Annotated in this window: 70 protein-coding genes, 1 tRNA gene, 1 other RNA gene and 1 pseudogene (1 of these 73 only partly in view); 36 read left to right on the plus strand and 37 right to left on the minus strand. The window is 63.8% G+C overall.

The window, feature by feature from the left end:
* From EI28_RS14360 to EI28_RS04050, 4 genes are all read left to right on the plus strand, one after another.
* The coding region (locus EI28_RS14360) for a hypothetical protein (RefSeq protein WP_048112871.1) at window positions 1–491 on the plus strand (491 nt) is incomplete at its 5' end.
* Window positions 479–865 (plus strand): hypothetical protein, encoded by a 387-nt coding sequence (locus EI28_RS04040; RefSeq protein WP_048112873.1) that lies wholly within the window; start codon window positions 479–481, stop codon window positions 863–865. The genes EI28_RS14360 and EI28_RS04040, both read left to right, overlap by 13 nt.
* Entirely contained in the window at window positions 846–1,301 is a 456-nt protein-coding gene (locus EI28_RS04045) for a hypothetical protein (protein WP_048112875.1), read from the plus strand. The genes EI28_RS04040 and EI28_RS04045 overlap by 20 nt, the downstream gene beginning before the upstream one ends.
* Before the next feature lie 15 nt (window positions 1,302–1,316).
* Entirely contained in the window at window positions 1,317–2,078 is a 762-nt protein-coding gene (locus EI28_RS04050; protein ID WP_048112877.1) for a hypothetical protein, read from the plus strand.
* Between the two features lie 82 nt (window positions 2,079–2,160).
* On the opposite strand, the gene eif1A is transcribed toward EI28_RS04050, so the two are convergent.
* A complete protein-coding gene (gene eif1A / locus EI28_RS04055; RefSeq protein ID WP_369792244.1) occupies window positions 2,161–2,532 on the minus strand; it encodes a translation initiation factor eIF-1A in 372 nt (123 codons plus the stop codon).
* Window positions 2,533–2,687: 155 nt separating this feature from the next.
* Here eif1A and EI28_RS04060 point away from each other — a divergent pair, with 155 nt between their 5' ends.
* Window positions 2,688–3,353, plus strand: a complete 666-nt coding sequence (locus EI28_RS04060; protein ID WP_048112881.1) for a hypothetical protein — start codon at window positions 2,688–2,690, stop codon at window positions 3,351–3,353.
* Window positions 3,354–3,441: 88 nt separating this feature from the next.
* Window positions 3,442–4,380 (plus strand): metallophosphoesterase, encoded by a 939-nt coding sequence (locus EI28_RS04065; RefSeq protein ID WP_231476574.1) that lies wholly within the window; start codon window positions 3,442–3,444, stop codon window positions 4,378–4,380.
* Here EI28_RS04065 and EI28_RS14695 read toward each other — a convergent pair.
* Window positions 4,328–4,531, minus strand: coding sequence for a hypothetical protein (locus EI28_RS14695; RefSeq protein WP_048112883.1), 204 nt, complete (start codon window positions 4,529–4,531; stop codon window positions 4,328–4,330). The genes EI28_RS04065 and EI28_RS14695 overlap by 53 nt on opposite strands.
* 104 nt (window positions 4,532–4,635) lie before the next feature.
* On the minus strand, window positions 4,636–5,157 hold the full coding sequence (locus EI28_RS14700) for an ATP cone domain-containing protein (protein ID WP_048112885.1): 522 nt from the start codon (window positions 5,155–5,157) through the stop codon (window positions 4,636–4,638).
* Window positions 5,158–5,273: 116 nt separating this feature from the next.
* Between EI28_RS14700 and EI28_RS14705 the strand changes: the two genes are divergently transcribed.
* Together EI28_RS14705 and EI28_RS14710 are read left to right on the plus strand one after the other, a co-directional pair.
* On the plus strand, window positions 5,274–5,768 hold the full coding sequence (locus EI28_RS14705; protein WP_231476575.1) for a ketopantoate reductase family protein: 495 nt from the start codon (window positions 5,274–5,276) through the stop codon (window positions 5,766–5,768).
* A gap of 89 nt (window positions 5,769–5,857) precedes the next feature.
* The gene (locus EI28_RS14710; RefSeq protein ID WP_231476576.1) at window positions 5,858–6,217 is read left to right on the plus strand and encodes a ketopantoate reductase family protein; all 360 of its coding nucleotides are present in this window, start codon (window positions 5,858–5,860) and stop codon (window positions 6,215–6,217) included.
* Window positions 6,218–6,221: 4 nt separating this feature from the next.
* Here the strand turns inward: EI28_RS14710 and EI28_RS04085 are convergent, their stop codons facing one another.
* A complete protein-coding gene (locus EI28_RS04085) occupies window positions 6,222–6,401 on the minus strand; it encodes a hypothetical protein (RefSeq protein ID WP_048112886.1) in 180 nt (59 codons plus the stop codon).
* A 91-nt stretch (window positions 6,402–6,492) separates the two neighbouring features.
* On the opposite strand from EI28_RS04085, the gene EI28_RS04090 reads away from it, so the two are divergent.
* Entirely contained in the window at window positions 6,493–6,978 is a 486-nt protein-coding gene (locus EI28_RS04090) for a flavodoxin (protein WP_048112968.1), read from the plus strand.
* Window positions 6,979–6,981: 3 nt separating this feature from the next.
* Here the strand turns inward: EI28_RS04090 and EI28_RS04095 are convergent, their stop codons facing one another.
* The 3 genes from EI28_RS04095 to EI28_RS04105 all read right to left on the minus strand — a co-directional run bounded on the left by EI28_RS04095 (window position 6,982) and on the right by EI28_RS04105 (window position 9,276).
* Window positions 6,982–7,257, minus strand: coding sequence for a pro-sigmaK processing inhibitor BofA family protein (locus tag EI28_RS04095; protein WP_048112888.1), 276 nt, complete (start codon window positions 7,255–7,257; stop codon window positions 6,982–6,984).
* Between the two features lie 55 nt (window positions 7,258–7,312).
* The gene (locus tag EI28_RS04100) at window positions 7,313–7,759 is read right to left on the minus strand and encodes a transglutaminase-like domain-containing protein (RefSeq protein ID WP_231476577.1); all 447 of its coding nucleotides are present in this window, start codon (window positions 7,757–7,759) and stop codon (window positions 7,313–7,315) included.
* A gap of 284 nt (window positions 7,760–8,043) precedes the next feature.
* A complete protein-coding gene (locus tag EI28_RS04105; RefSeq protein ID WP_048112890.1) occupies window positions 8,044–9,276 on the minus strand; it encodes an NAD(P)/FAD-dependent oxidoreductase in 1,233 nt (410 codons plus the stop codon).
* 102 nt (window positions 9,277–9,378) lie between these two features.
* Here EI28_RS04105 and EI28_RS04110 point away from each other — a divergent pair, with 102 nt between their 5' ends.
* The gene (locus EI28_RS04110) at window positions 9,379–10,446 is read left to right on the plus strand and encodes a DUF2341 domain-containing protein (protein ID WP_048112891.1); all 1,068 of its coding nucleotides are present in this window, start codon (window positions 9,379–9,381) and stop codon (window positions 10,444–10,446) included.
* On the opposite strand, the gene EI28_RS04115 is transcribed toward EI28_RS04110, so the two are convergent.
* From EI28_RS04115 to EI28_RS04160, 10 genes are all read right to left on the minus strand, one after another.
* Window positions 10,436–11,359 (minus strand): prenyltransferase, encoded by a 924-nt coding sequence (locus EI28_RS04115; RefSeq protein ID WP_048112892.1) that lies wholly within the window; start codon window positions 11,357–11,359, stop codon window positions 10,436–10,438. The two genes, EI28_RS04110 and EI28_RS04115, sit on opposite strands and share 11 nt — an antisense overlap.
* A gap of 56 nt (window positions 11,360–11,415) precedes the next feature.
* Window positions 11,416–12,075, minus strand: a complete 660-nt coding sequence (locus EI28_RS04120; RefSeq protein WP_048112894.1) for a hypothetical protein — start codon at window positions 12,073–12,075, stop codon at window positions 11,416–11,418.
* A gap of 69 nt (window positions 12,076–12,144) precedes the next feature.
* Window positions 12,145–12,417 (minus strand): DUF1294 domain-containing protein, encoded by a 273-nt coding sequence (locus EI28_RS04125; protein WP_048112897.1) that lies wholly within the window; start codon window positions 12,415–12,417, stop codon window positions 12,145–12,147.
* On the minus strand, window positions 12,414–12,866 hold the full coding sequence (locus EI28_RS04130; RefSeq protein ID WP_231476578.1) for a metal-dependent transcriptional regulator: 453 nt from the start codon (window positions 12,864–12,866) through the stop codon (window positions 12,414–12,416). Before EI28_RS04130 ends, EI28_RS04125 begins: the two co-directional genes overlap by 4 nt.
* A 238-nt stretch (window positions 12,867–13,104) precedes the next feature.
* On the minus strand, window positions 13,105–13,899 hold the full coding sequence (locus EI28_RS04135) for a hypothetical protein (RefSeq protein WP_048112902.1): 795 nt from the start codon (window positions 13,897–13,899) through the stop codon (window positions 13,105–13,107).
* Window positions 13,896–14,342 (minus strand): hypothetical protein, encoded by a 447-nt coding sequence (locus EI28_RS04140; protein WP_231476579.1) that lies wholly within the window; start codon window positions 14,340–14,342, stop codon window positions 13,896–13,898. The genes EI28_RS04135 and EI28_RS04140 overlap by 4 nt, the downstream gene beginning before the upstream one ends.
* An 18-nt stretch (window positions 14,343–14,360) precedes the next feature.
* Window positions 14,361–15,575 (minus strand): nucleoside recognition domain-containing protein, encoded by a 1,215-nt coding sequence (locus tag EI28_RS04145; protein WP_052379660.1) that lies wholly within the window; start codon window positions 15,573–15,575, stop codon window positions 14,361–14,363.
* A gap of 1 nt (window position 15,576) precedes the next feature.
* Window positions 15,577–16,164, minus strand: a complete 588-nt coding sequence (locus tag EI28_RS04150) for a FeoB small GTPase domain-containing protein (RefSeq protein WP_048112906.1) — start codon at window positions 16,162–16,164, stop codon at window positions 15,577–15,579.
* A gap of 2 nt (window positions 16,165–16,166) precedes the next feature.
* A complete protein-coding gene (locus EI28_RS04155) occupies window positions 16,167–16,400 on the minus strand; it encodes a FeoA family protein (RefSeq protein WP_048112908.1) in 234 nt (77 codons plus the stop codon).
* A gap of 4 nt (window positions 16,401–16,404) precedes the next feature.
* Window positions 16,405–16,623 (minus strand): ferrous iron transport protein A, encoded by a 219-nt coding sequence (locus EI28_RS04160; RefSeq protein WP_048112910.1) that lies wholly within the window; start codon window positions 16,621–16,623, stop codon window positions 16,405–16,407.
* A 475-nt stretch (window positions 16,624–17,098) separates the two neighbouring features.
* On the opposite strand from EI28_RS04160, the gene EI28_RS13945 reads away from it, so the two are divergent.
* Complete coding sequence (locus EI28_RS13945; RefSeq protein ID WP_155937242.1) at window positions 17,099–17,299, plus strand: hypothetical protein; 201 nt, start codon at window positions 17,099–17,101, stop codon at window positions 17,297–17,299.
* 527 nt (window positions 17,300–17,826) lie between these two features.
* On the opposite strand, the gene EI28_RS04165 is transcribed toward EI28_RS13945, so the two are convergent.
* Window positions 17,827–18,006: a rubredoxin gene (locus tag EI28_RS04165; RefSeq protein WP_048112912.1), complete on the minus strand. Its 180-nt coding sequence runs from the start codon at window positions 18,004–18,006 to the stop codon at window positions 17,827–17,829.
* Window positions 18,007–18,088: 82 nt separating this feature from the next.
* Here EI28_RS04165 and EI28_RS04170 point away from each other — a divergent pair, with 82 nt between their 5' ends.
* On the plus strand, window positions 18,089–19,030 hold the full coding sequence (locus tag EI28_RS04170) for a UbiA family prenyltransferase (protein ID WP_048112914.1): 942 nt from the start codon (window positions 18,089–18,091) through the stop codon (window positions 19,028–19,030).
* 107 nt (window positions 19,031–19,137) lie between these two features.
* Here the strand turns inward: EI28_RS04170 and EI28_RS04175 are convergent, their stop codons facing one another.
* The 3 genes from EI28_RS04175 to EI28_RS04185 form a co-directional block, all read right to left on the minus strand.
* Window positions 19,138–19,455, minus strand: a complete 318-nt coding sequence (locus EI28_RS04175; protein WP_082223077.1) for a cupredoxin domain-containing protein — start codon at window positions 19,453–19,455, stop codon at window positions 19,138–19,140.
* Window positions 19,456–19,593: 138 nt separating this feature from the next.
* Entirely contained in the window at window positions 19,594–21,645 is a 2,052-nt protein-coding gene (locus EI28_RS04180; protein ID WP_231476580.1) for a PQQ-dependent sugar dehydrogenase, read from the minus strand.
* Window positions 21,646–21,678: 33 nt separating this feature from the next.
* A complete protein-coding gene (locus tag EI28_RS04185; protein WP_048112916.1) occupies window positions 21,679–23,691 on the minus strand; it encodes a DUF2298 domain-containing protein in 2,013 nt (670 codons plus the stop codon).
* Window positions 23,692–23,786: 95 nt separating this feature from the next.
* On the opposite strand from EI28_RS04185, the gene EI28_RS04190 reads away from it, so the two are divergent.
* Complete coding sequence (locus EI28_RS04190) at window positions 23,787–24,635, plus strand: 4Fe-4S binding protein (protein ID WP_052379661.1); 849 nt, start codon at window positions 23,787–23,789, stop codon at window positions 24,633–24,635.
* A 12-nt stretch (window positions 24,636–24,647) separates the two neighbouring features.
* Here the strand turns inward: EI28_RS04190 and EI28_RS04195 are convergent, their stop codons facing one another.
* Window positions 24,648–24,983 carry a hypothetical protein gene (locus tag EI28_RS04195; protein WP_231476581.1) on the minus strand — a complete coding sequence of 112 codons (336 nt, stop codon included), beginning with the start codon at window positions 24,981–24,983 and terminating at the stop codon, window positions 24,648–24,650.
* A 28-nt stretch (window positions 24,984–25,011) separates the two neighbouring features.
* On the opposite strand from EI28_RS04195, the gene EI28_RS04200 reads away from it, so the two are divergent.
* The 3 genes from EI28_RS04200 to EI28_RS13365 all read left to right on the plus strand — a co-directional run bounded on the left by EI28_RS04200 (window position 25,012) and on the right by EI28_RS13365 (window position 26,100).
* Window positions 25,012–25,338 (plus strand): nucleotidyltransferase family protein, encoded by a 327-nt coding sequence (locus tag EI28_RS04200; protein ID WP_048112917.1) that lies wholly within the window; start codon window positions 25,012–25,014, stop codon window positions 25,336–25,338.
* Window positions 25,331–25,684, plus strand: coding sequence for a DUF86 domain-containing protein (locus tag EI28_RS04205; RefSeq protein WP_048112918.1), 354 nt, complete (start codon window positions 25,331–25,333; stop codon window positions 25,682–25,684). Before EI28_RS04200 ends, EI28_RS04205 begins: the two co-directional genes overlap by 8 nt.
* Window positions 25,685–25,905: 221 nt before the next feature.
* Entirely contained in the window at window positions 25,906–26,100 is a 195-nt protein-coding gene (locus EI28_RS13365) for a CxxC-x17-CxxC domain-containing protein (RefSeq protein WP_054847721.1), read from the plus strand.
* 112 nt (window positions 26,101–26,212) lie between these two features.
* Here EI28_RS13365 and EI28_RS04210 read toward each other — a convergent pair whose 3' ends face one another.
* From EI28_RS04210 to EI28_RS04225, 4 genes are all read right to left on the minus strand, one after another.
* Window positions 26,213–27,082, minus strand: a complete 870-nt coding sequence (locus EI28_RS04210) for an ATP-binding protein (protein ID WP_048112919.1) — start codon at window positions 27,080–27,082, stop codon at window positions 26,213–26,215.
* Window positions 27,079–27,930: an ATP-binding protein gene (locus EI28_RS04215; protein WP_048112973.1), complete on the minus strand. Its 852-nt coding sequence runs from the start codon at window positions 27,928–27,930 to the stop codon at window positions 27,079–27,081. The genes EI28_RS04210 and EI28_RS04215 overlap by 4 nt, the downstream gene beginning before the upstream one ends.
* A gap of 13 nt (window positions 27,931–27,943) precedes the next feature.
* Complete coding sequence (locus EI28_RS04220) at window positions 27,944–28,282, minus strand: NifB/NifX family molybdenum-iron cluster-binding protein (RefSeq protein ID WP_048112921.1); 339 nt, start codon at window positions 28,280–28,282, stop codon at window positions 27,944–27,946.
* Window positions 28,283–28,346: 64 nt separating this feature from the next.
* Window positions 28,347–28,706, minus strand: coding sequence for a NifB/NifX family molybdenum-iron cluster-binding protein (locus EI28_RS04225; protein ID WP_048112923.1), 360 nt, complete (start codon window positions 28,704–28,706; stop codon window positions 28,347–28,349).
* Window positions 28,707–28,881: 175 nt separating this feature from the next.
* On the opposite strand from EI28_RS04225, the gene EI28_RS04230 reads away from it, so the two are divergent.
* From EI28_RS04230 to EI28_RS04255, 6 genes and pseudogenes are all read left to right on the plus strand, one after another.
* Window positions 28,882–31,278, plus strand: a complete 2,397-nt coding sequence (locus EI28_RS04230; protein WP_048112925.1) for a Lon protease family protein — start codon at window positions 28,882–28,884, stop codon at window positions 31,276–31,278.
* A gap of 5 nt (window positions 31,279–31,283) precedes the next feature.
* Window positions 31,284–32,455, plus strand: a pseudogene (gene nifS / locus EI28_RS04235) (cysteine desulfurase NifS).
* Complete coding sequence (locus EI28_RS04240; protein WP_048112927.1) at window positions 32,456–33,790, plus strand: phosphomannomutase/phosphoglucomutase; 1,335 nt, start codon at window positions 32,456–32,458, stop codon at window positions 33,788–33,790.
* 511 nt (window positions 33,791–34,301) lie between these two features.
* Window positions 34,302–34,589: an ATP cone domain-containing protein gene (locus EI28_RS04245; RefSeq protein WP_011845263.1), complete on the plus strand. Its 288-nt coding sequence runs from the start codon at window positions 34,302–34,304 to the stop codon at window positions 34,587–34,589.
* Window positions 34,590–34,832: 243 nt separating this feature from the next.
* A tRNA-Ile gene (locus EI28_RS04250) sits at window positions 34,833–34,907 on the plus strand.
* 155 nt (window positions 34,908–35,062) lie between these two features.
* A complete protein-coding gene (locus EI28_RS04255; RefSeq protein WP_048112930.1) occupies window positions 35,063–35,626 on the plus strand; it encodes a Holliday junction resolvase-like protein in 564 nt (187 codons plus the stop codon).
* 54 nt (window positions 35,627–35,680) lie between these two features.
* Here the strand turns inward: EI28_RS04255 and EI28_RS04260 are convergent, their stop codons facing one another.
* Complete coding sequence (locus EI28_RS04260; protein ID WP_231476582.1) at window positions 35,681–36,064, minus strand: DUF134 domain-containing protein; 384 nt, start codon at window positions 36,062–36,064, stop codon at window positions 35,681–35,683.
* Between the two features lie 69 nt (window positions 36,065–36,133).
* Window positions 36,134–36,319 carry a DUF5320 domain-containing protein gene (locus tag EI28_RS13950; RefSeq protein ID WP_143706417.1) on the minus strand — a complete coding sequence of 62 codons (186 nt, stop codon included), beginning with the start codon at window positions 36,317–36,319 and terminating at the stop codon, window positions 36,134–36,136.
* A gap of 333 nt (window positions 36,320–36,652) precedes the next feature.
* On the opposite strand from EI28_RS13950, the gene EI28_RS04265 reads away from it, so the two are divergent.
* From EI28_RS04265 to EI28_RS04285, 5 genes are all read left to right on the plus strand, one after another.
* On the plus strand, window positions 36,653–38,302 hold the full coding sequence (locus EI28_RS04265; protein WP_048112932.1) for a SulP family inorganic anion transporter: 1,650 nt from the start codon (window positions 36,653–36,655) through the stop codon (window positions 38,300–38,302).
* 48 nt (window positions 38,303–38,350) lie between these two features.
* A complete protein-coding gene (locus EI28_RS04270) occupies window positions 38,351–39,376 on the plus strand; it encodes an AI-2E family transporter (RefSeq protein ID WP_048112934.1) in 1,026 nt (341 codons plus the stop codon).
* 44 nt (window positions 39,377–39,420) lie between these two features.
* Entirely contained in the window at window positions 39,421–40,035 is a 615-nt protein-coding gene (locus tag EI28_RS04275; protein WP_048112936.1) for a hypothetical protein, read from the plus strand.
* A 42-nt stretch (window positions 40,036–40,077) separates the two neighbouring features.
* Window positions 40,078–40,470, plus strand: a complete 393-nt coding sequence (locus EI28_RS04280; RefSeq protein WP_048112938.1) for an STAS/SEC14 domain-containing protein — start codon at window positions 40,078–40,080, stop codon at window positions 40,468–40,470.
* Window positions 40,471–40,550: 80 nt separating this feature from the next.
* Window positions 40,551–41,417 carry a PHP-associated domain-containing protein gene (locus EI28_RS04285; RefSeq protein ID WP_048112941.1) on the plus strand — a complete coding sequence of 289 codons (867 nt, stop codon included), beginning with the start codon at window positions 40,551–40,553 and terminating at the stop codon, window positions 41,415–41,417.
* A gap of 6 nt (window positions 41,418–41,423) precedes the next feature.
* Here the strand turns inward: EI28_RS04285 and cls are convergent, their stop codons facing one another.
* Window positions 41,424–42,857: a cardiolipin synthase gene (cls, locus tag EI28_RS04290; protein WP_048112943.1), complete on the minus strand. Its 1,434-nt coding sequence runs from the start codon at window positions 42,855–42,857 to the stop codon at window positions 41,424–41,426.
* A 125-nt stretch (window positions 42,858–42,982) separates the two neighbouring features.
* Between cls and EI28_RS04295 the strand changes: the two genes are divergently transcribed.
* The 4 genes from EI28_RS04295 (at window position 42,983) to EI28_RS04305 (ending at window position 45,727) form a co-directional block, all read left to right on the plus strand.
* Window positions 42,983–43,378 (plus strand): STAS/SEC14 domain-containing protein, encoded by a 396-nt coding sequence (locus tag EI28_RS04295; RefSeq protein WP_048112945.1) that lies wholly within the window; start codon window positions 42,983–42,985, stop codon window positions 43,376–43,378.
* 36 nt (window positions 43,379–43,414) lie between these two features.
* On the plus strand, window positions 43,415–44,440 hold the full coding sequence (locus EI28_RS04300) for a hypothetical protein (RefSeq protein WP_048112947.1): 1,026 nt from the start codon (window positions 43,415–43,417) through the stop codon (window positions 44,438–44,440).
* A gap of 12 nt (window positions 44,441–44,452) precedes the next feature.
* Window positions 44,453–44,762: signal recognition particle sRNA (ffs, locus tag EI28_RS13370), an RNA gene on the plus strand.
* A gap of 11 nt (window positions 44,763–44,773) precedes the next feature.
* Window positions 44,774–45,727, plus strand: coding sequence for a malate dehydrogenase (locus tag EI28_RS04305; protein WP_048112949.1), 954 nt, complete (start codon window positions 44,774–44,776; stop codon window positions 45,725–45,727).
* A 24-nt stretch (window positions 45,728–45,751) separates the two neighbouring features.
* Here the strand turns inward: EI28_RS04305 and EI28_RS04310 are convergent, their stop codons facing one another.
* The 3 genes from EI28_RS04310 to EI28_RS04315 are packed head-to-tail and all read right to left on the minus strand — an operon-like array spanning window position 45,752 to window position 46,821.
* Window positions 45,752–46,006, minus strand: a complete 255-nt coding sequence (locus EI28_RS04310; RefSeq protein WP_048112951.1) for an elongation factor 1-beta — start codon at window positions 46,004–46,006, stop codon at window positions 45,752–45,754.
* A 2-nt stretch (window positions 46,007–46,008) separates the two neighbouring features.
* Window positions 46,009–46,173, minus strand: a complete 165-nt coding sequence (locus EI28_RS13375) for a zinc finger domain-containing protein (protein WP_082223079.1) — start codon at window positions 46,171–46,173, stop codon at window positions 46,009–46,011.
* Window positions 46,174–46,218: 45 nt separating this feature from the next.
* Window positions 46,219–46,821: a uridylate kinase gene (locus EI28_RS04315; RefSeq protein ID WP_048112953.1), complete on the minus strand. Its 603-nt coding sequence runs from the start codon at window positions 46,819–46,821 to the stop codon at window positions 46,219–46,221.
* Between the two features lie 40 nt (window positions 46,822–46,861).
* Here EI28_RS04315 and EI28_RS15410 point away from each other — a divergent pair, with 40 nt between their 5' ends.
* From EI28_RS15410 to EI28_RS04320, 3 genes are all read left to right on the plus strand, one after another.
* Window positions 46,862–47,077: a hypothetical protein gene (locus EI28_RS15410; RefSeq protein ID WP_369792245.1), complete on the plus strand. Its 216-nt coding sequence runs from the start codon at window positions 46,862–46,864 to the stop codon at window positions 47,075–47,077.
* A gap of 80 nt (window positions 47,078–47,157) precedes the next feature.
* A complete protein-coding gene (locus tag EI28_RS15415) occupies window positions 47,158–47,379 on the plus strand; it encodes a hypothetical protein (protein WP_369792246.1) in 222 nt (73 codons plus the stop codon).
* Window positions 47,376–48,536 carry a phospholipase D-like domain-containing protein gene (locus EI28_RS04320; protein WP_369792247.1) on the plus strand — a complete coding sequence of 387 codons (1,161 nt, stop codon included), beginning with the start codon at window positions 47,376–47,378 and terminating at the stop codon, window positions 48,534–48,536. Before EI28_RS15415 ends, EI28_RS04320 begins: the two co-directional genes overlap by 4 nt.
* A gap of 4 nt (window positions 48,537–48,540) precedes the next feature.
* Here EI28_RS04320 and EI28_RS04325 read toward each other — a convergent pair whose 3' ends face one another.
* Both EI28_RS04325 and EI28_RS04330 read right to left on the minus strand, forming a co-directional pair.
* Window positions 48,541–48,858: a transcriptional regulator gene (locus EI28_RS04325; RefSeq protein ID WP_048112955.1), complete on the minus strand. Its 318-nt coding sequence runs from the start codon at window positions 48,856–48,858 to the stop codon at window positions 48,541–48,543.
* A complete protein-coding gene (locus EI28_RS04330) occupies window positions 48,855–49,088 on the minus strand; it encodes a winged helix-turn-helix domain-containing protein (protein WP_048112957.1) in 234 nt (77 codons plus the stop codon). The genes EI28_RS04325 and EI28_RS04330 overlap by 4 nt, the downstream gene beginning before the upstream one ends.
* Window positions 49,089–49,159: 71 nt before the next feature.
* Between EI28_RS04330 and EI28_RS04335 the strand changes: the two genes are divergently transcribed.
* Window positions 49,160–49,525, plus strand: a complete 366-nt coding sequence (locus EI28_RS04335) for a hypothetical protein (protein WP_048112959.1) — start codon at window positions 49,160–49,162, stop codon at window positions 49,523–49,525.
* A 1-nt stretch (window position 49,526) separates the two neighbouring features.
* Here the strand turns inward: EI28_RS04335 and EI28_RS04340 are convergent, their stop codons facing one another.
* From EI28_RS04340 to EI28_RS04350, 3 genes are all read right to left on the minus strand, one after another.
* Window positions 49,527–49,742: a hypothetical protein gene (locus EI28_RS04340; protein ID WP_048112960.1), complete on the minus strand. Its 216-nt coding sequence runs from the start codon at window positions 49,740–49,742 to the stop codon at window positions 49,527–49,529.
* Between the two features lie 343 nt (window positions 49,743–50,085).
* A complete protein-coding gene (locus EI28_RS04345; RefSeq protein ID WP_369792248.1) occupies window positions 50,086–50,598 on the minus strand; it encodes a ferredoxin-thioredoxin reductase catalytic domain-containing protein in 513 nt (170 codons plus the stop codon).
* Entirely contained in the window at window positions 50,579–50,866 is a 288-nt protein-coding gene (locus EI28_RS04350) for a glutaredoxin family protein (protein WP_048112962.1), read from the minus strand. Before EI28_RS04350 ends, EI28_RS04345 begins: the two co-directional genes overlap by 20 nt.
* Before the next feature lie 232 nt (window positions 50,867–51,098).
* On the opposite strand from EI28_RS04350, the gene EI28_RS04355 reads away from it, so the two are divergent.
* A protein-coding gene (locus EI28_RS04355) for a hypothetical protein (RefSeq protein WP_155937246.1) crosses the window boundary here: on the plus strand, window positions 51,099–51,465 show its 5' portion. 176 nt of this gene lie beyond the right edge of the window; the window shows 367 of its 543 coding nt (coding positions 1–367); its start codon is at window positions 51,099–51,101; the stop codon falls past the right edge of the window.

Below are 51,465 nucleotides of genomic sequence, written 5' to 3' on the forward strand. Positions count from 1 at the left end.
TCTACACGATGGAGGGTGTCGCGGCCGGGATCATCATGCTCCTCACCGCGTACATCGTCATCAGCACGACGAGCGTCTACACCCCCGGAGATACCCACATCACGGATATGCAGCTCGAGCAGCTCGGGAGCGACGTGCTCGCGATGATGGATACGCCGGACACTAACGGAACAAAGAGTGATCTGGAGACTTTCGTCAACGATGATAATAGTACCGGTTTTGAGGACATGTTCCTGGACTACTGCAACATGATGGCTGGTGATACTGATGACCTGCACATGAGCGCAAACGTCACCTATCGCTCCGGAGATGATATCAAAGAATATCAGCTCGTTGCAACACCGGATGACGGTTCCTGGACGGGAAGGGAATCCGCCGTGCGGGTGACGCGGTGGGTCCAACTCTCAGGGAGACCTGCGGTTTTACCAGGGGTAAGCATCGAAGATCGCCCCCAAGCCGTCCTCGTGGAGGTGCTCTTATGGCGTGCATGAACGAAGACGGCCAGTGGATCGTCCTGATGGGGCTTCTCGTCGCCGTGGGGTTGTTCTTCCTCGCGCTGATCATCAACCAGTCGGCACTCGTCGGGCAGACGACCGCGGAAGGGGTGCTCGAGTTCCCGAAGAACGATATCCGTGACCTGCGATTGGCGATATTCGACTATTATGACAGTTATGAGGAGGGACTCACCCCTCTGGAACAGCAGCATTACGTGGACGATATCGTCAGGATATCCCTTGAGCGGAAGAACGCCGTGGTGCACTTCTGGAACACTACACCAGAGGAGATCTCCGGGCGCACGCTCTGCCCGATACACATCCACTACCACAACGGGGTGACGAAGTACGATGAGACCGTGTATTACTGAACCGGTGAACGAAGAGGGCGTCACGAGGCTGATGGAGTACGTCATCGTCAGCGGCATGCTCCTCCTGCTGATGGTCGTCATGATCTTCACCGTCAACGCCGTCTTCATGGAGGGGCCGGCGAACAATCTCCGCTACCACGCCTTCATAGACATCGGGAACGGGGTCAGCACCCGGATCGTCGACCTCTACGTGATCGCGCCCGGCAACGGGACGATCGAGACGAAGTTCGACATCCCCGACGATGTGGCCGGGGCGGACTATTTCGTGGACGTGGGCATGACGGGGCCGAGCCGGGCGAGCCAGGAGATCCAGGTGCAGGGCGGCGGCATCCAGAGCAAGATCGCCATCGCCGGCATCGGAGCGACGAAGGGCGTGACCGGCAACACCACCGGCGCGGGATGGAACATGATCCAGTATGACTATAGAGGGTTTTAGGGGAGGCGAATCTTCATGAAGATAAATGAGAAGGCGGTATCGGAGGCGATCGGGTTCGTCCTGATCCTCGGGATCGTTATCAGCGGCATCGGGCTCGTCACGCTCTACGGCTACCCGGTGCTCGTCAAGGAGCAGAGCAACACCGACGTAAGAAACATGGAGCGGGCGATGATCGTCATCCAGAACGACATGAAGAGCCTCTGCTTCAAGAACGTGCCCTACAAGGAGACGGCGCTCCAGGTGAGCGGCGGGACGTTCGAGGTGATCAACGCCAGCGATTACGGCGGCTACATCAACGTCACGAACGGGACTGCCGATTTCCAGCAGGACTACTACCTGGGCGCCCTGACCTACCGCTCCGACCGGGGCACCGGGGTGATCACCCTCGAGAACGGCGCGGTGATGATACGCCAGGATTGGGCGGCGGGGTCGGCGATGCTTGCCGAACCGCGATGGTTCTACGACGACTCTACAAAGACGTTCGTCATCTACGTCATGAACATCACCACCGACACGTATATGGCGAAGTCCGGGATGACAACGGTGAGGATGAGCCTGGAAGATTCGAGTACGCAGTCGATACCGGTTTGGCCCGGAGACAACGTGACGGTAGAGTATACGGGCGGCTCGTCGGGCGACTACTCGACGGCATGGGAGAACTACCTGACCGGCACCTCGGTCGGGATGGATAAGACCGCCATTGATGGTAAATACGAACGGACCGACGTCAGTAAACTCGTCATAAAAGAGTACAGGATCAAGATTCGCGACATCTAATCTTTTTTTTGAACCCGATACAGCACTTCTGCGGCCGCTGCCCGATTTTCCGGCGGGCAATAGGCTACGGATAAAAAAGATATCAGAGATACCGGTTCTTCCGGAGCCACTCTACCTGGGGTTTCGTGTATCGGTAGACGATATCGCACTTCTCGTCCTGGAAACTCCAGGGGACGATCACCAGAACGTCTCCTTCCCGGATCCAGACTTTCTTCTTGATCTTGCCCTTGATCCGCCCGGTGCGTGTCACCCCGTCAAAGCAGCGGATCTTGATATGGTTTGCCCCGAGCATCAGTTCGGCGCTCCCGAACATCTCCCGATTCCTCTTGTTCGGCAGGCGCACACGGATAACTTCATCCCCCGCTTCCCCTCCATTGGACCCGGGTTTGCGCTTCGTAGGATCTGTCAGTTCATCAACCCCATGTTCCAGAGTATCCGGTCTTTTGTGTGTCAAATTTATACAACTGCTAGGTTATCAAATATTCTCCCGCAAGCGCAACGAGCGGCGGTCCCGCTCCGGTTGACCGCGACGGAGCCTGAGCGCAATCCCCGGAGATTGCCGCCGGGGCGGTTATGTATATTTGTCTGAAGTATCCACCCAACGTCTCCATGGCATGCCCGAACTCCCCGCGCGGGATCTACCTCACCTACATCATCCAGGGTCTCATACTCCTGAGCGCAGCCTCGAGCATCCTGGCAGGCGAGTACTTCCTCGCGATCTCGGCAACCTTCGCGTTTCTCCTGACGACAACACCGTCCCTCATGACGAGGAATCTGCGCCTCTGCCTTCCCTGGGAGATCAACCTCCTCGTCGCCGTCTCCTTCTATATCCATGTCATGGGACACGTCGGGGAGTATTACGTCACCCTCGCGCCCTACTACGACAAACTTGCTCACATCGTCGCTTCGGTCACCGTCGGGCTTATTGCCTTCTTTCTCGCGCTCCTCGCCGAACGCCGGGGGGAGATCCAGCTGACGGGTCCGGCAACCGCCGTCTTCATCCTGACGTCGACGCTGGCGGCAGGGGCCGTCTGGGAGATCTACGAGTTTGCGGTCGACCAGATCTTCGGCACGACCCTCCAGCTCGGCAACACCGATACCATGTCGGATCTCATCGTCGATCTCGCCGGGGGGGCGATCGTCGCCGCCTTCGCCGCAATCGTCGTCGCGAGGGGCGAAGAACATCGATTTGTCCGGTTCTTCGCCGAACCGCCCTCCGGTGCGGAACCCTCCGAGATCCTGGGCGATCCGATCGATCCGGCTCGCAGCCGCTGACCCGCCCGGATCCGATCCTGCGGATCGTATTTATATTCGAAAATCAGAATAAAATGTAGTGAATCTGAAGGCACCCGGTGCGCGACATATGGCAGTATTCTTGCTTATCGTGCTTCCTTCCATGACGGGCTACATGGCCTGGGAAGCACGTGCCGTCGAGGTGACCGTTCTTGATATCGAGGGGGCGCCCGAAGGCATCGTCTATATCACCGATCCCCACGTCAGGGCGTCCAACATCGACCACGTCCGGGAGGTGATCCGCGAGGTCAACCGCCTGAACCCCTCGCTCGTCCTGATCGGCGGCGACTTCGTCACCGGCGAAGAGGAAGACTTCGCCTCTCAGGAGGTATGGAACTCGCTCGACGCCCCGGCCTATGCCGTGCTCGGGAACCACGACTACCGGGTGGGGATCGACGGCCCGACGGGCATCGAGAGGACGCTCGCCACCCGGGCGTCGGCCGTGGTCACCGCCGACGCCTACGACGTCTCCGCCTTGAACGACGGTTCCGCCGACACCGCGTTTGCCGACAATCTCACCGCAGCGCTGGAGGAGAACGGGGTGCGCGTCCTCAGGAACGATTACGTCCGCACAAGTGTCGGAAACGAGGAGATCGTCATCGTCGGCGTCGACGACGGGTGGGCGGGGATGGCAGACCCGCCCGACGTCCCGGCAACCGATGCATTCACCGTCTACCTCGTTCACGAACCTCGTGCCGGGCGGACTGGGACGCCGACCTCATCCTCGCCGGCCACACCCACGGCGGTCAGTTCCTCTTCCCGGTCGTCAAACAGCTCAACGACTTCGGCGTCATCGAACTTGCCGGCCTCTTCGACGGCGACGGGAGGACGCCCACCTATATCTCCCGCGGGGTCTGCACCTCGAGTGTTGCGGGAGTGGAACTCCGGTTCAACTGCCAGCCCGAGATCGTCCTCATCAACCCGACCGGGGAGCAACTCCGGGCGCTCGCCTGATCTCACGCCTCAAGGATGGCACGCGCCCGCCCGGCGATCAACAGCACCTCCTTGAGAGGGACGCCCGCATCGCGGGCGATGGCCGCGGCGTCGCCGTAGGCGACCTGTTTTGCCGTGACGAACCCGGCAGCGGCCAGCCTGGCCGAGACCGACCGGCTCACCCCGGTAACGATCGTGACCGGGTAGGACTGCGTCTTCTCGATCATCGTCCGGAGGTTCTGCTCCTCCGGGTAGTCCCACCCGATATGCCCGATCCCCCGGCAGGTGGCGTAGCGCTTCGCATGCCCGGAGAGTTTGGTGTTGCAGACGATCAGGCGCCGTCGATCGAGACGGTGCAGCGCCCGGACCGGAACCCCTCCTGGAGATCCTCGATGATAGCCCGGGCGATCCGGCCTTCGTCGAGGCCGGTCACCCGGTGGTGGCTTGCGTGGTGCTTCACCTCGACAAAGATGGTGGCGCCGTCTTTCTCTGCGATGGCGTCCACTTCATGCTCCCCGCAGAGTCCGGCGAGGATGCACCCGGTCTCCACCCGGTAGCCGTGCTCCCGGAGGAGGACCCGCACGAACTCCTCGAAGTCCGGTTTGGAGCGCAGAAGGCCAAGCGCTCTGCGGAGGTTCGTCCGGTGCGCGACGGCGGGGCGGACTGCCCGGGCACGGGAGCGGATCATCCGGAGGACCGTTCCGGTCTTCACTCCGTCCGGCACCGACTCCTCGATCTCGTGGGCAATCCGTTCTGCATCCTCCGCGCCGACGCCCATGTTCCGGAGCGTCCGCTGCACCCTCCCCGGGTCGAACGGCTGGCGGCGGCCGTCGACCTTCGTGACATGCTTCATCCGGTAGGGTAACTCGGCACCCGGGACGAAAAGCGTTCGCCATCCGGTTTCCTGGGGCTCGGGGCTGTAGCGTACACCGTTATCGTCTTTTAGATCCAACAGCAGCTACGGGAAAAATGGAACCACTAAAACGCCCGACCATCCTGATCCTCGGCGCGGGGGCGGTCGGCCTCTCGCTCGCCGGAAAACTAGCCGCGGTCGCGACGGTCTACGCTGCCTGCCGCCCGGTGCATGCCGGCGCGATCCGGGAGCGGGGGCTCGTGATGGAAGGCGTCTGGGGAGACGGGACCGTCGGGGGGATTGTACCGGTCACGGGGCCGGCCGACGTTCCGCCGGCGGTTGACTTCGTCATCGTCACCGCGAAGGGCACCGGCACCCGGGCGATCTGCGAGGAGTACGCCGGGGCGATCCGGGGCAGGCCGACGGCAAGCCTCCAGAACGGGATCGGGAACGAAGAGATCATCGCTGAGTACACCGATACCGTCATCGGCGGAACCGTGACGACGAACTTCTCGGTCGCGGGCCCGGGGCACGTCCGGGTCCTGAGCGAGAGCGCCCCGATGCACCTCGGGGTCTGGTCCGGCGGGGGCGGGGAGGCCCTCGGACGCTGATCGGGATCATCCGCTCCGCCGGGATCCCGGTCGAGGGCGACAGCGATATCCGCTCCGGCAAATGGACGAAAGCCCTCCTCAACATCGCGGTGAACCCGATCTGCGCTCTCCTCCGCGCCCCGGTCGGGGTCGCAGCAGAAAAAGACATCCGGGAGATCGTCGACGGCCTCGTTCGCGAGACCTTCGCCGTCGCCGGTGCCGAAGGGGTGCGGCTCCCCTGGGCGACCGCCGACGACTACCTCGACTACCTCTTCCGCGTGCAGGTGCCCGACTTCGCCGCGGTCTACCCCTCCATGTACCACGACCTCCGGCTGGGCCGGCGAACGGAGATCGACCTCCTCAACGGCTACGTGGCACACCTCGGGGAGCGCCACGGCATCGCAACGCCGCAAAACCGGTGCATCGCCGGCCTCGTCCGCTACGCAGAGGCGCACCCGGACGCGCGGTGACGCATCACTCCCCGCCAAGTTTCGCGGCGAGCCGCCGGGCCGCCTCTTTTGCCTTCGCCTCGGTCATCCAGAACCCGGTCTTCCCGACGGGACTCCCGTCCTGGTCATAGAGTTCTACGTAGTACCCGCCGTCCTGGCGGGAAAACCGGACTTCGCCGACGATGCCGGGGCCGTATTCCTGCATACCCTGAGAATGTGGGCGCGAAGGATATGATGGTTCCGCGTCCTGCTGCTCTATATGGGATGAGTGCACTACCCCGCCCGGAGGGATGGTGATGATCCTCATCGTATACTACTCCGGCGAGGGGCATACGGAGAAGGTGGCGACGGCGCTTGCAAAACGCGTAGGGGGCAGGCTTGCGACGATAGAGCCGGCCTCTGAGGTGGGAACGTTCAGGAAAGCCATGATGGCGATGTTCGGGATGCGGGCGGAGATCCGGCCGATGAAGACGGATCTCTCCGACGTCGACTTTCTGGTCGTCGCGACCCCTGTCTGGTCGCGGAAGGTTCCGCCCTACGTGAACGAGTACCTCGCCGGGGTCAAGAACGCCGCGGGAAAACCCTTCTCGGTCCTCGCGGAGATGGGCGGTTCCGGGGGGGAGAACGCCGTCGAGATCGTGAGAAAAAGCCTTGAGGCAAAGGGGATGCGGTTCGTCTCGTCGGCCGTGACGGTCGAGAGCGAGGTCGATGCCGGGCGGTTCGGCCCGACGATCGAGGAGTTCGCCCGGACGATCGCGGGGGTTGCCGCCCCGGCTGCGTAGTTCTCAGAGCGTCAGCGGTATCCCGAGGAGGTGCAGCACCACCGTGATGATGACACCGAATATCCCGCCGATTGCACAGATCAGGACGGTGATGATGTTGATCGGGATGTCGGGCCGGCCGACGAGTTGCATCAGGTCGAGGAGGTTGATCAGCCAGAGCAGGATCACGCCCACGACGGCGTTGATGATGAGGCCGGTCACGCTTTTCACGGCCTTGTAGAGGACGAACGCAAGGACGATCACCAGGATCAGAGCAAGGAGTCCCGTGAGTAAGCTCATACCGCTCATATGACGCGCCTGGTATTGAACGTTCCTGCGCGAGGGGCGAAGATCGTCAGAGGTAGCCCAGCGCCTCGAAGAGAGGCTGGAAACAGACCCCTTCCCCGATTTTCACGCACCGGACCACAGGATTTCCTTCATACGCGCCCATTGTCCGGCCGTCGCCGAGTTCGACCCAGTCGTGGACGGCAACGCCCTTCCCGAGGATCTCGACGTGGAGGGCGTTTGTCCTGAACGCTTCCGTATCCCAGACCATGATGCCGTGAACCGGCCGGGCGGGGACGCCGTTCCGGCAGAGAACTTCCGCCCTGAGGAGCGCGAGATCGGTGCAGTCGCCTACCCCGCAGGCAAGGGTCGCGTTGAGGCCCGCAGGAAACAGGCGGGGGGAACCGTCGACGCAGGCGAACGTCGTTCTGTCCACCCGGTCGATGAGGGTGTCCCGGGTTTGCTCCGGGAGGGGTTCGGAAAGGAGGACAATCCTGTCTATTTCTGCTTCGCTCACAGTGCCGAACTCACCAACCCCTTCTCCCCCGTCATAGATCAGGTAACCCTGAGGGATGAGGAGGGAGAGAAGGAAAATCGCGTTAAGAATGCCCCAAACCACGTTATTTTCCCAATATATTTTAATGATTCCTCAGATATATCAGGCATTCTATTTTTCTTGCAGAGATATATATGGCGGATATATGATTTGCCGGATTATGATCGAGGAAAGAGGCCCACACGCGCACCCCGCGAGAGATGGATCTTATGATGTACGGTTGAGAGAACCGGGGGTCCCGGAGGTCACCGGGAAGCGTAAACGCCGGCGATATGCCCTGCGGCAAGTGCTGCCGTGGAGAACGCGGCCTGGAGATTATAGCCGCCGGTGTCGCCGTCGATATCGAGTGTCTCGCCGATGCAGTAGAGGTTTTCGACGATCTTTGACGCCATCGTTTTTTTGTTGATTCCCTCGAGAGCGACCCCGCCCCGCGTCACCATCGCTTCGTTGAACCCGCCGAGCCTCTCCACCCGGAACGGGTACTCCGCGAGGGATGCGGCGAGCGCGTTCCGGGAATTTTTCCGGAGCTGGGCGCAGGTCTCTCCCGCCGGAATCCCGGCGAGGTCGAGCAGCCGCCGGACGAACCGTTCGGGGAGGGCGAGATCGCAGAGCACGGTCTTTACCTGCCGGGCCCCGCCCGCCGCAATCGCGTCGGCGAGATGCTTTCGCACCTCCTCCGCGCTCGCCCCGGGGAGGAACGTGACCCGGAGTTCGTCGCGGGGGCGGATGGAGCGGGAGAGATCGAGGATGCCCGGGCCCGAGAGCCCGGTGTGCGTGAAGAGGAGATCGCCGGCGTGCCGCCCGACCCGCTTACCGTCGCGGTAGACGGAGAGGGTGAGGTTCTGAAAGGAGATCCCGGCAAGGTCGGCGAACGGGTAGTCCTCGACGTAGACCGGGGCAAGCGCCGGGGCGACCTCCGTTGTCGGCTGCCCGAGCGCCCGGGCGAAGGCGTAGCCGTCACCGGTCGAGCCGGTGGCAGGGTAGGAGGCCCCGCCGGTGGCGAGGACGAGGACGCCGGCCCGGACGGCCGCCTTCGCCGTCCGGACGATGAACCCGTCGCCGTCGCGTTCGACGGCAAGGACAGGGTCGTTGCACCGTATCTCCACCCCGCGAGCGGCGCACTCCGTGAGGAGGACGGCGAGGACGTCGGCGGACGTCCGGGTCTCCGGGAAGACCTTACCCCGGGGCTCGGTTTCCATCCGAAGGCCGCGGTCGGCAAAAAACGCGATGAGATCCCGGTTCGTGAAGTTCATGAGCGCGGGCCGGAGGAACGCCCCGTGGTCACCGTAATGAGAGAGGAAATCGCCGATCTCACCGTCGTGGGTGAGATTGCACTGCCCCGACCCGGCAATGAGGAGCTTTTTGCCCGGCGCGGGCTTTTTCTCGAAGAGGACGACGTCCCCCCCGGCTCCTGCCGCCTGCAGGGCGCAGAAGAGCCCGGCGGGACCTCCCCCGATGATCGCGATGGTCTCGTTCACGGCATTAACCGGTGTACCGTGCTCTTCCACGAAGCATCAGCGTTGGGGTGCGGCAGCCGCTAGTTGGATATAGGAGCGGGTTCCCACGGGGGGCGGATTACCATGGATGCCATCTGGATCGTTCTTATCGGAGGGGGCGCCGTGCTGCTCCTCGCGGCCGGTTCCGGGGCGGCTGCGGAGATCCCGCACGCCGCCGGCACCGTTACTGATACACTCGCGGACGTGATCCCGCACTACTGGTTGGGCGGCGATACCGCCGGGGTCTTCGCCCACCACCGGACGGTGTCGGTCGACAACCCCTCCGACGTCGATTATCTTGCGGTCCCCTTCAACGCAACCTACCTCCCCGGAATGCGGCCGGATTTCGCCGACATTCGCTTTACGGAGAGAGACGGGACGCCTATCCCCTACTGGATCGAGAACGCGACCGCCGGCTCCCATGCCCGCGTCTGGCTCGCCCTCCCGGCGAACGCGACGGCGATCACGATGCTTTATAGCAACCCGGAGGCCCGGGACGCCGGCGATCCCGACGCGGTCTTCCTCTTCTTCGAGGACTACGAGCGCGGCAACCTCTCGCGGTGGTCATCCTGCGGTTCGAGCGCCGAGGTTCAGTCCGGCATCGTCCGCGACGGTGCATACGCCGGGGATATCAACGTCTCCAAACCGGATCTCCCGGAGTTCAACGACAGAAGGGTCTGTACCGTGAATATCTCCGCGGGCCCGATCGTCATCGAGGGGGACTTCCGGGTCAGTGAGTTCGGGCGGTGGTGCGGTTCGGGCTACATCCAGGCCTGGAACGGGACCAACCGGCTCTACGCCCTTCACCTCAGGAACGGGTCCGTGCAGCACTATGACGGTGTCCACCGGAACTTCTCCGCCGACGCTCCTGCCGGAACAGATACCTGGTACCGCATCAGGGTCGTTCTGGACACGCCGAACGCCACCGAACATGCCTGGATGGACGGCGAGTACCTGGGTAGCGCACCCATGCGGTTTTCCGACGGATCACCGGTCGAAAACGATACGGTCTTTGATTCTTTTGCCCTGATCGGGTCTTCGGCGTGGTACTCCGGCGATCCGCACCACTTCTACGCCGACAACGTCGTCGTCAGGAGGTACGTCCCCGTCGAACCGGTGCTCTCCTACGCGGGCGGCCCGGTCAGCCCGTAACGGCCACGAGGGCGAAGTAGACGACGACAAGCCCCTGGAAGAGGAAGTAACCCACGATATTCGCGACTGCGAAGGGAAGGGCACACGCCCGTTCCGCACACCGGTTCAAGAACCCCAAAAGAGCAATCCCAAGCGGGATGAAGGATATGAGTGCCACCGGCCAAAAGTCCACGGGCGCGAAGAAATCGGTGAGGGCGAAGGCGGTGAGCGCCGCGGTCGCGAGGGATGCCGCGAGTGCGATGAGCGCAAAGCCGAAGACGCGGCCCCTCCTCACGACGAGCGTCCGCTTGCCCCCGGCGATGTCGCCTTCCCGATCCGGGATCTCGACGCTCGTGATGAAGACGAGCCCGTAAAGGCAGAGCGGAACGGCGAAGGCGAAGAAGGCGGCATCAAGCGTTCCCATCGCGACGAAATATCCCGCCCCCGGCATCAGGAGGCCAAAGGTGATCATGTTCGTGATCTCGCCGAGTTTGTGGTAGGCAAACGCAAGCGGCGGCGCCGTGTAGAACCAGCCCAGCAGGTTCCCTGCTATACCGAAGACGAGGAAGACGACCGGGTAGCCATAGACGGTCACGAAGAAGTATCCGATCAGGATCGAGACCGCCATCAGGGCGACGGCCGAGAAGAGCGCGGCGGGTTTCAGGCCGGGGTTGGCGGCGAGGACGCCGCTCCCCCCGGATATCGGCGTCGTCTCGACGAACCGGTCGGCGTCGGCGTCGAAGTAGTCGTTGCTGTAGTGAACGGAGAGGTGCGCCGCCGCCATCGCCGCGTAACCGATGAGGAACTGGGCCGGGGTGAACCGCGCCCCGAGGAGAAACGCGAGGAGCCCCCCGGCGGTGAACGGGACAAAGCCCGAGAGGAGGAAGGGGAACCGGCCGAGCCGGATGAAATCTCGGAGGGCACGGGTATCCATGAAAGAGTCTCCCGTTGCGGCATGGGAGGAGCGGGTATATAGCCTTTTTCCGGTCCCTACCCATTCCGGCCGTGCGCGAGGAGCGGCACCACGGCCCGCAACGCATCGACGCCCCCTTCGACGTAGATGAGGCCGAGAACCGCCCGGGCAAGGGTCTCCTTCTCCTGCTCGAGGGTCTCGCCGTCCGGAGAGCGGCGGAACCCGGAACCGATCCGGCTCTCGTGGAGGCTCCACCGGTCGCAGAGAGCGGCAAGGCCTGCCGCCCCGACGTCTTCGCCGGGGAGGACCTTCAGCCGCAGGGTGACGTCGCCGATGAGAGCAAGGGCGTGGGAATCGTCGGCGAAACTCCCGAACATTGCCAGGTCGTTTGCACGGATCGGGAGCGCGTCTTCAGGGAACCCGGAGAGGATATCCGAAAAGAGCCGTTTTGTAGAAGGGGCCATCAGAACCCGGGCAAGCCCGTCCGGGCCGCGGAAGGCATGCCCGATCTCCCGCTCGATACGGGGAAGGGTGCGCTCTGCCACACAGGCGGCCTGCTCCACCAGGCGGCCAATCTCCCTGCACCACCCCCGTATCCGCCGGAGCCGCCGCGATCGGCGGGCCGAACGCCGGTGAGCGGGGAGGTACTCCAGACGGTACTCGCGCATGAGCCCTTCCTGCAGCGCCGCGAGGGTCTCCCCGAGCGGGCGGGAGAGCGGCCCGTACTCATACGTCATACGATATGGTGAGATAACTGAGTGATTATACCTTTGCCCTCATGTAAATCCTTAGTCGTTGATTTAGGGTCACACAAGACCCGTAACAAGCGCGGCGGCAAGCACGAGGTGCAGGCAGAGGAAAACAGGGACGAGCTTGAACGCTGTCTTCTGGGTCTTGTGCCGGAAGGCACGCATCGCGGCATAGGCGCCGAACGGCCCGACAAGGGCGATAGCAAGGAGCGTCTTCTCCGGGGTTCTCCACGCCGATCGTTTCGCCGATCGTTTGTCGCGGTAATATGCAAGGAACGAGACGGCGTTTGCAAGGAGGCAGACCGCGATCGCGGCGAGAACGGGGGTCATGCAGACTGTTTCTCCCGCGCGGGCGTTTTCCGCCGGATACGTTCGCAGATCCCGGAATCTGATTGAAGTGCCTCCACCAGCAGCCGGATCTGCTGTATCGTCTCCGGGTGGAGTTCGTGCTCCATGTAACAGGCATCGGAATTGGCAACCTTCTCCGGGACGTTGATGGCCATCAGGAATTCCTTTAAAGTATCGTGACGGAATTTGATGACTTCGGCAACCTCGCGCCCTGCAGGCTTCAGAACCACTCCTTCATAGCGCCGGTACTCGACAAGACCCATACCGTCGAGTTTCTGGAACATCTCCACAACCGTCGACGGGCCGATATCCAGTTCGCACGCCACGTCCTTGGTGCGGGCATACCCTTTCTCAAGCGTGACGTTGAGGATGGCCTCCAGGTAGTCCTCGACCCTCCTGCTGAGGTTTCCCACACATCCCCGGTGTCTCATACGGCACATATGTTTCATACGGCAAACGATATATGATCTTTTGGGACGAACCCATATATCAGCGTTCCATCAGTTTGACGAAACGTAATCTGGTTTCAGTGCATTTCGTCAGGACACAGGCCGAGATTCCTCTGCCGGGTCATCTCCACCCGGCTTTCGATCCGGTCCCTTTCGGAATTGTTGCGTTAAAAAGAGGCGGCGATCCTGTGGACCGTCTCATCCAGGGTATCCATGCACACTACCTGCGCTTCTTCCCCATCAGCACGATACCTGCACCCGTTATGCAGAGCAGGGCCAGAAATACCCCGCCGCCCAGGACATCCGGTTCCTCCTCTTCAGGCGGCTCGATCTCGTTGAACAACTCGTAGTCCGGTTTCTGCAGGAGATCGGCCCTGAGAAAAGACCACTTCTCCAGGAATTCGGCACTCTGGGCCTCAGTCGCAGTCTTATCAACGTTCACCGCCCTGCGCAGCTCGAAGAAGCCTTCCGGAAAGAGGTCCTCGCAGAGCGTGAGCGTCGCGGACTCACCCGTGGAAAGCCGGGTTACTTCAAACCGGTAGTCGCCAAGGCACCGATTCTTTGCAATCCCCATCCTCGCCTGTGTTGAATAGTCGGTCAGTGCAGACCCGTTGGGGGCAACCAGCGTCAACCGACCGGCGGAACCGGCGTCCATCCCGGGGCCGATGCCGGTCACGTACCAGGCGGTATGGAGAGCTCCGTCCGAAACCAGGCGGCTCTGCACTCCTATATCGGACCGTTCGGGGATTTCATCGCCCCAAACCTCGCTAATACCGGCCAGCAGGACCCTGTACATGCAGACGCAGCAGATGCAGGCATCGGGCTCTTTTCCTTCCAGCCCACCATGATATGCCGCAATATCGTCGATGCCGATCTCCACCGGGACACCGTTATCCAGAACAACAATCGGACCGAGATCCGCCTCGGGCGCCGGATCGGCGCCGGGCATGTGGGCAAGAGCGCCCTGGCAGAGCATCAGGGCGGCAATCAACACAATGAATCCTTCTCTCCTCATATCTCATCGAACCTCCCGTTGAAGAGGAAGTAGACGATCCCCAGCGTAAACGGCAGGAGGAGGATCGCCGGCGAGTAGGGTGGGGCAAACCCGCCGACGAACCCGGCAACCGAGTTGAAGAACTCCGGCGCCTCCTCGCCGGCGGGAATGCTCTCGCAGAGCCGGGCGAAGATATCGGTGCCGGCAATGATCCAGATCATGGCCGCACCGAGCACTATCTTCCCGAACTGTTCCATGGTTCCACGGCCCCTCAGGCTGCCGAGCATGAACAGGCCGCCGAAGACCAGAATGGCGCCTCCCCATGCCCAGCGGAAGAAGTCGCCGCCGGCGATCTCAAGAATGCCGATTGAAAAGCCGGGACTCGCCCCGGCCCAGACGAGGATGTCGGCGAGGCCGAACGCAAGCGTAACGAGGCCGAGCAGCCCGGTGTAGAGTGTAAACATACTGGAATTCCGGTTCATTTATGCAACCCCCATGAGGATGCCGACGGCATGGATCAGTCCGCCGTAGATGAAGACCGTCGCCACGAGCACTGCAACCGCCGCGGCAAGTTCCTTCCACCCCTCCCGCAGCATCACCACGAAGGTGGCCACGCAGGGGAAGTAGATGGAGACGAGCACCACGGCGGTGATCATCTGGTACGGCGTCATGGCAATGGCGGAGAGCTGGGCGACCGCGAGGTCTTTCCGGAGGAAGGCCGCAACGAGCGGCCCCACCGTCTCCTTCGGCACCCCGAACCAGGTGACGAAGAGCGGTTCGAAGAGATCGGCAAGTGCACCGATGATCCCGGCCAGATAGAGAACGTTGACGACCAGTACCCCGAAGAGGACGAACGGAACCGCATCTTTGAGGAAACTCTTCGTCCGGTTCATGAGTTTTTTCGTGACGTTCTCCCACAGCGGCCAGTGGTAGGGCGGGACGTCGATGAGGATCTCGGGGTTGCTGCCGGGGATGATCCGGTCGAGGATAAACCCGAAGATCCCGAACCCGATAAGCAGGAAGAGCATGACCCACCCTACCGCATCGGGGATGACCTCGAGCATCACGCCGAGCTGGGCGCCGCAGGGGATGAATATGGCAAGCAGGGTCATCATGATGAACCGCTGTTTTCTCGTCTCCAGAACGCGGGTCGCCGTCACCGCCGGGGTGTTGCACCCGAGCCCGAGGATCACCGGGACGATGGCGTAGCCATGCAGCCCGATCCGGTGGAAGACGGTATCCATCAGGACGGCGAGGCGCGGGAGGTAGCCGGAGTCCTCAAGGACCGTCATCATCAGGTAGAAGATGATGATAGCCGGCAGAACCACCCCGATCGCGACGAAGAGACCCGACGTGAGCATCCCGAACGCTTCGAAACAATTTTCAGCCAGCGGGTCGCCGACGAAGAGGAAGTAGTGGATGCTCGCCGGGTCGGACCAGGCCCCCTGGAGCCACGGGAGCCAGTGGCTGTCGAAGACCTTGACCATGAACCCATCCGTGACGAGGGCGCCCGCAAACGAGGAGAAGATGCTCCAGAACGCGTAGAGCACGGCGAACGCGACGGGTATGCCGGTGAGCGGCCTGACGGTGAGGTCGCCGAGAACGTCGCCGAGGTTCTGCCGGTATGCTCCGGCGGCCACTGTTTTACGGGCAATTATATCGACAAGGTCCCACCGTTCCTGCACGGGAAGCGCCATCCTAGCACCCCCCGCACCCGGTACATCCGCCGGACTGTTCCGGCGTATCGAACTGTCCGTCTGCCCGGGCCCGCACGGTCTCAATATCAACCTTCTGCGCCTTGCGCAGCATCCCCGCAAGATCCCGGGCGCCTTCGCCGCTGACGGCCGATGTTGGTACCACCGGCACGCCGAGGATCCTCTGGAGCACGCGGGTGTCGACCGTGATCTGCCGTTCGCGTGCGGCATCGATCATGTTCAGCGCGATGATCACCGGACATCCCCGTTCGATCACTTCCAGAGCCAGATAGAGGCCCCGCTCGACCCGGGTCGCATCGAGGACGACCAGAACCGTTGCACCCGGGTTCTCCGAGATCAGCCGGACGGCCACGTCTTCGGCGGCATCCCGTGCCTCAAGGGAGTATGTTCCCGGCGCATCGATGACCTCGTATTCCTGCCCGTTCTCGATGAGAACGCCTTTCGTGTAGTCGACCGTCGTTCCCGGGTAGTTGGAGACGACCGCATCCCCCCCGGTGAGCCTGTTGAAGAGAGCGCTCTTCCCGACGTTCGGGTTGCCCATCATCAGCACGGTCCTGGACGTATCCGCCATGCTCAAGACCCCTCGTGTTCCCCGGTCTCGATGACAACCCCTTCGGCGGTATCCAGACCCATGGCCACTTCCATATCGTCGACGACGACGACAACGGGCCCTTTGATGGGCTGGCGGGTGATCATCTTCACCTGTTTTTTCATCCTGATCCCAAGGCAGTTGAGTTCGTGCTGCGAGGCACGGATCTCCCGGACAACGCCGGATTCGCCATATTCCAGTTCGGACAATCTTTTCACGAAATTACACCTTCTGTACCTGAATTTTCTGTGCCATTCCCCGGCCGAGAACAAGTGTCTCGCCGCCGATCCTGACGACAACCGGGCCAAATCGGCCGGAGAGTGCTGTGAGGATGCACCCCCCGGCAAGCCCGCGCAGCGCGAGATGCTGGCAGAGACACTGTCCGCCTTCGATCGCAACAACCCGGGCGCGTTCGTTCGGAAACAAATCGGTCAGTTGCATTCTCTCACAAAACGGGTATCCAATTCGGCCGTAATCAACCAGAGCCGAACACTTTTCGGAAAACCGGGGATTCCCCGGAGAGATTTCGGAAGAGATGAATAAACCGAAAAGCAACCGGGTCCCGGACGAGCAGCGGCCTTCACCAATTATGACATCCGAGATCGGTCGATGCGGCTTCACGTGAAGCCGCGAAGAACGCGAAGTGCGATGGCCCGAAGGGCCAGAACATGAGAAACCATCAGGCTTCGAAAGGAAGTCGATAGTTTGGACCTCTTGAGGACCGTCTCAAACATTTTAACGAATTACCGGGATTCTGTCTGCCGCACAAAACGTGGGGCTGGACCCCACAGGGGTTTTGCGATAAGAAAAAGAAAGGGATATGCTTATCCGACGTTGTTGATCCGGTACGTGTACGGAGTGAGGCTCTACCATGATTATTCCATCCTCCCCCCAACCCGAGTGAGAACCCGGGAGAATGCTAAACTTCAGCGAACGGCTACACCGGACCACCTCCGGGATTTCGGGCGGCACGGTGCGATGCCGGACCGGCTCCCTCCTCCCGGGAGACGATCCGGAGGATCTTCGGGCCAGAGGCTGCCTGACAACCACCATCCATGTCGATGCGCGCGATCACGGCGAACACCTGCCCGGGTTCTCCCCCCCTCTGCGGGGCTGATTCCTGTGGCTTCATCTTTTTGTCTCCTGTCGGATTCTGCCGCCACTTATCCTGTGTGTCGTTCGGGAAGCATGTACCCTCCCCGCATTCTGTTCGGTTTTGCCCTGAAAACGAGAGAGGTGTTCGGTTCATAGCAAAAACCAAAACCCTCCGGGAGTACGGGCCCGGCCCGGGCTACCCGGACCGCCGCCGGTCTTCCTGCCGCTCCGGAACCGGGCCGGAGATGCGACGGATGAACTCCTGGATCGCCTCCGGGTCCCGGACACCGCGGATCGAAGCGCCGCTGCTCATCTCAAAACTCCCCTGAGCGGGAATTCCGACTCCGTATCCGGGGAGAACTCTTCTTTGTCATCTCATGTCCTGTGTTTTTCATCTTCATGGTCTCCTGTTCCCTGTATATTCGATAAGGTGTTCGGGAGTGATGGGTCCCACCCGAAATGAGTTCGGATTCGTACAAATACCCGGAAAAAGAGGTGGACAGGAGAGCCCGCCCGGCAGGAGAGTGGCGGGCAGCAGCACGGGACGGTTCAGAGCCCGAGCCGTGCGAGAGGGGAGGCGAAGACGGAAAACCTGCTCTTCTCGGCAAGGCAGACCGGGCAGCGCCAGTCTTCGGGGAGGCCTTCAAACGCGGTTCCCGCCGGGGCGTCCTGATCGCCGGCCTTTTCGTCGTAGATATGCCCGCATATCGAGCAGCGGTAGGTCTTCATGATCGTGGAATGCACCGGCTGCAGACTTAACCCTGCTGCAACATTTTTTGAGCGCTGGCGTAGAACCCATGATCCTGCCATCATGAGAGAGACCCTCGCGGCGCTCGCCGACCTGACCCGGGCTCATTTCTTCTTCGTCTGGCCCCTGCTCTTCTGCTCGGGGCTGGCGCTCGCGTTCGCCAACTACGGCGGGTTCTCGTGGGAACTCGTCGGCCGGGCAGCGCTGATCGGCCTCCTCGGGTTCGAAGCCGGGCTCGTCCTGAACGATTACGTCGACCGGGAGTACGACAGGAGGGACGTCAACGGTTCGCTCACTCGCTACTGGCGGCCGTTCGGCGAGCGACCGATACCGGCGGGAAAACTCTCCCCCCGGGCGGCCAACGCCCTCTTCCTCCTCCTCGCCGGCCTCGCGGCCGCCCTCGCCGCGACCCTCCCCGCTCCCCACAACCTCTACGTCCTCGGGATCATGGGCTACTCGTACCTGGCCGAGTACTTCTACCAGGCCAAGAAGCGGGATCAGAAGATCCCCATCGCCCAGATCGTCGGGCGGACGGATTTCGCCCTCTTCCCCGTCGCCGGCTACCTGGTGTACGGGAATCCGGACACGACCGCTCTCCTCTTCTTCCTCTTCTTCTACCCCTGGACGCTCGCGCACCTCGGGGCAAACGACATCGCCGATATCGAAAACGACCGCGCCCGGGGGATGGCGACGATCCCGAGTCTGACCTTCGGTCTGACCGGGTCGGCTCCGGAGGACCCGACTCCGGTTCTCTACGGCATGAGAAGTGCAGGCGCCTGGGTTCTCGGCTTCTCGGCCATTCACGCGGGTATGGCGCTCGTCTTCGGCCTCGCGCTCGGGCCGATCGCCATTGCCGGGTTCGCGATGGGGCTCATCCTCCTCGGGGCCGCAAACTACCTCATCCTCAGTGGGAAGAGCGCGGACGCGGCGATGCGGGCGCTCCCGCTCATGCACGCATCGCTGCTCGTTTATGCCGCGGCGATCATCGCGGGTGCCCTCCTCTAGAGGTCCTTCTGCATCCAGACGACGTTGAAGAGGGACCCCGCGCCCGGCTCCGACGTTCTGGAACCGGGTGCGAACGCCGCGAACCCGAAGGTTGCCGGCGGGGCCCCCTACGCCACGATGAACGCCCCGTGCATCGCGGGGTGGACGTCGCACCGGAAGAAGTAGTTTCCCGGGGTCTCGGGCGCCGTGAAGGTGTAAGTGGTCCGAACCGGGCCCGTGACAATCTCGCCGACAAAGATCGCTTCAGCCGCGGAAGAATCCGTGTAGACCGCGACGTTGTGCGGAACCCCGTCATCCCGGTTGTCGAACTCGATCGTCACCTCCGCGCCTGCAGGGACCGTTATTATCTCCGTGCTGAAGCCGAAGTTCTCGGCCGCGATTGCGACGGTCACCCTCGCGACGGCGCGGGCCGCTTCCGGGGTCACGCCAGCACCCCCGCGACGGGTGCCGTGCCTGTGGTTGTTCGTGCCATGAGTCCCCCTCCAGGAGACCGGGAGGCATAAAGGTTGTCCCGGCCGGCGCCAGAGCGATCTCCCGGTGCACTCTAAAAAGGGAGGGGGCCTCTACTCAACAACGAACTCCCCGTCCATCGAGGGGTGGACGTCGCACCGGAAGTAATAGGTTCCGGGCTCCTCCGGCGCCGTGAAGGTGTAAGTCACCTGGTCCGGGCCGTCGATGATCTCGCCGACGAAGATTGCATCGGCCGCGGAAGAATCGGTGTAGAACGCGACGTTGTGCGGGATACCCGTATCCTGGTTATCGAAGACCATCGTCACGTTCGCTCCCGCCGGGACGGTGATGGTGGACGTGTTGAAGGCAAGGGCTTCGGCAGCAACCCCCACGGTAACGTTCCCGGCCGCGGCCGGCGTAGCGTTTCCAGTCGGGGTTGCGGTCACGTTCGTGGTCACGGCAGGTGTCGTGGTCACGTTCGCAGTCGGAACCGCCGTAACGTTTTCAGTCGGCGTTACGGTCACATTCCCGGTCGCGGTCGGGGTTGTGGTCACACCCGCACCCGGAACCACCGTCACGTTTGCTGTCGGAGTCGGCGTCTCCGTCACGTTCGCCGGGACGATCTTCCAGACCGTCCCGGTCGCGTTGGCGGCATCCGGGCCCGCGTCTTCGGACGTGAGCGCGTAGAGTTCCGACTCTCCACCCTCACCGAACCCCAGGAGGTAGGCGTCCAGGGTTCCCGCGGGCGTCCCGGTCACGTTGAGCCTCTGCAGGCTCCACATCGCAACGTCTTCGGGCGTGAGGTTCTCTGCAGAGTCCGGGAAGGCCGTTGCGTTCCACTCCGCCGGGGGCGTCGCGACGAGCAGGGTGGCGTTCGCGACGTCGAAGCCGGTGCTCCAGTAGCCGAAGACGTAGCGTCCCGCAAGGTCCGGGAGCGCCGTCCCGTTGTAGACCCGGCCACCGACGAAGACAACACCCAGGTCATGGCCGCCCTCGATGACGGGGCCGATCAGGGGTTCGCCGGAGGAGCCGTTTGCCGGGCAGGTCGCCGGGGGTGTTTCGGGGTTCTCCGGATCGAAGCAGAGGGTTCCCTCCCGGAGGCGCCACCCGTAGTTGCCGCCGTTCACCACAAGCGAGACTTCCTCAAAGAGGTTCTGGCCGGCATCCGCCACAAAGAGGTTGCCTTCGGCGTCGAACGTGATGTACGCCGGGTTCCGGAGACCGTAGGCGTAGATCTCGGGCGGGATGCTTTCGTTCGCGACGAACGGGTTGTCCGCCGGGATCCCGTAGAGCGATCCCGCCGCCGTCGTCCAGGTGGCGTTCTCCGGCGGCTCCGTCACGTTCTCCGCGGTGACGTTGTCCACGTCGATCCGGAGCACGCTGCCGTAGATGTTTGTCAGATCCTGGGCGTTCCCGATCTCCGGGGTGTGGCCGGTACCGTTGTCGTTCGCCGCGCCGCCGTCCCCGAGCGGCACGTAGAGGTAGCCGTCACGGGGACCAAACGCGATGCTCCCGCCGTTGTGGTTGGACTGCGGCTTGTCGATCTCGATCAGGATCTCCTCGGAGGTCGTGTTGACCCGGTCGGGGTTCGTGGGGTCGACCTCGAACGCGGAGAGGCGGTTCGTGCTGTCCCAGTCATCAGGCGCCTCCTCGCGGAGGGGCGCGGTGTAGAACGCAAAGACCCGCCCGTTCTCCCCAAACTCGGGGTGGAAGGCAATCGAAAGGAGCCCGCGCTCGTCGTAGGACGGGGTGAGGTTGACCATGCGGTCGCGGACGTCCAGGAACGGCTCCTCAACGAGGGTGCCGTTTGCATCGATGATCGAGACCGTGCCGACCTGGTCGACGACAAAGAGCCTGCCCGTGCCGTCGCCGGCGTCCGTCAGCATCAGCGGCGCGACGAAACCTTCGGCCACGGGCTCGAGACTCACGTTAACCGTCTCGTTCTCCCCGGCAAGCCGGGTGATCGAGGTGTTGTTCAGGTACCCCGCCGCGTAGGGCGACCCGGCGTTCGTCAGGTTCCCGGCGGTGGCCGTTACATTCCCCGCTTCTGGAGCGGGAGTCTGCGTGAGATCGGTTCCGCCGTTCGGGTACACCGCAGCCCCGGCAACGCCTGCCAGGGCGAGGACCACGAGGACGGATATCATGACTACGGCTGCTCGTGTCATGCGCCCTTCCTGTCGGGGTCGACCATATAAACGTTACCCTGCCCGTTCGTAGATCCTGACACCCCCCTCGTCGTAGATGAGGCGGAGCCCCCGGTCCGGCAGCCGGACGTCGTAACGCTCGTGCTCGGGCTCGCCGACGTAGAGGAGGGTCGCGTTGTACTTCTCCATGAGCGCAAGAGTCCGTTCGGGATCCTCGTAGATCGCCCGGATCTCCGCCGGGCGCTCCGTGTACCAGGGACCGTTTCCCCGCCATGTCAGTTCATGCCCGATCTGCCCGAGGATCGTCGGGATACCGGAAAACGACGAGACCCTCGAGTAGTAGCCGTAATCTCCGTTTTCCGCCTCGACGATCCGGTGATCGCCGTCGAGCGTCCGGAGGAAGTCGATCGCCGCGGCCTCCCCCGGCCGCGTGGCTTCGAGGTAGGCGAGCCCGTCCAGGGTGTGGTAGCCCGCCGGAGGATAGTCGATCCCGAGGAGTCCCCGGCCGATATCGACGTCGAGGGCGACCGGGGCGGCGACGAGAGCGATGGCTGCGGCGACGGCAGCGCCCTTCCGTGCCGCCGCCGGGACCGGCCGCCGGCCTGCAAGCCACTTTCCGGCGAGGAGGAGGGAGCCTGTCCCGAGCAGGATCCAGGCGTCGAAGTAGAACTTGAAGATGGTGTTGAACCGGCTGTAGTCGCCCCCGAGCATCTCCTGGAAATAAAAGATCTCGCAGAAGGCGAGGACCGCAAGCCCAGCAATGCAGAGGAGGGACGGGAACGAGCGCTCCCGGCGGAGAAGGAGGTAGGCGAGCGGGACCAGGAGGATGGCGAGTACGGCGTAGCCGGCGGCAAGTGCCGGGACGGCGACGGCGAGCGCCACCGGGACCCGCCGGATATCGGGGGCGACGGCGGCATAGATGATCGCGAGGAAAAAACCCCAGATCGCGAGGAAGGCAAGCGGGTCGGTGGGAGGGAGACCCCATCCGATCCCGCCGATACCCGCGGGCTCGAGGTCGAGGTAGTAGGGGAGGTAGACGAGAAAGGCGACCGCGGGGACCGCAACGGCGGCGGCGAGGGTGGAGCGGTCACGCTCGCGGGCCAGGACGGCGAGGAGGAAGGCGGCAACGGCGGGAGCGTAGACGAGAGCGTCCCAGGAGCAGAGGAGCGGCATCGAGCCGACGGAGAGGCCGAGAAGGAGGATGAGGCTCCAGCGGCCCCGGATGCCGAGCCCGCCCCACCGGCACCACATGAACCCGAGGAGGAAGATGAGGAAGACCTGGTTGAACACGGCCATCTCGAAGGCGTGGACGTTCCCGAGGAAGAGAGAGAAGACCGGAAACTCGACCCGGCCGCCGGGGATGATCCAGTTGGTATCCTGGAAGGCGTAATAGAGATCGCTCCCTCTGGCGACGAACCAGACGACCGACGGCGGGACGAGGAGGAGGACCGCGAGGGGAAGCCACCGCCAGCGTCCGGTGATGAGGTGCCCGAGAGCGTAGAGCGCGACAAATGCCGTCCCATAGACCGTCCCCGGAATCAGGTTGAAGGCCACCTCCGACGGTGTGCCGGTGACGATGGCGATGGAGCCCATCAGCCAGTGGCCGAGGTAGTAGTAGACGGTGAGGTGGCCGCCCGCAAACCAGGGGTCGAGCGGGGGCACGACGGGCTCACGGATGACGCTCGCGAGGAAGGCGTGGTTCATGTACTGCTCGCTGAAGTAGCCGACGGGCGGGTTTACGAACCGGACGGAAAGGGCGAAGAGGAACCCGACGGCAAAGACCGCGTCCCAGAAGAGGAAACTCCGGATCTCACCTGACCGGTAATCGCCCCGCCGGATGCCGTATACGGCGAGACCGACGAAGAGGAAGAGGGCAAGAGCGACCGGGACGCGGAGGAGGCCGCAGTACCAGGTCGCGAGGGCGAAAAGGAGGAGGGAGGCAGGGTAGGCCGCCGGGTAGGCAAAGTCCCCGAGTGCCGGGCGGAGCCGGGGCCAGAGGGCCATCTGCAGCCCTTTGAGGAGCCCCACCCAGAGGAGCACGTCCCACGCCTGGAGGAGGAGGTTCACGCCCCGCTATCGTGGTCCCGGGTATATGCGGTTTGCGCTCGCCTTCCCACAGGATGATTTAACCTGAGATCCCGCCATACCACTACAACCGGGATATGGCCGACGCAAAGAAGAACAATCCGGGGGTCATCCGCCTCCGGGAGAAAGGAAAGGTCGCCGTCCGGGGAAAGATCCTCGCCGGCGTGATGACCGCGCCGCAGATGGCGGCGGTATCCCGGATCGCAGAGGAGTTCGGGGACGGTACGGTCGGGCTGACGGCCCGGCTCAACGTGGAACTCCCCGGCATCGACCGGCGGGATACAGGAGAGGTTGCAGAACGGCTTCGGGAGGCAGGGATAGAGCCCGGGAGTACCGGAGCCACTCTGCGGTCGGTCGTCGCCTGCAAGGGTACGATCTGCAGGCATGGGTGCTGCGACACCCAGGGGCTCGCCCGGGCGATCGAGGAGCGGTACGGGGGGTGCGATCTCCCCCGGAAACTGAAGATCTCGATCGCGGGGTGCCCGAACAACTGCGCAAAGGTCCAGCTCAACGATATCGGGATCATGGGGGGGCGGTTTCCCCTGTTTGCCGACGAATGCGAAGGGTGCGGGGCGTGCGAGAAGGTCTGCCGGGAAGGAGCCGTCCTGGTCGCCGACGGCGGGGCCCTCTTCTCAGAGGAGGACTGCATCGGGTGCGGCGACTGCATATCCGTCTGTCCCACAGGGGCGATCGGCGTCGCTTCGGAGGGACTGCGCTTCTTCCTCGGCGGAAAGTCGGGCAGGGTGCTCCGGGTCGGCACCGGGGCCGACGGACTGGTCGCCGAAGAAGAGGCGGTCGCGATCGTCGGACGGCTGATTGACTGGTTCCGGGAGAACGCACTGCCGGGCGAGCGGTTCGGGGAGATGATGATGCGCGTGGGGAGAGAGACCGTCTTTGCAGCCGCCGGGATGAGGCCGCAGGAATGAGCGGCCTTCCGCTCACTGCGGCGCCTTTGTGCTCTGCACGCCATACGACTCTCGCCCGTCGCCGCCCCAGTCGCCGCATTCGGCGATGACCTTCCACGTCTCCCGGATCCCCTCTTCCAGCCGTGCGATCCGGGCGGTCCCGCCGAGGCTCTCCTCGACCTCGAAGAACTCCCGCGCCTTCTGCGCGTTGAACGGGCCGTAGCGTTCGATGCCGCCGCGGTCGCCGAGAACTTCGACCCTGTACCTCAGCCGCGAACCATTCATCATCATGCACCGGGCGAGATAGTCGCCTGCAGCTGCATAAACCTTGGGGGCACCGGCCGGAGAAACGTTAAACAGTCTCTTCACCTATAACCTCTCAAGGAAGCCCGGAGAAATGCCACAGAGACCGGAGGATATCCCCCCGCACTGGACCGTGCGGTCGATCATCGATGCGCTCAAAAAAGCGAAGCCGTACCTTCGAGAACGGTATCGCGTCCGCGAGATCGGGATCTTCGGCTCGTATGTTCGGAACGAACAGGGCACGGAAAGCGACCTCGACATCCTGGTCGAGCTCGACGAGCCGCTCGGCTGGGATGTCGTGGACCTCAAGGAGGATCTGGAGAGGATCCTCGGTCTCCCCGTAGATCTCGCGCTGAAGGGTGGGATCGCCCGGCGGCCGCGACTCATGCAGGCTGTCGACGCGGAGGCAGTGTATGTCTAGGCGCGACGGGGCTCTGCTGATTGCGGATATCCTGGAGGCTATCGGGCGTATCGAGGAGTATACCACAGGATACTCAAAGGAAGATTTCTTCCGGGACCAAAAGACCATCGATGCGGTGATCCGTAACCTCGAGATCATTGGAGAGGCATGCGGACAGGTTCCCGAACCGGTTCGGGCAGAATATCCCCAGATCCCATGGAAGAGGATCGTAGGGGTCAGAAATATCGTTATCCACCATTATTTCGGCGTCGACCTTGAGACCGTCTGGTTTATCATTAAGCGGCAAATTCCCGAACTCCGATCTCTTCTTGCGGCAACGGCTGACGAGATATACTCCGGAGACTAACCACGCATACCCGTTCCGGCACTCACACAGGCAGGGACATCCCGTATGAGGGGGAAACTATCCGGCAACACCATGCTGCTGCACCTTCTCCGGGCCCGGATTGCATCTCATGCGGGCAGGCCGGCAGATCGCCGGGGTAAGATCTCGATCACCCCCCCAGAGGCCGATGAGCTACACTATATACTATCCAATCATAACTCTACAGGCAGTGTTCTATCTGCATGAGCAATCCAATGGATTATAACAGAGGAAACAGAAATTTCGGCGGTCCCAGGAACTTCGGCGGCCCCCGTGAAATGACAAAGACCATCTGCTCGGACTGCGGTAAGGAGTGCGAAGTCCCCTTCAAGCCGACCGAAGGCAGACCTGTGTATTGCCAGGACTGCCTCCCGAAGCACAGAAAACCCCGGTTCTAAACCAATAATCTCTTTTTTCGGACGTTGATCCCGGAAAACACCGGAACGACGCCATAGATCGAACAGCGCCGCTCTCGAGTGGAACGGCCTGTAGAAAAAATGAGGAGGGGGCTTATATAAGCCCGAGTTCGGCAAAGAGGGTATCCCGGAGCGCCCGGAGGGCATCCGTCGCCGGCGAGTCGCTCCGGGTCACGGGGCGGCCGTTCCGGACGGCGTCGACCACCGCCGAATCGAACGGGATCTTGCCGGCCACCACGATGCCTTCCTTCTCGCAGTAGTCCTCGATCCTCTTGCAGATATCCTCCGCCAGATCGAACCGGTTGATCGCGACGAAGATCTGGACGTCGAACCGACGGCAGACCGTCACCAGCCGCTCAAGATCGTGGAGCGCCGAGACCCCCGGCTCCGTGACGATGAGGACTGCGTCCACACCGCTGATCGTCGCGATCAGCGGGCAACCTATCCCCGGCGGGCCGTCGGCGAGCAGCAGATCGGCGCCGTCCGCAAGGCTCGTCGCCCGCTTCCTCACCTCGGTGACGAGCAGTCCCGAGTTCCCCGAGCCCGGGAAGAGCCGGGCATGGGCGAGGTTGCCCCGGTCGGTCACCGAGGTGTAGATCTCGCCGCAGACGCGCTGTTCCATCGAGATCGCTCCCATAGGGCAGACATACGTGCAGACAGCGCAGCCTTCGCAGTGCAGGGGGTCAACTTCCCAGACGTCGTCCCGGCACACGATTGCCCCGAACCGGCAGTGATCCGCGCAGATTCCGCAGCCACGGCACTGCTCCGGGTCGATCCGGGCCACCTCGAGCCCCCGGAACTCTTCCGTCGTGAGCCGCCGGGGCTCGAAGAGGAGTTCCAGGTTCGCGGCGTCCACGTCGCAGTCGGCGAGGACCTGCGGCACTCCGCTGATATCCGCAAGCGCCGCCGCCACCATCGTCTTCCCGGTGCCGCCCTTGCCGCTCACGATCGCAAGCCGGATCATGGGTTCACCCCCGCAATCTTCACGACCGCTTCAAAGAGATCGGCGAACCGCTCCTCCCACCCGGGAAGATCGCGGCAGATAAGCCCGCCCCTGTTCTGGATGGCGGCGATCTCCCGCGAGAACGGGATGGTCATAAGGATGGGAAGCCCACGCTCCCGGCAGAAGTCGAGGGTCTCCTCGTCCCGGCCGTCGCTGCGGTTGATCACGACGCCGGCCGGGATGCCGGTACTCTCCACAACCTCGGCCGCGAGGCGGAGATCGTGCAGCCCGAACGGGGTCGACTCCGTCACCAGGATGCAGGCATCGACCCCCTCCAGCGTCTCGATCACCGGGCAGGCGATCCCCGGGGAGGCATCGTAGAGGATGAGCGGGTGTCCTTCCGCGAGCATCTTCGCCGCCCGTATGACCGTCGGAGCCATCACCTCCCCCTCGTTCAAGACGCCGCTCACCAGAGTAAGGCGGGAGAGCGGGCAGGAGCACGCTACCCGGCCGATGGTGCGCGGAACCTCCCTGATCGCCCCCTGCGGGCAGACCAGGGAACAGCCCCCGCAGGAGTGGCAGAGCTCCGGGAAGAGGAGGACACGGTCTTTCAAGACCGAGAGCGCCCCAAACCGGCAGAACTTCCCGCACTCTCCGCAAAGGGTGCAGAGAGCCGGATCGATCTCCGGAACCAAAGTCGTCACCGGCACGTCTTCGGCGGAGTCCGGGAAGAAAAGGTGGAGGTTCGGCTCCTCGACATCGCAGTCGACGAGCGCCACCTCGCGGGAGAGGGCGAGCGTGCAGGCGAGGTTCGCCGCCACCGTGCTCTTCCCGGTACCGCCCTTCCCGCTTGCAATCGCAATTTTCATGCTGGGTTCCACTTCAAAGGGGGAGCAGCTGCAGGTTCCCGGCGGTATACTCCGCGAGGGCATCGGCCACGCTGCCGCTTCCGCGGTAGGCGTAGGCCTTGATTCCACCCATTCCAAGGGCCCGGGCGGCATTCCCACCGACCTGGCCGGTGATGACCACCGTCGCACCGTGCTCCGAAAACATCTGGACCGCCCGGGGTCCGACCCCGCCGGCAGCGTCGACGAGGGGATTTTCGATCGATTCCGCTTTCCCCGTCTCCGTGTCGACGAAGACGAAGTAAGGTGCCCGGCCGAACCGCTGCTCGACCGGGGCGTCCGTGCCTGCTGCACGTGCCGTGATACCGACTATCATGCTAATACACTCCTCTGGTGATTTTTGCTCATATGAGCATAATACTATGGTTGGTGCACCCGCCTCAGTGGTGCCCGTCGCACTCGCCGCCGTCTTCGTGGTGGCAGGAGCTCTTCCCCGGAGAAAGGCGGCCAGCAATATAATCCTGTGCCACGTAATCAACGTTTCCACTGACGCCGAGGAGAACCTGAATGCCGTTTTCGTTGAAGAGTTCGACGGCTCGCGGCCCCATCCCGCCGGCGATGATCAGGTTGACCCCGTGCTCCGCGAGAAAGACCGGGAGCCGGCCGGGTTCGTGGCCGGGACTCGGGAGATCGTCCCTCCTGTAGATGATCGAATCTTCGACGTCGAATATGGCGTATCCCTGGCAGTGCCCGAAGTGTTCGGACACCTGGTTTTCGTCCTGTGCAATTGCTATCCTCATGCTATCACCGGATTTACGCGGCCCCGTGTACGGCATCGGCCGCATACAAACGTACTACACATACGCGCGAAAGAAAGTAAAACCACCTATTGATACCATCCGGTGCCGGGCCGGGGAACCTTTTTTAAGACGAGCGACATCCAGCGGTGTAAGTTGCAGAAACCTGGTGAGATTGATGATTCAGCCCTTGGATATCGGAGAGTACCGGAACGTCTACGAACCGGGAAAGGTGGAATGCGCCAGCACCGAGGAGATGCGGCCGCTTGAGGAGATTATCGGCCAGGAACGGGCGCTCCGGGCGCTGCAGTTCGGCCTTGAGATCCGGGAGGCCGGGTTCAACGTCTACGCCGCGGGCGCTCAGGGAACCGGCAGGATGAGGGCCGTTCGGAGTTTCCTCGACGAACTTGCGAAGGCCAAGCCCCGGGCGCGTGACTGGGTCTACGTTCATAACTTCGAGAACCAGTACGAGCCCAACGCCGTCGCTCTCCCTGCCGGGAGAGGAACGGAGTTCCGGGAGGAGATGAAACGATTCATCGAGGAGGCGCGGCAGGCGCTTCCCCGGGCGTTCCAGAGCGAAGAGTACGCCAAACGGCGGGACGAAACGCTTCAGGCGCTCCAGGGGAACAGGACGGATCTCATCGCCCGGATCAACCAGAAAGCCCAGGAGGCGGGGTTCGTCATCCAGATGAGCCCCATCGGCCTCCTGACCATCCCGGTCATCGACGGGAGGCCGGTCCCCGAGGAGGAGTTCATCACCCTTCCCGACGAGGTGCGGGCGGAGGTCCAGCGGCGGCGTGACGCGTTGAACGCCGACCTCCGGAGCACGCTCCGGCAGGTACAGGATATCGAGCGGCAGGGCGCCGAGGCGGTCAAGGACTTAAACCACGACATCGCCCTCTACGCGATAGGCAACCTCGTCGCCGAACTCAAGGAGAAGTATGCCGACGTCCCGGAAGTCCCCGGGTACATCGACGCCGTCCAGAACGACATCCTCGAGAACACCCAGCTGTTCCTCGGTCTCCCCGAGCAGCAGGGCGTCCCGCCCCAGTTCCAGGCCCTCATGCGTGAGATTCCATTTCGGAAGTACGAGGTGAACGTCGTCGTCGACAACGCCGCTATAGAAGGCGCGCCGGTGATCTTCGAGCAGAATCCCACCTACCAGAACCTTCTTGGAAAGATCGAGAAAGAGGTGCAGTTCGGGATCTTCACGACCGACTTCACGATGATCCGGCCGGGCTCGCTGCACCGGGCCAACGGCGGCTACCTCGTTCTCGACGTCGAAGACCTCCTGCGCGCCCCGCTCTCCTGGGACGGGCTCAAGACGGCGCTGAAGACAGGGGAGGCCGTCATAGAGGAGCCAGGGGAGCGGATGGGGTTCATCACGGCAAAGACGATCAAGCCCGAACCCATCCCTCTCGATATCAAGGTGGCCCTCATCGGGACGCCGATGATCTACCAGCTCCTCTACCGGCTGGACACCGACTTCAAGGAGCTCTTCAAGGTCAAGGCCGACTTCGACATCGTGATGGAGCGAAACGACGAGAACGCCAATAAATACGCCGACTTCATCTGCAACCTCGTCCGGGAGGAGGAACTCCGGCACCTCGAGCGGGAGGCGATCGCCCGGGTGATCGAGTACGGGTCGAGAATCGCTGCTGACAGGGAGAAACTCTCGACCCGGTTCTCGGCGGTCGCCGACCTCATCCGCGAGGCGAACTTCTACGCCGCAGAAGACGGGAGCGAGCAGATCGAGAAAAAACACGTCACGAAGGCGATTGAGGAGAAAGTCTACCGTTCAAACCTGATCCAGAAAAAGATCGAGGAGGCGATCCGGCGGGGGATCTTCCTCATCGATACCGAAGGCGAGAAGGTCGGGCAGGTGAACGGCCTCTCGGTCATCGGGCTCGGGGACTTCGCGTTCGGCCGGCCATCGAAGGTGACCGCGAGTATCGGGGTCGGCCGCGAGGGTATCATGGACATCGAGCGGGAGGCTGCGCTCGGCGGGCCGATCCACACCAAAGGCGTCCTGATCATCAACGGTTACCTCAACAACAACTATGCACACGATAAGCCGCTTTCCCTCTCCGCCCGGCTCGTCTTCGAGCAGAGTTACGAGGGGATCGAGGGGGACTCCGCGTCGAGCACGGAGCTCTACGCCCTCCTCTCGGCGCTCTCGGGGCTTCCGCTGAAGCAGTACCTCGCCGTCACGGGCTCGGTGAACCAGAAGGGCGAGGTGCAGGCGATCGGGGGCGTGAACGAGAAACTGGAGGGGTTCTTTGAGGTCTGCAAGGCCAAAGGGCTCGACGGGAACCAGGGGGCGCTGATCCCGGCAAGCAACGTCCAGAACCTGATGCTAAAAGAAGAGGTCGTCGAGGCCGCGAAGGCCGGGAAGTTCCGGATCTACCCGGTGCGGACGATCGACGAGGGGATCGAGGTTCTCACGGGCGTCCCGGCGGGTGTGCGCCAAAAAGACGGCACCTACGAGGAGGGGACGGTGAACTACCTGGTGGACCGGCGCCTGAGGGAGATGGCCGAGACGATGCGCGGGTTCCAGCCGACGATGGCGAAGTGACCGGAATGGAGCGGAAACGGTCGGTCTACATGGACCATGCGGCGACGACGCCGGTGCGGCCGGAGGTCCTCGAGGCGATGCTCCCCTACTTCTCGGAGCGGTTCGGGAACCCCTCCTCGCTCTACTCCCTCGCCCGCGAGGCGGAGGAGGCTGTGGAGGAGGCGCGGGAAAAGGCGGCGGCAGCGATCGGCGCGACCCCCGAAGAGGTCTTCTTCACGTCGGGCGGGACGGAGGCCGACAACTGGGCGATCAAGGGGGCGGCGGCGGCGAGCCGAAAGAAGGGCGACCATATCGTCACCTCCTCGATCGAGCACCACGCCGTCCTCCATACCTGCCGGAGCCTCGAGAAGCAGGGCTACCGGGTCACCTACCTCCCGGTCGACGAGTTCGGCCGGGTGGAGCCGGAAAGAGTCGAGGAGGCGATCACCGATGCGACCATCCTCGTCTCGGTGATGGCCGCGAACAACGAGATCGGGACGATTCAGCCTATCAGGGCGATCGCGGAAGTCGCACACGACCATACAATCCCGTTCCATACCGATGCCGTCCAGGCGATCGGGGCTTTCCCGGTGGACGTGGACGAGATGGGAGCCGACCTCCTCGCCCTCTCCGCCCACAAGTTCGGCGGCCCGAAGGGGACGGGGACGCTCTACGTCAGGCGGGGAACCCGGATCGGGACGTTCATGGACGGCGGGGCGCAGGAGCAGGGCCGGCGAGCCGGAACCGAGAACGTTCCCGGGATCGTGGGGCTCGGGCGGGCGATCGAACTCGCGGTCGCCGGGATGCCCCGGAACGCCCCCAGGCTTGCCGCGATGCGGGACCGGTTGATCCGGGGGATCCTGGATGCGATCCCGGACACCCGCTTAAACGGCCACCCGACCGAACGGCTGGCAAACAACGTGAACGTCGCGTTCCGCTACGTCGAGGGGGAGTCAATCCTCCTCATGCTCGACGCCCTCGGGGTTGCCGCCTCGACGGGGAGCGCCTGCACCTCGGCGTCGCTTGAGCCTCGCACGTCCTGACCTCGTGCGGTCTGGCGCCGGAGCGCGCCCACGGCTCGCTCCGCCTCACCCTCGGGCACGCGAACACCGAGGAAGACGTCGACTACGTCCTTGAAGTGCTCCCCGGGATCATCGATCGGCTGCGGGCGATCTCGCCGCTCCGGGGGGAGGCGTGAATGACCGGGATCTTTCGGGCCTACGACATCCGGGGGCGCTACCCGGACGAGCTCGATGAGACGACGGCGAAGAAGATCGGGAACGCATTTGTAGCCCTTCTTGCGGCGGAGCGGATCGTCGTCGGGCGGGACATGCGCCCATCCTCGGAGCCGCTTTCGCGGGCGTTCATCCGGGGTGCGGTCGAAGCCGGGGCGGAGGTCGCCGATATCGGGATGGCGAGCACGCCCCTTCTCAACTACGCCGTCATCGCCGGGAAGTTCGACGGCGGGGCGATGGTGACGGCCTCCCACCTTCCCGGGGAGATGAACGGGTTCAAACTCGCCCGCGAAAACGCCATCCCCCTCTCCGGCGACCGCGACCTGCCGCTCCTGGAGACCCGGGTCGGGGAGGAGGAGGTCGCCCGCGCCGGGGGATCGTCCCGCGAGACCGGGATGCTGGACGCCTACATCGGGGCGGTGGCCGGGTTCGTCCGGGCGCCGAAGCCGCTCACGGTCGTCGTGGACGCGGGGAACGGGATGGCCGGGCCGGAGATCCCCCGGCTCTTCGACCGGATCCCTGCGTGGCGGCTTGTGCCGATGTACCTCGAGCCCGACGGCCGGTTCCCTCACCACCACGCAAACCCGCTCGACCCGGAGACCACCCGGGAACTGCAGGAACGGGTCGTGGCCGAGGGCGCGGATATGGGGGTGGCGTTCGACGGCGACGGCGACCGGTGCGGGCTCATTGACGAGCGGGGCGAGCGCGTCCGGGAAGACCTGGTGACCGGCCTCGTCGCGGAGTTCCTGCTCGAAGAGAATCCGGGAACGGCGATACTCTACGATCTCCGGTCGAGTCGGGCGGTCCGGGAAGCGATCGAGCGGGCCGGGGGCCGGGGCGTCCGCTCGAGGGTCGGCCACGCCTTCATCAAGGCCGCGATGCGCGAGGAGGACGCCCTCTTCGCCGGGGAACTCTCCGGGCACTACTACTACCGGGATGTGGGGTTTACCGACAACGGGCTTCTCACGCTGGTCATGGTTGCAAACATCCTCGCCGCGAGCGGCAGAACGCTCTCCGAACTTGTTGAGCCCCTCGACCGCTACCCCTCGACCGGGGAGATCAACCTGACGGTGAGCGAACCGGCGGCGGTGCTCGCGGTGCTTGCGGCGCGCTACCGGGATGCGGAGCTTGACCGGCTCGACGGGCTGACGGCGACCTATCCTGACTGGTGGTTCAATATCCGCCGCTCCCACACCGAGCCGGTAGTGCGGCTGAACATCGAGGCGGATACGAGGAGCCTCCTTGATGAGAAGAAGCGGGAGGTGCTCGCGGCCATCCGGGACACCGAAGGTGCGTAAGGACCGGCCCGGCACGGAACGAGGGGCGGCGCGAACTGCCTACTCACGCGAAGGCGCGAAGGCGCGAACCCCCCGGGTTTCTTGAGCCCGGGCCGTCGCGCTTCGCGTTCTTCGCGGCTTCGCGTGTGGCCGAAGAAATGTAAAGCAGGAAGCCCCCCTTCAGGGCGGGGTGGTTCACCAGCGCTGTCATTCCCGGATTCTGTGGATCGGGACGTTTGTCCCCGGGCGGTCGCGGATCGGGATCGCAGCGTCGCCGGCATACCCCACGAAAAAGAGCCGTTCGATTCTTCACCGCCCAAGAAGGCGCCGTTAATCCATTGCTTCGACGGGAAGAAGACGATGGCCGGCGGCCGCAACTTATAAGTATCCGATATCCCACTGTTGGCCGGCAGGCTGCAGCTTGCAACCGAATCGGGGCCGGGTGAAGCCCCCGGAAACCGTAATCCGGGATACAACGGGCACCCGGGCCTCGAGCGGGAAGAGAGAACCGATAATTGATGTGGTGATGAGAATGGCAGGACAGCAGATGGAGTCCCGGCCCTGGCAGCAGACCATGGTCCGGAAGACCAACAACCAGGAGGAGCAGTTCAACCCTGACAAGATCAGGAGGTCGGTGCAGAACGCCGGAGCAAACCAGCAACTGGCGGACGAGATCACCCAGCAGATCCAGGGGAGCACGCACAGCGGGATGACGACCACCGAGATCGACAACAGTGTCCAGGACATCCTCAAGCAGAAGGATATGGACGCCTACAACAACTGGATGCGGTGGAAAGAGCAGCACCAGAAGATGCAGTAAGGAGTTTCCCGGAGCATTCTGCAGGCAGTCTCCCATACTCCGGGTGCCGGAGATCCATCAGCAGGTTTGGACGGCGGATTTCTGGACGTTGCGCCTGTCGGGTATGCGGGCGCCCTGCAGAACGCGCACAATGTTTTTATGATCAAAAAACAATATTTATATGCAGTGAGATTCCGGGAATGCCCCGGAGATCTGAACTGAATGCGCCGTTTCCGAATTCAGGTCGGCTGCACCGCAATTCTCGGGCCCGTAGCTTAGTCCGGTCAGAGCGCCCGGCTCATAACCGGGCGGTCGTGGGTTCGAATCCCTCCGGGCCCATGTTTTACGAGTAGCCGTGAGAAGATCCGGCAGGTGAAGGGCCGGCTCCGCAAAGTGGTTCCGTAAAACGGTTCCGCGAACCGGGGTTCGCCCGGTGCATTGCAGGGAACCGTTAGAAAGGCCTATCTACCGGGACGTGAGAGTTTCCTGGGACTATGATCGAATGGGCCGTAATCCTGTTGCTGTTTCTTGCTGTCTTAGTCCTATTCTACAGGTACTCCAGGATTCAGGGTCGGGTCGAGCAGAACGCACGAGAGATATTTGAATCCTGGCGCCAGAGGGAGCGAGAGGATATCGAGACCTGGAAAGAGCAGGAACTCAGGCGCCTTTCGGACGAAAAAGCAAAGATTCTGTTTGAAGCGTGGAGACAGGACGAAGAGGGGAATATCCGCACCGACGCGGTCAGGCGCAGCCAGTCGGTGACCCGGGGGAAGATCACGGAGTGCCTCATCCCGTATTTCCCGGATTTCCCCTACAATCCGAAGGATGCACGGTTTTTGGGGACGCCGGTCGATCTCATCGTCTTTGACGGACTATCCGACGCCGATGAAGTGCAGAACGTGGTGTTCGTCGAGATCAAAACGGGTAAAGCCGCCAACCTGAGTAAACGGGAACGTGCCGTCAGAGAGTGCGTCAAAGCCGGGCGGGTGCAATATTTTATTATCCACCAGTCGTTTGATGAAACCGCCAATCAACTGCGCGATATGGGAATGAACTAGTCATACGCGACCATATCGGGTTTAAACCGTTTAAAAAATACAGAGCGTATGCCCTCATCTCCGGTCAGGGCGACGGCTCAAAGGAGGCATCCTCGTCTTCCGGGCACCCCTCCTCCCGCTCGCGGCCGCACCCGACGATCCGGATCGTCTTCCCGTGCACCAGGCGTCGGCGACCTTCGCCCGCGCCCCGTGGAGGTCGCGCCAGAGGGTCTTTCGGGAGACACCGAGGGCGACGGCGGCCTCCTCCTGTGCGAGCCCCTGGAGGTCGACGAGCCGCAGGGCCTCCACCTCCTCGGGGAGGACGACGACGAACTCGCCGGGTTCCCCACAGAGCGGGCCGAAACACCGGAACGCCCCCTGATCCCCGATCATCCGGCGAACACGGGGCCGGCCCCGCTGGCGGCGGCCACGCCCCTCGCCGGGTTCTCTCTCGTTCATGCTACCGATCTCCTGAGTAGAGATCGGTCTCCCGTGCAGATAGTGCCTTCGCTCCGGCACCGGCCGCTATCACCGGCCGCCGCGACGAAAACCGCGGCCGCACCCCCACGGGATGCCGCCCCGGCCGATACCGCGAAGCACCGGCGTGGAAGATTCGCCTTCCGCCACAGACGTCCCGGGCAGGACGCACCGCCCCCGCCGGCCACCCGTCATCGGGCCACGGCCGGCCGGGCCGGTTCCATCAAATCCTGGCATGGTGTATCACCTCGATTATTACACATATGTGTAAAAATATATTAAAATATTCAATGCGGCAGATCCGGTGTTCCGGGATGTGGCGGTCGAGTCGTGGTCTAGCTGATTGTGACGCCGCCTGATCAGGGCGACGCCTTAACCGCCTGGACCAGTGTGCCTACCCGCCCTGAACGCCGCATATACAGCCCGATCGCCGTTCCACACCGATCTACTACGCCCCTCGAGCCTCGTGATCTAGCTAAAACCCTCGCCCTTCCACGGCGACGTCGTAACCACCTGGACCACAGTATCCCGGGGCAACCTATATCCCGCACCCCGCACCCACAACCGGGCATGCCCGCCGGTGAGACGAACTGGAGGAGGAGCCTCCCGGCCGACCTCGCCGCCGGGGCTACCACCGCCCTCGTCGGCATCCCGCAGGGGATGGGGTTCGCCCTCGTCGCCGGGGTCAACCCCGTCTACGGCCTCTACACCGCCGCGTTCTCGACGGCGATCGGGGCGTTCCTCACCGGCTCCACCTACCTCAAGGTGATGCTCTCAAACGTCCTCGCGGTCTCGATCTACTCGGTCCTCGCTCCCGTCCCGGAGACCGACGTCCCGGCCACCCTCTTCGTCCTCACCCTCCTCGTCGGGCTCTTCCAGCTCGGGTTCGGGCTTGTCCGGGCAGGCAGCCTGACCCGGTTCGTCTCGAACGCCGTCCTCACCGGGTTCGTCACCGGCGCGGCGCTCCTCATCGTCCTCGGCCAGCTCGGAAACCTCACCGGCCACCAACTCCCGCGGGAAGAAATCCAGATCCTCGCCATCCCCGACCTGCTCCTCCACGCGGGAGAGATCCAGCCGCAGGCGCTCTTCGTCGGCCTCCTCACCATCGCTCTCGCCCTCGCTCTCCAGCGGGTGCCGCGCCTCAACTCCGTCTCGCTCCTCCTCCCGGTCATCATCGCGGCCTTCCTCGTCAGGATCGCGTTCCCGGAAGTCGCGATCGTCGGCGACATCGCCGCCATCCCCGCCGGCCTCCCGGTACCCGTCATCCCCGACATCGCCCTCGTGCCCGGGCTCCTCGTCCCGGCGCTCGCCCTCGCCATCATCGGGCTCGTGATGGCCGTCGGGGTCACCGAGACGACCCCGGAGCCGGACGGCACCATCGCCGACGTGAACCGGGACTTCTCCGGACAGGGAATCACCAACATTCTCACGAGTTTCCTCCAGTGCGCCCCGTCGGCGGGCTCCCTCTCCGCGACGGCGCTCAACGTCGCCGCGGGGGCAGAGACCCGGGCGGCAAACCTCATCTCAGGCGCCCTCGTCGGAGCGGTCATCGTCGTCGCGGGACCGCTCGCGGAACAGATCCCCCTCCCGGCCCTCGCCGGGATCCTGATCCTCATCGGGGCCGAACTCATCTACCAGCCCCGCGAGATCGCCTGCATCTGGAGGTACTCCCGCCCCGGGCGCTGGGCGATGCTCGCCACCTTCATCTCAACCCAGGTTCTCCCGCTCCAGTACAGCATCTACATCGGCGTCATCCTCTCGCTTGCCATCTACCTGGTCACCTCCACCCGGGAGGCGACCGTGGTCCGCCTCGTTCCGGTCGAGGAGGGGATGTTCCGGGAAGAACCGGCGCCCGGACGGCTGCCGGACGACAGCATCACCGTCCTCTTGGTCTCCGGGAGCGTCTACTTCGCCACCATCCGTGCCATCGAGCGGTCGCTCCCGTCCCCGGAAGGGGCAGAGGGCGCCGTCGTCATCCTCGCCCTCTCCCGAAGGGTCGAGGCCGGAACCGGGCTTTTCAGGATGCTGGCGCGCTACGCCCGGAAGGTCACGGCCGGGGGGAACCGGCTCATCCTCGCCGAGGTCGACCCCCGCCTCCTTGCAGGACTTGAAGAGGGAGGCGTAACCGGGGCCATCGGCCCCGGGAACATCTTCCCTGCGACACCGGTCATCGGCGAGTCGCTCCGGGTGGCTATCCGGGCGGCGGAGGCCGGAGCGTGAGAGCCCTGCCGGAAAACTCTTTCCCTGTGGAGCACCCATACCGTTCCTGTGAACATCGCCGGGAACCTCCCTCCCCCTGCCCGCATCGCGATCGTCGGGGCGGCGGTCATCATCGTGCTCGCGGGGATACGGGTGGCCACACCGATCCTCGGCCCGCTCCTCGTCGCCGTCTTCTTCGCAATGATCACCGCCCCCGCCATGAGATGGCTGACCCGGCGGGGAGTTCCCCCGCTCCTCGGTGCCGCAACGGTAGTCGCGGGGCTCATCGGGATCTTCGCCGGAATGATCATCTTCCTCGGTGCGGCCTTTACCGGGTTCATCCGAACCCTTCCGCAGTACCAGGCGAGCCTCGAAGCCCAGGCGGCCGTCCTCACCGACTATGGCATCGATATCGGCAGATTCACGATATGGGATTACATCGACCAGGGGCTCGTCTTCCAGCAGGCGACCGAACTTGCCCGGCAGATCGGGAGCATCGCCGTCGACGTCTTCCTCGTCTTCGTCGGGATCGGGTTCCTTCTCCTGGAAGGACCCCGTCTTGCGGCGGTTCTCGCGCGCTACCTGGGAGCGGAGAGCACCCCCTACCGGCACCTATCGCAGTCAGGTGCAATCCTCATCGACTACGTGGTGGTCAGGACGAAGGTGAACCTGATCACCGGCGTCGGGACCTGGCTCTTTCTCACCCTCCTCGGGGTCGACTTCGCGGTGCTCTGGGGGTTCATCGCCTTCGTCCTGAGTTACGTCCCCTACATAGGCCTGGTCGTGGCCGCGATCCCCCCCACCCTCCTCGCGCTCATCGAGTTCGGGCCGGCCGGGGCGGTTGCCGTCATCGCTGCCGTCGCCCTCATCGACGCCGCTGCAGAAAACCTCTTCCTCCCCCGGATAGCCGGGCGGGAACTCAACCTCTCCCCGTTCGTCGTCCTCTTCTCCGTCATCTTCTGGGGATTCATCCTCGGTGCGGTCGGTATCTTTCTCGCCATACCGCTGACGATCGCGGTGAAACTCTTCCTCGAGAGCTGGGAAGAGACCCGGTGGATCGGGGAGATGATGGGCAACGGTGACCCGGGGAGGTAGCGGCGGCACAAGATGTTTACAGGACGCCGCCCAACCCGTGATCCATGAAGAGACCTGCCGGCCTCTACCTCGCCTACCTCTTCCAGTTCCTCATCGCCGCAAACATCCTCCTCGCGCTCTCGCTCGGCGAATACTCGCAGGTCTTTACCGGCGTCATCGCGCTCGGCCTGACCCTGGTTCCCGCCGTCGTTACCCGCCGGTGGAGCATCACGCTCCCCTGGCAGGTCAACCTCCTCATAGTCCTCTCGCTCTACCTCCACATCGCCGGCGAGAGCCGGGGGTTCTACATGCTCTACTACCCCTACTACGACAAGATCGCCCACCTCATCTCCGGTATAACCGTCTCGGTGCTCGCCTTCGTCATCGTCCTGCTGCTCGACCGGTTCAGCAGGTTGAACCTCTCCCGGTGGATGATCGTCGGGTTCGTCGTCATCGCCGCGATGGCGATGGAAGGGTTCTGGGAGATTTACGAGTGGCTCTTCGACACCTTCCTCGGGACGAACCTCCAGCACGGGCTCGATGACACCATGCTCGATATGATCTTCGTCCTCATCGGGTCGGTCATCGTCGCACTCGCCGGGAACCGTTACCTCTCACGGTTCTCAAAGGAGGAGATCACCGGCAGGCTGGTGGTCCCGGAAGAGGGGCCGGTCGAATGACGGCCGGAACCTTTTTTTAATCCGCCCCGGAGAGGGGGCGCCATGCTCGAAGGGATCGCAACAGGTGCGGAAAACGTCGTCGGGTTCCGGTTCGACGGCGAGATGACGGCAGGAGATTACGACGGGACGCTGATCCCGGCGCTCGAGGACGCAAAGAGAAGCCAGCCGGTGCTCCGGATACTCTTTCACATCGTGAACTTTCACGGCTGGAAGTCGCACGGCTACTGGGAGAGGCTCAAGGACTGGCCGGGGATGGAGAAGGTCGATCGGATCGCGATCGTCGGCGGGGAGAAGTGGGAAGAGTGGATGAACCACCTGCCGGGACTCTTCGTGGGATTTACGGGTATCGACGTCCGCTATTTCACCGAAGGCCACCTGGACGGCGCCATCGGCTGGCTGCGGGAGCCGATACCCGCTGAACCGGAGATGAGATAGGTGCCGGCCCGGCCCGTTCCCGGAGAACAGGCAACCCTTTTTCATCCCGGGCGACCTATCGGTGATCAGACAGACACCCCATGCAGTATTATAAAGATATCGTATTCCAGAAACCCCTGCCCGAAGAGATCCGGCGCCTCGGGCTGTTCCCGGCGGACCTTCACTTTCATACCCGGCACTCCGACTCCGCCACCCGTGTGCGTGATGCGCTGAAACTCGCGGCACGGCAGGGAATCGGGCTTGCGATTACCGACCATAACCAGGTCGGCGGCGTCTCCGAGGCACAGCGGCAGGGTATCCGGGTTCCCCTCGTCCCCGGGATCGAGGTCAGCGCCAACGACGGCCCGCACATCCTGCTCTACTTTTACTCGGCGTCCGACCTGCGGGACTTCTACCGGCGCCACGTCGAGAGAAATCGGAGGAACGGCCCGTTCACTGCGATACGCCTCGATACCGCCGAGATCCTCGACCGTCGGGAAGGCTACGCCTGTATCGCCGCCGAGGCGCACCCCTGCGGCTACGCCTTCCTGAACCGGGGAGTCGAGCGGTGCGTCGCCGGTGAGTGCATCGGCGAAGAGGTCTTCTCGCGCCTCGACGCCCTCGAGGTGATCTGCGGCGGGATGGCCCGGAGCCACAACCTGAAGGCGGCCGGGCTCGCCGTCGCCCACGGTCTCGGGCGGACCGGCGGAACCGACGGCCACCTCCTCTTCGAACTCGGGGGGGTCGTCACCTGCGCCGAGGCCGATACCGTCGAAGAGCTCCTGGACGCCATCCGGGCAAAAAAGACCGTCATCATCGGGCGCGAGCGGCCGCTCTTCGAGAAGGCGGTGATGGGGACCGCGGTCCTCCCGCACCATCTCCCCTACACCGTCCCCATCCTCCAGGCCCGCTGGGAGCAGGGCCTCCCCCGGATCAGGAAGTTCGTCGAAGGGCGGCTGAACCGGTGAAGGGTCTCACCCGAGCGGCGAGAAGAGGCGGGAGACCGACTCCTTCACCCGGACGCCGAGAGGGCGCGCCAGGTAGGTCTCCGGCGTGATCTCGGTGCAGATGGCAAGATCCTCCTCGAACGCCCGCACGAGATCCGCCCCGACGGCCGCGTCGTAGAAGAACGCGTTTGCCTCGAAGTTCAGCCGGAAACTCCGGACGTCCCAGTTCGCGCTCCCGACCGAACACGCTTTTTTGTCGACGACGATCGTCTTCGCGTGGAGAAACCCCCCGTCGTAGGTGTAGGCCCGCACCCCGGCATCCAGCAGGTCGCCGATGAACGAGAGGGTCGCCCAGTAGACGAACGGGTGATCGGGCTTGCAGGGGATCATGATCCGGACATCGACCCCGGAGAGCGCCGCGAGCCGCAGGGCGTCGGCGACGCTCTCGTCCGGTATGAAGTAAGGCGTCTGGATGCAGATCGATTCCCGGGCGGAGTTGATCAGTTTGAGGTAGCCCTCCTTTATCGGGTTCCACCGGGTATCCGGGCCGCCGGAGACGATCTGGATGGGCGTCGTGCCGGGAGTGCTCTCCCGGGGAAAGTAGCAGGTCTCGAGGCCCGGATACTCGCCGGTCACGTAGTGCCAGTCGAGGAAGAACCGGAGCTGGAGCATCCGGACGGCTTCTCCCGTGATCCGGACGGCGGTATCGCGCCAGCGGCCGAGCGGCCCCTTCCCGAGATAATCGTCACCGATGTTGAACCCGCCGATGAACCCTATCTCCCCGTCGATGACGGCGATCTTTCGGTGATTGCGGTAGTTTATCCGGTAAACCGAGGGAAAGAAGACGCCGATCTTCCCCCCCGCGTCCGCCAGTTCAAAGAACGCCTTCCGCGACCCGCCCCCGGCCCGGGAGCCCATCGCATCGAAGAGGAGACGGACCTCGACGCCCGCCCGCGCCTTCTCTGCAAGGGCACGGACGACCGCCCGCCCGAGTTCGTCGTCGTTGATGACGAAGTATTCCAGGTGGATGCTATGGCGTGCTCCCCGGATCGCGGCAAAGAGCGCGTCGAACTTATCCTCGCCCCGGGTGTAGACGTCGACCCGGTTCCCCTCGGTCAGGTAGGCCCGGTTGTTCCGGAGGAGGAGGAAGATTGCGTCGCGGAACTCCTCCGCCGCCGGGGTGGTGAACCGGTGATGATTGCCGGCGAGCGCCCGGTGCTGTTCCTCGAAGGTTTCCTGGAGAAAACAGCGGTCCTCATGCTGTTTGACGACGAACATCCTCTGCCGGGTGTAGTTCTGCCCGAAGAAGAGGTAGAGAGCGAACCCGACAGGGGGCAGCAGGAAGAGAACGACCAGCCAGGCCGTCGTCGCTGTCGGGTTTCTCCGCTCGAAGAAGACAATCGTGACGGCAAACACGATGTTGAGCGCCAGGATGAACCCTATCGAGACCAGCAGTTCCACTCGAGAGACCCCCTGTCGGAACAGGACGTTCCCGTCTATCTCCCCGCAGGGTATATACATACCCGGCGGGATATCACCGGCGGTCAGCCATACCTTTTTTTCTTCAGAGGGCTATAGGGGCACCCATGCTTGACCGGATGAAGGAAAGTTCGGGAAGTGTTCTCGGGTTCCGGTTCGACGGAAAGTTGAGCGAGAGTGATTACGCCACCGTCCTGATCCCGGAACTGGAACGCGCGATGCAAGAAAATCGGAACGTCCGGATCCTCTTAAAGATCGAGGGGTTCCGCAGCTGGAGGCCGGGGGAGGGCTGGGAAGCCTTCAAGCAGTGGCCCGGGATGGAGAGGGTCGACCGGATTGCCGTCGTCGGCGGAGAGCGGTGGCGGGAATGGATGAACCACCTGCCGGGGCTCTTTGTCGGTTTTAACGGGGTCGACGTGCGCTACTTCCCGGAGACCCGCCTCCGGGACGCCTGGGGCTGGCTTCGCGAAGGGCTCGTAGTCACGGCGCCGCGGGCGGCGTGAAACGCCTATATACCGCGGGCTCCAACACAATCGTGTATGCATTGTCCGATCTGCGGGCACGACTGCGTCACTGACGCCCGCACACTCTTCGCGGAACTTCCGGGCCGTTTCGCCCCGTGCCCCGACTGCATGGGACTCGTCTACGACAAGAGGAGCCCGCCCCCCGACCTCTCTCCCGCCGAACCCTGCCCCTCCTGCGCCAGGCGGTTCATCGACGAGGTTTTCGCCCATATCTACCGGGTGATGGCCGCCGAAGGGGATCTTGCCGGGACCGAACCCCTCGCCGCGGCCGGAACCCCGCTCGTTCATCCCGGGTTCGCCATGCGCTCCGCCCCCTACCTCCCACCCGATTCGCTCGTCCTCCTCTCCCGGTCGGCCGGGAAGCATGCCGCCGCCCGTCTGGTCGCCGAGGTTCCGGAGGTCCGGGGCGTCGTCAGGACGGGTGCCGGAGCACCGGGGATCAGCGATACCGATGCCGAACCTGCCGGGCACACCCTGCTTGCCGGATGCGACGTCCGGGCCGACGTCTTCCCGACCCGCGCGGGACCCGTCGCCGTCTACAAGCAGCAGTCTGCCCTGCACGTCGAGTTCCCCCGGGACCGGGACGAAAAGATCTTCTCGCTCGAGCGCGAGATTGACCGGCACCGCCCCCGGACGTTCGTCGACGCCTGCTCCGGCGCCGGCACCCTCGGCCTCGCCGCCGCCCGGGCGGGAGTACCCCATGTGATTGCGAACGACGCCTGGTACGCGGCTGCCTACTGGACCGCCTGCAACTTCCGGGTGAACCGGGAGTTCCTCGGTATCGGGGAGGTGGCGATGCACCGGTCATACGACGACCTCCGCCGCCGGCCGGTCGCGCGGGACCCCATCAGGGTCGCCACCGCCGCCGGGGCGCAGGAGATCGAGGTCTACCATGGGGATCTGCAACTGCTTTCGACCGTCCTCCCGCCCCAAATCGACCTTACCGCCCTCGACCCCTTCGAGAAAGCGGACGCCGGGAAGGTCGAAGAGATCACCGGGGTCTGGCGGGCTCAGGTGGGCGGAGCTATTTTTATCCCATAGACTCCAGTATATACGGGGACTAGCCCGGGTGGCTCGGCGTCACCTGTTACCCGAAACCGTCGTCGGCGGGGGGCGAAGTCTGAGGAAGGCCGCAGCGGCCTGCAGGATCCTCTGCGTCCCGACTGAGAAGCCTCGTCCCATGAGGTCGGCGGAAAGGGATCAATGCCCCGGAGGGGGCGGCGACCTTTTGCCGCGGGTACCGGTTCAGGCCCGGAAGGGAGCAGACTTACCGTGGACGTTCGGCGCCCATGGGGTTGCGGGGTGGAGGAGGGATGCTGCGGTGAATGCTTGTGCGCACGGTCGACCAAGGACGTGTCCCCAACGGCGATTTCCATGGCAAAAGTAACGATTCTCGGGGCTACAGGGAACGTCGGCGTATTTGCGGCCCACACCATATCCGAGATCCCGTACGTCAGCGATATGCTGCTCGTCGGGAGGCCCGGACGCGAAGATTTTCTCGCGGGCTGCTGCCGTGACTTATCCGACTCGTTCGCTGCACGAGGCACTGACGTCCGCCTCTCGTACGGTACGAGCGTTCTCGACGCAAAAGACTCGGATGTCATCATCTGCACGGCAGGCGTACCCCGCCGGCCCGGCCAGGACAGGAACGACCTGGCCTTTGAGAACGCAAAGATCATTGCCGAGACCGCCGAGACGATCGGCCGGTCATCGCCCGACGCCATTCTCTTTCTCGTGACAAATCCCGTCGACGTCATGACAGCCGTCGCCCTGAAATACTCGGGGCTTCAGCCGAGACAGATCTTCGGCCTCGGAACGCATCTCGATTCGATGCGCTTGAAATCCCTTATCGCGCACTACTTCCGGGTCCACGTCAGCGAGGTGCATACCCGTATCATCGGCGAGCACGGCGACAGCATGGTTCCGCTCTGGTCGGCGACGACGATCGGCGGCATCCGGATAAGCAACCTGCCCACCTTCTCGGGACTGCCCGTGCAGGAGATGATCGAGGCCGTCAGAACGAGCGGCGAGGCGATCATCAGGGATAAGGGGTCTACCGTCCACGGGCCGGGAGAAGCGATTGCAACCCTGGTAAAGACGATCCTCGGGGACGAGAACCGTATCCTCACCGTCTCAAGCTACATCAAAAGTGAGATCCACGGGATCGGCGACGTCTGCATCGGCGTACCCGCCCGCATCAACCGGGACGGCGTCTTTCCGGTTCCGCTCAGCCTCGAAGAGAACGAAGTCGTCGGGTTCCGCGAGTCGGTCAAGAAGATCCGCAAGGTCACTGCCGACGTGATGGAACGGCTCGAAGAAGTTCGTTAGAAAAGTGGGTATCGAAAGTCCCACTTACACAAGAGTGGATTCAACGATCTCGGCGCTTGCGACGCCTTCTATCTTCTGGAGCGCCGCTTCGACCTCATCGGGAGCCCCGGCTTTGTCGGGGACGACTACGGCGGCTTTCAATGCCACGAGACCGAAGCCGATCGGCTCTTCCCGGATATCGTCGACCGGGACGGCCGCCTTGACCGCCGCTTTGAGCGCTTCACGGTCGACTTCCGGGGATTCCGGCATTATCTTCACGATTATGGCTACGTTTCCCATGGTTATGGCCCCTGGAACCCGCACTTCGGGCATGTATACCCTATGCTCTGTTCCCTGCACCGGTAGCATCGGCTGATCTCGTGCGCGCACACCGGGCACGGGAACCAGGTGGAACCGCCCTCGGCCAGTGTGGCGTTGCAGGAGGTACATCGGTCTCTCGTTGTCATCGTTGCTTCCTCGAATGTTAACTTATCATATCGCCGCCGCAGCAATTAAAATCTCGGATCGACGAGAGTCCCGACGACCGGCTCGTCACGGAGCGCACCGCGGACGCGATCGCCGTGCCTGCCGTTGACCACCCGGGCCCGGAGGTCGTGATCGAAGACAAACCGGATGAACGCGGGATCGACATCGTCGGAGACGAGCGAGGGATCCTCGACGCGTGCGAGGAGCCTCCGGCGGTGGTGGATGCCGTCGACCGATTTCAGGAGAAGCAGGTCGGCCGAGAGTTCGCGGGCGACCCAGGCGGCGATGGTGTCGGAGGTGACGTTCCAGGTGTGGGGGAGGGGATCGATCTCGCGGAGAGCGCAGTAGGGGAGGAGGACCGTCGCCTCCGCGGGAGGCGCGAGGGCGGAGGTTGCCGGGATGCCGTGCGAGGCGATGTACCACGCAAACTGCTCCATGCCGGCGATCGCCATCCAGTGGGCGGCGTCCTCGGAGACGTCGAGCCGTCGGACGAGGTCGGCGAACTTCCCGCCGCCGGGCACGATCAGCACCGGGCGTCCGGCCTCCCTGAAGATGTCGAGCAGGGGGACGACCCGGTTGAAGAGGCTTCCGCCCACCTTGACGACCAGCGGGGATGCGGGCAAAGTCATATCGCTCTGCTATTAAACCGGAGAAGACATAACCCTGCGTATGCGCCGGATCGCCGCCGCCGTCCTGCTCCTCTGCCTCCTTGCCGGCACGGCCGGGGGTATCCAGATCGTCGAGTTCTGCCCGGACCCCTACCTCTCCGGCGACCCCGACGAGTACCTGGTGCTCGAGGAACGGGGATCCTCGACGGCTACGTCCTCTCGGACGGTGAGGGCGGCTACCGGTTCCCGCCCGGAACGCGGATCGGCGGACGGCTGACGGTCGCGAGGAGCGGGCCCGCGTTCGAGCAATCGCACGGCCACCTCCCCGACTTCGAGATCGAGGCGCGGACGCCGGCCGTGCCGGACGTGATCCCGAACGGGAACCTCCTGATGGCAAACCGGGCGGACGAACTCCTCCTCTACCGGGGAACCACCCTCGTCCAGCAGATCGCCTGGCCCGGCGACGTCCGTCCCCGGGAAGGCAGATTCACTACTTCGAGGACGGCGTCTGGGACCCGCGCCCGCTCTCTATCGGTCAGTCCCGCCTCAAGCCCCAAACGTTCGAGGGCGTCGCGGTGACCGCGTTCGTCGCCCCGGACTGCTCCTACGAGGTCTTCGCGGCGGCCGTCACGGAGGCGGAGTGCGAGATCCTGGTGAATGTCTACGAGTTCACCGACGAAAAGATGGCAAACGACCTCATCTGCGCCCTTGATAGAGGCGTAGCCGTGACCGTCCTCCTCGAGGGCGGTCCGGTGGGCGGCGTCTCGCCGGAGGGGCGCGCCGTCGCGGGCGCCCTCAACCGGAGCGGCATCCCGGTTCTCTCGATGACGACGACCGATGCCGCCCACGCAAAATACCGCTACGACCACGCCAAGTATCTCGTCATCGACGGAAGCACCGTCCTCGTCGGGAGCGAGAACTTCAAGCCCGGCGGCTACCCGGCGGCGGGGCTGCAGGGCAACCGCGGGTGGGGGGTCCTCCTGAAAGACCCCGAACTCACGGCCTACTTCCGCGAGGTCTTCCTCTTCGATGCGGCGGGCGGCGACATCGTCCCGCTCGAGGGCACGGCGGCCGAACTCTACACGCCCTGGGCACCCGACTATGAGATCGAGTTCGCTCCCTGCCGCGCGGAGGGGGCGCGGGTGACGCCGGTCGTATCCCCGGATACGAGCGTCCTCATCCTCGAACTGATCGAGGGGGCAGAGGAGAGCATCGCGATCGAGCAGGCCTACATCACGAACGAGACCGCCTGTGACTTCAACCCCTATCTCGCGGCCGCGATCGACGCCTCCCGGCGGGGCGTTGCGGTGCGGGTGCTCCTCGACGCCGCCTGGTTCAACACGGAGGGCGACGCCGACAACGACGAGATGGTCGAACTCATCAACCGGCTTGCCGCGGCCGAAGGGCTGCCGCTCGAGGCCCGGCTCGCCGACCTCGAAGCGAACAACCTGGCGAAGATCCACAACAAGGGCGTCATCGTCGACGGCCGGGCGGTGCTCGTCAGCAGCATCAACTGGAACGCCAACTCACCGGCGTTCAACCGCGAAGCGGGCGTGATCGTCGAGCATCCGGAGATCGCCGCGTATTACCTGGCTGTCTTCAATGACGACTGGGACGCTTCGAACAGGAGTAAAGCGAGCGGCGCTCCGGGAACCGACCGGCTCAAAATAGCGGCGGCGGCATGTATACTCGCCGCGCTGACGGGGCTCTACCTCTACCGGCGGAAGCGCACCTGATACCTCACCGTTCGTTGGAAAGATCGGCGGAGCGGCAGACGTCGCAGATGGTTATCGTCCCTTCGCCCGAGGCGACGGCAGAAACCCATCTCTCAATGACCGATTCCAGGTTTTCGGGAAGGTCTTCCCGGTTAAATCCGCGCTTCCGGCTCATGTACTGGGATATCGCTGCCCTGCTGATTCCGAGGCGCTTTGAGGCCTCACTCTGGCTGATCCCGCGCTCGTTCACCAGGCGGTAGACCATCTCGGCGCGCATCTGAGGGAGCAGCCTTCGCGCGAGGGTGTCGCACCGCATAATGTCGCAGGAGAAAGGCTCGGTCATTGCGCAGACACCATCTGGGAGTCTTTGTACTCGTAGAGGATCTGCCGGGCATCCCTGAAGTTAAACTTCTCCACGATCATGTCGTTATCCTTGAGTCGCTTTAACGCATAGCGGACGGTGCGAGGGGCAAGACTGCTGAGGCGGACGAGCTCCTTGTGGGTCAGGGCACCCCCGTCCTCGAGCAGGAGGAGGATCTTTCTCGAGGAGGGGGGAAGGTTCACATCATCCATACAGGGTAGTTAACACTGTTAACATATCAAACTGACGGAAGTTATTAGCCCGGGAGTCGATAGGATTTACCATGCTGGAACGGCAGGAGAAAACGGCACTTGCCGCCCTCGTATGCGTCGTCGGGATCGTGCTTGCGGCACACGTCCTCTTCGACGCCGTCGGACGATCGCTGGTGGCGGAGCCGTATTCACAGGAGGTCCCGGACGGGGCGCTGGTTCTCCTCGAGGGAAGCATCGAAGAGATCAGGACGACTTCGACCGGCGGACACCTGATCCTCACCGTCAACGGCACCGCGGTCTTCCTGCCGGAGAACGTGGTCGCCGGGCTCGAACTGCACGAAAACGAGAACGTAACGCTGTACGGGGTCGTTCAGACCTATCGCGGGAAACGGGAGGTGGTGGTGGCCTCCTCCGGGGACATCCGGGTGCTGAAATGAACTACTTCGTCTTCGTGTAGAAGATATCGGCGTCGTCGCCATCTCCGAAGAGGGGCTGTCCCCGCCGGGGCTTCCCGCGGCTTTCTTCCTTCTTCGCAGACTCCCGTTCGGGCTCCCGGCGATCAGGGGTCGGGGTCTCGTCGGGCTTCTTCTTCCGCCCCCCCTCCACGCCGGAACCGGAAGGGAGGTCTCCGTCATTGATCCGCACGCTCGGCATACAGGATAATCACCCTGTCCGATATATGACACCTCTGGATCGCCCGGCGGTCACGTGAGGTTTTTTCCGGTATAGCGCGGTTCATCTCCTCCTTCGGCCGGGTGAGGGGGCCGGGGGGAGGGGGAAGAATGCATCTGATCGGATTTCACCGCACGGCGCGCCGCCGCGCGGGGTTTGCACGGCAGAAAATCCAAAAAGCATCATCTCTCCGCAGCGGGACATGCGGCCATCACGAGATGGGCGGTAATTCGGACCGGGAGCGGCGGCGCGGGTATCGGGGTCGCGCTCCGGCCCCGGTCATCCGGGAGCGCGGTACCCGCGTTCTACGCCTGCCCTGCCCGGCTCACATGAACCGCTCGAACCGGTCGCGGGAGACCCGGCAGATGGGGCAGGTCTCGGGCGGCTCGTTCCGGGCGCAGAGGTAGCCGCAGACCCGGCACCGCCAGACCGGATACTTCAGGGTTCCCGGTGCGCGGCCCGCCGCAACGCGCTCCTCTTTCTGCCGATCGCGCTCCGCAGGCCCCGGCCGGCGTTCCGGGACGGGGGCAGCGGCACGCTTCCCGCTCTCCACATCGGCGGTGACGTAGAGCGCGCAGTAGCAGGCCCCGTAATCGGCGAGATCGGGGTCCCGGTAGTCGCAGGGACAGATGATGTCGAGGTCGTCGTCCCGGTCTCCCGAAGCAAGCCTGCAGGGGCAGGAGATGTAGCCGTAACGCTCCCGGTTCGCAAGCAGACCCCTGACGAGATCGCGGGTGAACCCCCGGTCGGGATTGAGGTGGTATCCGCCGGCCTCCGCCTCGGCTTCGAGGTCGCGCATGAGCCGGTCCACCTCGCCGTCACTCACTATGCCGGGCACCGACCGCCTCCCGGATCTCCTCTTCCCTGAACCCCACGATCACCTTCGCCTCGTCGATGACGACCGTCGGAAACGAGACCCGGGGGTTCCAGCGTTCGACCTCCCGGACCACGCGATCGCGCTCCTCGCCTGCAAGCAGATCCACATAGACGTACGAGAACCCGACGCCGAGGTCGGTGAGAAGTTCCTTTGTCCGGGCACACCACCCGCAGGTGCTCAGGGCGTAAAGCACCACTCTGCCGCGGTCGACTCCAGGCACGCGCTGCATCTCTACCAAACAACTTCCTCCGTCTCACCCCGCTACGGGGGCCGAAGGTAAGTAGCTTGCCCCGGCGCAGGGTGGTCAGGAAGCGGGCTTGAGGAGAAGGAACAGGCCGGCGCCGCAGGGGAGAGAGAACAGACGGGGTATTCCCGTAAAGAGGAATGCCCGGCCGGACGGCCGGGCCCGGGTAACTTCTTATCCTGCCGTGCAGGAAGAAGGGAGTGAGGTGAAAGGAGGCATGAGTCTCAGAAGATTTGCCGGAATCGCGGCCGCGCTCGTGCTCGCGGCATGCATCTGCGGTACGGCCGCCGCACAGCAGACGGGCATCGGCGAGATCGGGACCGTCGCCGCCAACGAGACGGTCACCATCGGCGGGACGACGAACCTCGCCCCCGGCAACCGCCTGCTCGTTACGGTGACGCCGATCGGGTTCGGCCCGGGGAACGCCTCGGTGCAGGGAGGGACGTCGGGGACGGCCGTCGTAGAGGAGGGGGACGACACCGCGAACTCCTGGTCGTTTGACGTGGACACGACCGGGTTCGAGCCCGGGGAGTACAGCGTGACCGTGGAGTGGGTCGAGGGCGACGCCACCGCAAGCACCACCT

The sequence above is a fragment of the Methanoculleus sp. MH98A genome (assembly GCF_000691865.1).
GTDB lineage: Archaea > Halobacteriota > Methanomicrobia > Methanomicrobiales > Methanoculleaceae > Methanoculleus.

What these genes read in the sequence shown, in the direction of transcription:
- EI28_RS04085 (WP_048112886.1), bottom strand. Translation starts at nt 6,401, where the DNA reads ATGCAGGAATACGGCCCCGGCATCGTCGGCGAAGTCCGGTTTTCCCGC.
- EI28_RS04180 (WP_231476580.1), bottom strand. Translation starts at nt 21,645, where the DNA reads ATGACACGAGCAGCCGTAGTCATGATATCCGTCCTCGTGGTCCTCGCC.
- EI28_RS04310 (WP_048112951.1), bottom strand. Translation starts at nt 46,006, where the DNA reads ATGGGAAACGTAGCCATAATCGTGAAGATAATGCCGGAATCCCCGGAA.
- EI28_RS04280 (WP_048112938.1), top strand. Translation starts at nt 40,078, where the DNA reads ATGCTCGAAGGGATCGCAACAGGTGCGGAAAACGTCGTCGGGTTCCGG.
- EI28_RS13950 (WP_143706417.1), bottom strand. Translation starts at nt 36,319, where the DNA reads ATGCCAGGATTTGATGGAACCGGCCCGGCCGGCCGTGGCCCGATGACG.
- EI28_RS04125 (WP_048112897.1), bottom strand. Translation starts at nt 12,417, where the DNA reads ATGACCCCCGTTCTCGCCGCGATCGCGGTCTGCCTCCTTGCAAACGCC.
- EI28_RS04130 (WP_231476578.1), bottom strand. Translation starts at nt 12,866, where the DNA reads ATGAGACACCGGGGATGTGTGGGAAACCTCAGCAGGAGGGTCGAGGAC.
- EI28_RS04170 (WP_048112914.1), top strand. Translation starts at nt 18,089, where the DNA reads ATGAGAGAGACCCTCGCGGCGCTCGCCGACCTGACCCGGGCTCATTTC.
- EI28_RS04040 (WP_048112873.1), top strand. Translation starts at nt 479, where the DNA reads ATGGCGTGCATGAACGAAGACGGCCAGTGGATCGTCCTGATGGGGCTT.
- EI28_RS04285 (WP_048112941.1), top strand. Translation starts at nt 40,551, where the DNA reads ATGCAGTATTATAAAGATATCGTATTCCAGAAACCCCTGCCCGAAGAG.
- EI28_RS04350 (WP_048112962.1), bottom strand. Translation starts at nt 50,866, where the DNA reads ATGCAGCGCGTGCCTGGAGTCGACCGCGGCAGAGTGGTGCTTTACGCC.
- EI28_RS04160 (WP_048112910.1), bottom strand. Translation starts at nt 16,623, where the DNA reads ATGCAACTGACCGATTTGTTTCCGAACGAACGCGCCCGGGTTGTTGCG.
- EI28_RS04045 (WP_048112875.1), top strand. Translation starts at nt 846, where the DNA reads ATGAGACCGTGTATTACTGAACCGGTGAACGAAGAGGGCGTCACGAGG.
- EI28_RS04145 (WP_052379660.1), bottom strand. Translation starts at nt 15,575, where the DNA reads ATGGCGCTTCCCGTGCAGGAACGGTGGGACCTTGTCGATATAATTGCC.
- EI28_RS14700 (WP_048112885.1), bottom strand. Translation starts at nt 5,157, where the DNA reads ATGAAGCATGTCACGAAGGTCGACGGCCGCCGCCAGCCGTTCGACCCG.
- EI28_RS04295 (WP_048112945.1), top strand. Translation starts at nt 42,983, where the DNA reads ATGCTTGACCGGATGAAGGAAAGTTCGGGAAGTGTTCTCGGGTTCCGG.
- EI28_RS04265 (WP_048112932.1), top strand. Translation starts at nt 36,653, where the DNA reads ATGCCCGCCGGTGAGACGAACTGGAGGAGGAGCCTCCCGGCCGACCTC.
- EI28_RS04090 (WP_048112968.1), top strand. Translation starts at nt 6,493, where the DNA reads ATGATCCTCATCGTATACTACTCCGGCGAGGGGCATACGGAGAAGGTG.
- EI28_RS04165 (WP_048112912.1), bottom strand. Translation starts at nt 18,006, where the DNA reads ATGAAGACCTACCGCTGCTCGATATGCGGGCATATCTACGACGAAAAG.
- EI28_RS04225 (WP_048112923.1), bottom strand. Translation starts at nt 28,706, where the DNA reads ATGAGGATAGCAATTGCACAGGACGAAAACCAGGTGTCCGAACACTTC.
- EI28_RS04255 (WP_048112930.1), top strand. Translation starts at nt 35,063, where the DNA reads ATGATCGAATGGGCCGTAATCCTGTTGCTGTTTCTTGCTGTCTTAGTC.
- EI28_RS13945 (WP_155937242.1), top strand. Translation starts at nt 17,099, where the DNA reads ATGCTAAACTTCAGCGAACGGCTACACCGGACCACCTCCGGGATTTCG.
- EI28_RS13365 (WP_054847721.1), top strand. Translation starts at nt 25,906, where the DNA reads ATGAGCAATCCAATGGATTATAACAGAGGAAACAGAAATTTCGGCGGT.
- EI28_RS15410 (WP_369792245.1), top strand. Translation starts at nt 46,862, where the DNA reads ATGCGCCGGATCGCCGCCGCCGTCCTGCTCCTCTGCCTCCTTGCCGGC.
- EI28_RS04120 (WP_048112894.1), bottom strand. Translation starts at nt 12,075, where the DNA reads ATGACGTATGAGTACGGGCCGCTCTCCCGCCCGCTCGGGGAGACCCTC.
- EI28_RS04260 (WP_231476582.1), bottom strand. Translation starts at nt 36,064, where the DNA reads ATGAACGAGAGAGAACCCGGCGAGGGGCGTGGCCGCCGCCAGCGGGGC.
- EI28_RS04305 (WP_048112949.1), top strand. Translation starts at nt 44,774, where the DNA reads ATGGCAAAAGTAACGATTCTCGGGGCTACAGGGAACGTCGGCGTATTT.
- EI28_RS04300 (WP_048112947.1), top strand. Translation starts at nt 43,415, where the DNA reads ATGCATTGTCCGATCTGCGGGCACGACTGCGTCACTGACGCCCGCACA.
- EI28_RS04215 (WP_048112973.1), bottom strand. Translation starts at nt 27,930, where the DNA reads ATGAAAATTGCGATTGCAAGCGGGAAGGGCGGTACCGGGAAGAGCACG.
- EI28_RS13375 (WP_082223079.1), bottom strand. Translation starts at nt 46,173, where the DNA reads ATGACAACGAGAGACCGATGTACCTCCTGCAACGCCACACTGGCCGAG.
- EI28_RS04065 (WP_231476574.1), top strand. Translation starts at nt 3,442, where the DNA reads ATGGCAGTATTCTTGCTTATCGTGCTTCCTTCCATGACGGGCTACATG.
- EI28_RS04060 (WP_048112881.1), top strand. Translation starts at nt 2,688, where the DNA reads ATGGCATGCCCGAACTCCCCGCGCGGGATCTACCTCACCTACATCATC.
- EI28_RS04190 (WP_052379661.1), top strand. Translation starts at nt 23,787, where the DNA reads ATGGCCGACGCAAAGAAGAACAATCCGGGGGTCATCCGCCTCCGGGAG.
- EI28_RS04325 (WP_048112955.1), bottom strand. Translation starts at nt 48,858, where the DNA reads ATGACCGAGCCTTTCTCCTGCGACATTATGCGGTGCGACACCCTCGCG.
- EI28_RS04315 (WP_048112953.1), bottom strand. Translation starts at nt 46,821, where the DNA reads ATGACTTTGCCCGCATCCCCGCTGGTCGTCAAGGTGGGCGGAAGCCTC.
- EI28_RS04230 (WP_048112925.1), top strand. Translation starts at nt 28,882, where the DNA reads ATGATTCAGCCCTTGGATATCGGAGAGTACCGGAACGTCTACGAACCG.
- EI28_RS04330 (WP_048112957.1), bottom strand. Translation starts at nt 49,088, where the DNA reads ATGGATGATGTGAACCTTCCCCCCTCCTCGAGAAAGATCCTCCTCCTG.
- EI28_RS04140 (WP_231476579.1), bottom strand. Translation starts at nt 14,342, where the DNA reads ATGTTTACACTCTACACCGGGCTGCTCGGCCTCGTTACGCTTGCGTTC.
- EI28_RS04095 (WP_048112888.1), bottom strand. Translation starts at nt 7,257, where the DNA reads ATGAGCTTACTCACGGGACTCCTTGCTCTGATCCTGGTGATCGTCCTT.
- EI28_RS14695 (WP_048112883.1), bottom strand. Translation starts at nt 4,531, where the DNA reads ATGATCGAGAAGACGCAGTCCTACCCGGTCACGATCGTTACCGGGGTG.
- EI28_RS04275 (WP_048112936.1), top strand. Translation starts at nt 39,421, where the DNA reads ATGAAGAGACCTGCCGGCCTCTACCTCGCCTACCTCTTCCAGTTCCTC.
- EI28_RS14705 (WP_231476575.1), top strand. Translation starts at nt 5,274, where the DNA reads ATGGAACCACTAAAACGCCCGACCATCCTGATCCTCGGCGCGGGGGCG.
- EI28_RS04050 (WP_048112877.1), top strand. Translation starts at nt 1,317, where the DNA reads ATGAAGATAAATGAGAAGGCGGTATCGGAGGCGATCGGGTTCGTCCTG.
- EI28_RS04110 (WP_048112891.1), top strand. Translation starts at nt 9,379, where the DNA reads ATGGATGCCATCTGGATCGTTCTTATCGGAGGGGGCGCCGTGCTGCTC.
- EI28_RS04210 (WP_048112919.1), bottom strand. Translation starts at nt 27,082, where the DNA reads ATGATCCGGCTTGCGATCGTGAGCGGCAAGGGCGGCACCGGGAAGACG.
- EI28_RS04200 (WP_048112917.1), top strand. Translation starts at nt 25,012, where the DNA reads ATGCCACAGAGACCGGAGGATATCCCCCCGCACTGGACCGTGCGGTCG.
- EI28_RS04220 (WP_048112921.1), bottom strand. Translation starts at nt 28,282, where the DNA reads ATGATAGTCGGTATCACGGCACGTGCAGCAGGCACGGACGCCCCGGTC.
- EI28_RS04205 (WP_048112918.1), top strand. Translation starts at nt 25,331, where the DNA reads ATGTCTAGGCGCGACGGGGCTCTGCTGATTGCGGATATCCTGGAGGCT.
- EI28_RS04150 (WP_048112906.1), bottom strand. Translation starts at nt 16,164, where the DNA reads ATGGCGGATACGTCCAGGACCGTGCTGATGATGGGCAACCCGAACGTC.
- EI28_RS04335 (WP_048112959.1), top strand. Translation starts at nt 49,160, where the DNA reads ATGCTGGAACGGCAGGAGAAAACGGCACTTGCCGCCCTCGTATGCGTC.
- EI28_RS04245 (WP_011845263.1), top strand. Translation starts at nt 34,302, where the DNA reads ATGGCAGGACAGCAGATGGAGTCCCGGCCCTGGCAGCAGACCATGGTC.
- EI28_RS04340 (WP_048112960.1), bottom strand. Translation starts at nt 49,742, where the DNA reads ATGCCGAGCGTGCGGATCAATGACGGAGACCTCCCTTCCGGTTCCGGC.
- EI28_RS04115 (WP_048112892.1), bottom strand. Translation starts at nt 11,359, where the DNA reads ATGGATACCCGTGCCCTCCGAGATTTCATCCGGCTCGGCCGGTTCCCC.
- EI28_RS04135 (WP_048112902.1), bottom strand. Translation starts at nt 13,899, where the DNA reads ATGAGGAGAGAAGGATTCATTGTGTTGATTGCCGCCCTGATGCTCTGC.
- EI28_RS04240 (WP_048112927.1), top strand. Translation starts at nt 32,456, where the DNA reads ATGACCGGGATCTTTCGGGCCTACGACATCCGGGGGCGCTACCCGGAC.